This window comes from Enterobacter sp. JBIWA008 (assembly GCF_019968765.1).
Taxonomy (GTDB): domain Bacteria; phylum Pseudomonadota; class Gammaproteobacteria; order Enterobacterales; family Enterobacteriaceae; genus Enterobacter.
The window spans coordinates 1,371,822-1,429,154 of record NZ_CP074149.1; the positions used below are offsets into that span (position 1 = coordinate 1,371,822).

Annotated in this window: 52 protein-coding genes and 5 tRNA genes (1 of these 57 cut by a window edge); 40 read left to right on the forward strand and 17 right to left on the reverse strand. The window is 55.1% G+C overall.

Annotated elements, in window-relative coordinates:
* Window positions 1-63: 63 nt before the first annotated feature.
* Window positions 64-1,479: a chitoporin gene (gene chiP / locus KGP24_RS06695; RefSeq protein ID WP_223562776.1), complete on the forward strand. Its 1,416-nt coding sequence runs from the start codon at window positions 64-66 to the stop codon at window positions 1,477-1,479.
* Between the two features lie 47 nt (window positions 1,480-1,526).
* The gene (gene chiQ / locus KGP24_RS06700) at window positions 1,527-1,856 is read left to right on the forward strand and encodes a ChiQ/YbfN family lipoprotein (RefSeq protein ID WP_223563459.1); all 330 of its coding nucleotides are present in this window, start codon (window positions 1,527-1,529) and stop codon (window positions 1,854-1,856) included.
* 108 nt (window positions 1,857-1,964) lie between these two features.
* Here chiQ and fur read toward each other — a convergent pair whose 3' ends face one another.
* From fur to ybfF, 4 genes are all read right to left on the reverse strand, one after another.
* A complete protein-coding gene (gene fur / locus KGP24_RS06705; RefSeq protein WP_010428651.1) occupies window positions 1,965-2,411 on the reverse strand; it encodes a ferric iron uptake transcriptional regulator in 447 nt (148 codons plus the stop codon).
* A gap of 290 nt (window positions 2,412-2,701) precedes the next feature.
* Window positions 2,702-3,232, reverse strand: coding sequence for a flavodoxin FldA (fldA, locus tag KGP24_RS06710; protein WP_008501067.1), 531 nt, complete (start codon window positions 3,230-3,232; stop codon window positions 2,702-2,704).
* 155 nt (window positions 3,233-3,387) lie between these two features.
* Window positions 3,388-3,675, reverse strand: coding sequence for a LexA regulated protein (gene ybfE / locus KGP24_RS06715; protein WP_028019455.1), 288 nt, complete (start codon window positions 3,673-3,675; stop codon window positions 3,388-3,390).
* Between the two features lie 128 nt (window positions 3,676-3,803).
* Window positions 3,804-4,577, reverse strand: coding sequence for an esterase (gene ybfF, locus KGP24_RS06720; RefSeq protein ID WP_223562777.1), 774 nt, complete (start codon window positions 4,575-4,577; stop codon window positions 3,804-3,806).
* 183 nt (window positions 4,578-4,760) lie between these two features.
* Here ybfF and seqA point away from each other — a divergent pair, with 183 nt between their 5' ends.
* Together seqA and pgm are read left to right on the forward strand one after the other, a co-directional pair.
* Window positions 4,761-5,309, forward strand: coding sequence for a replication initiation negative regulator SeqA (seqA, locus tag KGP24_RS06725; RefSeq protein ID WP_223562778.1), 549 nt, complete (start codon window positions 4,761-4,763; stop codon window positions 5,307-5,309).
* Between the two features lie 24 nt (window positions 5,310-5,333).
* Window positions 5,334-6,974, forward strand: coding sequence for a phosphoglucomutase (alpha-D-glucose-1,6-bisphosphate-dependent) (gene pgm / locus KGP24_RS06730; RefSeq protein ID WP_032649535.1), 1,641 nt, complete (start codon window positions 5,334-5,336; stop codon window positions 6,972-6,974).
* 34 nt (window positions 6,975-7,008) lie between these two features.
* On the opposite strand, the gene potE is transcribed toward pgm, so the two are convergent.
* The 9 genes from potE to kdpF all read right to left on the reverse strand — a co-directional run bounded on the left by potE (window position 7,009) and on the right by kdpF (window position 18,942).
* Complete coding sequence (gene potE, locus KGP24_RS06735; protein WP_095907516.1) at window positions 7,009-8,322, reverse strand: putrescine-ornithine antiporter; 1,314 nt, start codon at window positions 8,320-8,322, stop codon at window positions 7,009-7,011.
* On the reverse strand, window positions 8,319-10,517 hold the full coding sequence (speF, locus tag KGP24_RS06740) for an ornithine decarboxylase SpeF (RefSeq protein ID WP_223562779.1): 2,199 nt from the start codon (window positions 10,515-10,517) through the stop codon (window positions 8,319-8,321). The genes potE and speF overlap by 4 nt, the downstream gene beginning before the upstream one ends.
* A gap of 254 nt (window positions 10,518-10,771) precedes the next feature.
* Window positions 10,772-10,876: a leader peptide SpeFL gene (gene speFL / locus KGP24_RS06745; protein WP_003858645.1), complete on the reverse strand. Its 105-nt coding sequence runs from the start codon at window positions 10,874-10,876 to the stop codon at window positions 10,772-10,774.
* Between the two features lie 280 nt (window positions 10,877-11,156).
* Complete coding sequence (gene kdpE, locus KGP24_RS06750) at window positions 11,157-11,834, reverse strand: two-component system response regulator KdpE (protein ID WP_008501074.1); 678 nt, start codon at window positions 11,832-11,834, stop codon at window positions 11,157-11,159.
* The gene (gene kdpD / locus KGP24_RS06755; protein ID WP_223562780.1) at window positions 11,831-14,518 is read right to left on the reverse strand and encodes a two-component system sensor histidine kinase KdpD; all 2,688 of its coding nucleotides are present in this window, start codon (window positions 14,516-14,518) and stop codon (window positions 11,831-11,833) included. The genes kdpE and kdpD overlap by 4 nt, the downstream gene beginning before the upstream one ends.
* A complete protein-coding gene (kdpC, locus tag KGP24_RS06760) occupies window positions 14,519-15,094 on the reverse strand; it encodes a potassium-transporting ATPase subunit KdpC (RefSeq protein WP_223562781.1) in 576 nt (191 codons plus the stop codon).
* A 12-nt stretch (window positions 15,095-15,106) separates the two neighbouring features.
* Window positions 15,107-17,155 (reverse strand): potassium-transporting ATPase subunit KdpB, encoded by a 2,049-nt coding sequence (gene kdpB, locus KGP24_RS06765; RefSeq protein WP_023310779.1) that lies wholly within the window; start codon window positions 17,153-17,155, stop codon window positions 15,107-15,109.
* Between the two features lie 18 nt (window positions 17,156-17,173).
* Entirely contained in the window at window positions 17,174-18,853 is a 1,680-nt protein-coding gene (kdpA, locus tag KGP24_RS06770; protein ID WP_223562782.1) for a potassium-transporting ATPase subunit KdpA, read from the reverse strand.
* Window positions 18,853-18,942 (reverse strand): K(+)-transporting ATPase subunit F, encoded by a 90-nt coding sequence (gene kdpF, locus KGP24_RS06775; RefSeq protein ID WP_014069365.1) that lies wholly within the window; start codon window positions 18,940-18,942, stop codon window positions 18,853-18,855. Before kdpF ends, kdpA begins: the two co-directional genes overlap by 1 nt.
* A 309-nt stretch (window positions 18,943-19,251) precedes the next feature.
* Between kdpF and KGP24_RS06780 the strand changes: the two genes are divergently transcribed.
* From KGP24_RS06780 to nei, 7 genes are all read left to right on the forward strand, one after another.
* Window positions 19,252-19,458 (forward strand): YbfA family protein, encoded by a 207-nt coding sequence (locus KGP24_RS06780; RefSeq protein WP_008501079.1) that lies wholly within the window; start codon window positions 19,252-19,254, stop codon window positions 19,456-19,458.
* A gap of 407 nt (window positions 19,459-19,865) precedes the next feature.
* Window positions 19,866-21,278 (forward strand): deoxyribodipyrimidine photo-lyase, encoded by a 1,413-nt coding sequence (gene phrB, locus KGP24_RS06785; protein WP_223562783.1) that lies wholly within the window; start codon window positions 19,866-19,868, stop codon window positions 21,276-21,278.
* Between the two features lie 10 nt (window positions 21,279-21,288).
* Window positions 21,289-22,032 carry a type 2 GTP cyclohydrolase I gene (locus tag KGP24_RS06790; RefSeq protein ID WP_223563460.1) on the forward strand — a complete coding sequence of 248 codons (744 nt, stop codon included), beginning with the start codon at window positions 21,289-21,291 and terminating at the stop codon, window positions 22,030-22,032.
* A gap of 14 nt (window positions 22,033-22,046) precedes the next feature.
* On the forward strand, window positions 22,047-22,703 hold the full coding sequence (pxpB, locus tag KGP24_RS06795) for a 5-oxoprolinase subunit PxpB (protein ID WP_223562784.1): 657 nt from the start codon (window positions 22,047-22,049) through the stop codon (window positions 22,701-22,703).
* Window positions 22,697-23,629 carry a 5-oxoprolinase subunit PxpC gene (pxpC, locus tag KGP24_RS06800; protein WP_223562785.1) on the forward strand — a complete coding sequence of 311 codons (933 nt, stop codon included), beginning with the start codon at window positions 22,697-22,699 and terminating at the stop codon, window positions 23,627-23,629. Before pxpB ends, pxpC begins: the two co-directional genes overlap by 7 nt.
* On the forward strand, window positions 23,616-24,356 hold the full coding sequence (gene pxpA / locus KGP24_RS06805; RefSeq protein ID WP_223562786.1) for a 5-oxoprolinase subunit PxpA: 741 nt from the start codon (window positions 23,616-23,618) through the stop codon (window positions 24,354-24,356). The genes pxpC and pxpA overlap by 14 nt, the downstream gene beginning before the upstream one ends.
* A gap of 18 nt (window positions 24,357-24,374) precedes the next feature.
* Window positions 24,375-25,166, forward strand: coding sequence for an endonuclease VIII (nei, locus tag KGP24_RS06810; protein ID WP_223562787.1), 792 nt, complete (start codon window positions 24,375-24,377; stop codon window positions 25,164-25,166).
* A gap of 98 nt (window positions 25,167-25,264) precedes the next feature.
* Here the strand turns inward: nei and KGP24_RS06815 are convergent, their stop codons facing one another.
* Window positions 25,265-26,548 carry a citrate synthase gene (locus tag KGP24_RS06815; RefSeq protein ID WP_023310788.1) on the reverse strand — a complete coding sequence of 428 codons (1,284 nt, stop codon included), beginning with the start codon at window positions 26,546-26,548 and terminating at the stop codon, window positions 25,265-25,267.
* Between the two features lie 639 nt (window positions 26,549-27,187).
* On the opposite strand from KGP24_RS06815, the gene sdhC reads away from it, so the two are divergent.
* The 8 genes from sdhC to sucD all read left to right on the forward strand — a co-directional run bounded on the left by sdhC (window position 27,188) and on the right by sucD (window position 36,826).
* Window positions 27,188-27,592, forward strand: coding sequence for a succinate dehydrogenase cytochrome b556 subunit (gene sdhC, locus KGP24_RS06820; RefSeq protein ID WP_182274148.1), 405 nt, complete (start codon window positions 27,188-27,190; stop codon window positions 27,590-27,592).
* Complete coding sequence (gene sdhD, locus KGP24_RS06825; protein ID WP_008501088.1) at window positions 27,586-27,933, forward strand: succinate dehydrogenase membrane anchor subunit; 348 nt, start codon at window positions 27,586-27,588, stop codon at window positions 27,931-27,933. The genes sdhC and sdhD overlap by 7 nt, the downstream gene beginning before the upstream one ends.
* Complete coding sequence (gene sdhA / locus KGP24_RS06830; RefSeq protein WP_023310789.1) at window positions 27,933-29,699, forward strand: succinate dehydrogenase flavoprotein subunit; 1,767 nt, start codon at window positions 27,933-27,935, stop codon at window positions 29,697-29,699. Before sdhD ends, sdhA begins: the two co-directional genes overlap by 1 nt.
* A 15-nt stretch (window positions 29,700-29,714) precedes the next feature.
* Window positions 29,715-30,431: a succinate dehydrogenase iron-sulfur subunit SdhB gene (gene sdhB, locus KGP24_RS06835; RefSeq protein ID WP_008501090.1), complete on the forward strand. Its 717-nt coding sequence runs from the start codon at window positions 29,715-29,717 to the stop codon at window positions 30,429-30,431.
* Window positions 30,432-30,664: 233 nt separating this feature from the next.
* On the forward strand, window positions 30,665-33,472 hold the full coding sequence (gene sucA / locus KGP24_RS06840; protein WP_023334931.1) for a 2-oxoglutarate dehydrogenase E1 component: 2,808 nt from the start codon (window positions 30,665-30,667) through the stop codon (window positions 33,470-33,472).
* A 14-nt stretch (window positions 33,473-33,486) separates the two neighbouring features.
* A complete protein-coding gene (odhB, locus tag KGP24_RS06845; protein WP_223562788.1) occupies window positions 33,487-34,707 on the forward strand; it encodes a 2-oxoglutarate dehydrogenase complex dihydrolipoyllysine-residue succinyltransferase in 1,221 nt (406 codons plus the stop codon).
* Between the two features lie 83 nt (window positions 34,708-34,790).
* The gene (gene sucC / locus KGP24_RS06850) at window positions 34,791-35,957 is read left to right on the forward strand and encodes an ADP-forming succinate--CoA ligase subunit beta (RefSeq protein ID WP_006809579.1); all 1,167 of its coding nucleotides are present in this window, start codon (window positions 34,791-34,793) and stop codon (window positions 35,955-35,957) included.
* The gene (sucD, locus tag KGP24_RS06855) at window positions 35,957-36,826 is read left to right on the forward strand and encodes a succinate--CoA ligase subunit alpha (protein ID WP_014169173.1); all 870 of its coding nucleotides are present in this window, start codon (window positions 35,957-35,959) and stop codon (window positions 36,824-36,826) included. The genes sucC and sucD overlap by 1 nt, the downstream gene beginning before the upstream one ends.
* Window positions 36,827-36,909: 83 nt before the next feature.
* On the opposite strand, the gene KGP24_RS06860 is transcribed toward sucD, so the two are convergent.
* Window positions 36,910-37,626 carry a GntR family transcriptional regulator gene (locus KGP24_RS06860; RefSeq protein ID WP_223562789.1) on the reverse strand — a complete coding sequence of 239 codons (717 nt, stop codon included), beginning with the start codon at window positions 37,624-37,626 and terminating at the stop codon, window positions 36,910-36,912.
* Window positions 37,627-37,796: 170 nt separating this feature from the next.
* Between KGP24_RS06860 and mngA the strand changes: the two genes are divergently transcribed.
* The 20 genes from mngA to pnuC all read left to right on the forward strand — a co-directional run bounded on the left by mngA (window position 37,797) and on the right by pnuC (window position 54,683).
* Complete coding sequence (mngA, locus tag KGP24_RS06865) at window positions 37,797-39,713, forward strand: PTS 2-O-a-mannosyl-D-glycerate transporter subunit IIABC (RefSeq protein WP_223562790.1); 1,917 nt, start codon at window positions 37,797-37,799, stop codon at window positions 39,711-39,713.
* A gap of 23 nt (window positions 39,714-39,736) precedes the next feature.
* Entirely contained in the window at window positions 39,737-42,367 is a 2,631-nt protein-coding gene (gene mngB / locus KGP24_RS06870; RefSeq protein WP_223562791.1) for a mannosylglycerate hydrolase, read from the forward strand.
* Between the two features lie 681 nt (window positions 42,368-43,048).
* Window positions 43,049-44,617, forward strand: coding sequence for a cytochrome ubiquinol oxidase subunit I (gene cydA / locus KGP24_RS06875; RefSeq protein WP_029741599.1), 1,569 nt, complete (start codon window positions 43,049-43,051; stop codon window positions 44,615-44,617).
* A 15-nt stretch (window positions 44,618-44,632) separates the two neighbouring features.
* On the forward strand, window positions 44,633-45,772 hold the full coding sequence (cydB, locus tag KGP24_RS06880; protein WP_223562792.1) for a cytochrome d ubiquinol oxidase subunit II: 1,140 nt from the start codon (window positions 44,633-44,635) through the stop codon (window positions 45,770-45,772).
* A gap of 14 nt (window positions 45,773-45,786) precedes the next feature.
* Entirely contained in the window at window positions 45,787-45,900 is a 114-nt protein-coding gene (gene cydX / locus KGP24_RS06885; RefSeq protein WP_223562793.1) for a cytochrome bd-I oxidase subunit CydX, read from the forward strand.
* Complete coding sequence (ybgE, locus tag KGP24_RS06890) at window positions 45,900-46,190, forward strand: cyd operon protein YbgE (RefSeq protein ID WP_014831116.1); 291 nt, start codon at window positions 45,900-45,902, stop codon at window positions 46,188-46,190. Before cydX ends, ybgE begins: the two co-directional genes overlap by 1 nt.
* Before the next feature lie 148 nt (window positions 46,191-46,338).
* Window positions 46,339-46,743: a tol-pal system-associated acyl-CoA thioesterase gene (ybgC, locus tag KGP24_RS06895; protein ID WP_003858593.1), complete on the forward strand. Its 405-nt coding sequence runs from the start codon at window positions 46,339-46,341 to the stop codon at window positions 46,741-46,743.
* Window positions 46,740-47,432, forward strand: a complete 693-nt coding sequence (gene tolQ / locus KGP24_RS06900) for a Tol-Pal system protein TolQ (RefSeq protein ID WP_008501101.1) — start codon at window positions 46,740-46,742, stop codon at window positions 47,430-47,432. Before ybgC ends, tolQ begins: the two co-directional genes overlap by 4 nt.
* 3 nt (window positions 47,433-47,435) lie before the next feature.
* Window positions 47,436-47,864 carry a colicin uptake protein TolR gene (gene tolR / locus KGP24_RS06905; RefSeq protein WP_045902275.1) on the forward strand — a complete coding sequence of 143 codons (429 nt, stop codon included), beginning with the start codon at window positions 47,436-47,438 and terminating at the stop codon, window positions 47,862-47,864.
* Window positions 47,865-47,892: 28 nt separating this feature from the next.
* Entirely contained in the window at window positions 47,893-49,146 is a 1,254-nt protein-coding gene (gene tolA, locus KGP24_RS06910) for a cell envelope integrity protein TolA (protein WP_223562794.1), read from the forward strand.
* Between the two features lie 134 nt (window positions 49,147-49,280).
* The gene (gene tolB, locus KGP24_RS06915) at window positions 49,281-50,573 is read left to right on the forward strand and encodes a Tol-Pal system beta propeller repeat protein TolB (protein WP_008501103.1); all 1,293 of its coding nucleotides are present in this window, start codon (window positions 49,281-49,283) and stop codon (window positions 50,571-50,573) included.
* 35 nt (window positions 50,574-50,608) lie between these two features.
* On the forward strand, window positions 50,609-51,130 hold the full coding sequence (gene pal, locus KGP24_RS06920) for a peptidoglycan-associated lipoprotein Pal (protein ID WP_003858578.1): 522 nt from the start codon (window positions 50,609-50,611) through the stop codon (window positions 51,128-51,130).
* A gap of 9 nt (window positions 51,131-51,139) precedes the next feature.
* Window positions 51,140-51,934, forward strand: a complete 795-nt coding sequence (cpoB, locus tag KGP24_RS06925) for a cell division protein CpoB (protein WP_223562795.1) — start codon at window positions 51,140-51,142, stop codon at window positions 51,932-51,934.
* A 161-nt stretch (window positions 51,935-52,095) separates the two neighbouring features.
* A tRNA-Lys gene (locus KGP24_RS06930) sits at window positions 52,096-52,171 on the forward strand.
* Between the two features lie 126 nt (window positions 52,172-52,297).
* Window positions 52,298-52,373, forward strand: a tRNA-Val gene (locus tag KGP24_RS06935).
* A 3-nt stretch (window positions 52,374-52,376) separates the two neighbouring features.
* Window positions 52,377-52,452, forward strand: a tRNA-Lys gene (locus tag KGP24_RS06940).
* A gap of 41 nt (window positions 52,453-52,493) precedes the next feature.
* A tRNA-Lys gene (locus KGP24_RS06945) sits at window positions 52,494-52,569 on the forward strand.
* A gap of 31 nt (window positions 52,570-52,600) precedes the next feature.
* Window positions 52,601-52,676 (forward strand) — tRNA-Lys (locus KGP24_RS06950).
* Window positions 52,677-52,897: 221 nt separating this feature from the next.
* The gene (nadA, locus tag KGP24_RS06955) at window positions 52,898-53,941 is read left to right on the forward strand and encodes a quinolinate synthase NadA (protein WP_223562796.1); all 1,044 of its coding nucleotides are present in this window, start codon (window positions 52,898-52,900) and stop codon (window positions 53,939-53,941) included.
* Window positions 53,942-53,963: 22 nt separating this feature from the next.
* Window positions 53,964-54,683: a nicotinamide riboside transporter PnuC gene (pnuC, locus tag KGP24_RS06960; protein WP_223562797.1), complete on the forward strand. Its 720-nt coding sequence runs from the start codon at window positions 53,964-53,966 to the stop codon at window positions 54,681-54,683.
* Here the strand turns inward: pnuC and zitB are convergent.
* Window positions 54,680-55,612, reverse strand: a complete 933-nt coding sequence (gene zitB, locus KGP24_RS06965) for a CDF family zinc transporter ZitB (protein ID WP_223562798.1) — start codon at window positions 55,610-55,612, stop codon at window positions 54,680-54,682. The genes pnuC and zitB overlap by 4 nt on opposite strands.
* A 106-nt stretch (window positions 55,613-55,718) precedes the next feature.
* Complete coding sequence (locus tag KGP24_RS06970; RefSeq protein WP_223563461.1) at window positions 55,719-56,099, reverse strand: YbgS-like family protein; 381 nt, start codon at window positions 56,097-56,099, stop codon at window positions 55,719-55,721.
* Window positions 56,100-56,403: 304 nt separating this feature from the next.
* Here KGP24_RS06970 and aroG point away from each other — a divergent pair, with 304 nt between their 5' ends.
* Window positions 56,404-57,333: the 5' portion of a 3-deoxy-7-phosphoheptulonate synthase AroG gene (gene aroG / locus KGP24_RS06975; RefSeq protein ID WP_024908788.1), read on the forward strand. The gene runs 123 nt beyond the window's last position; 930 of the gene's 1,053 nt are visible here — the first part of the coding sequence; the start codon lies at window positions 56,404-56,406; its stop codon lies beyond the right edge, outside the window.

Genomic DNA, 57,333 nt, shown 5'->3' on the forward strand with positions numbered 1-57,333 from the left:
ACCATTTGGTCTTTTTTATTTACGCCGTTTCAGGCGTTTTAATTCGTCAAAGAGGAATAATCTATGCGTACGTTCAGTGGCAAACGTAGTGCGCTGGCGCTGGCTATCGCCGGTGTGACAGCAATGTCGGGCCTGGTGGTGACACCAGAGGCGAAAGCGGCGGGCTTCATCGACGATTCGACCCTCACGGGCGGTATTTATTACTGGCAGCGTGAGCGTGACCGTAAAGACGTCACTGAAGACAAATATAAAACCAACCTTTCACACTCCACCTGGAACGCCAACCTGGACTTCCAGTCAGGCTATGCAGCCGATATGTTCGGTCTGGATATTGCTGCGTTCACCGCGATTGAAATGGCGGAAAACGGCGACAGCGGCCACCCGAATGAAATCGCCTTCTCCTCCAGCAACAAAGCGTATAAAGAAGACTGGTCCGGGGATAAGAGCGGTATCAGCCTTTACAAAGCCGCTGCGAAATTTAAATACGGCCCGGTATGGGCGCGCGGTGGTTACATTCAGCCAACTGGCCAGACCCTGTTAGCACCGCACTGGAGCTTTATGCCGGGTACCTACCAGGGCGCGGAAGCTGGGGCTAACTTTGACTACGGCGATGCGGGCGCGCTGAGCTTCTCCTATATGTGGACCAACGAGTACAAAGCACCGTGGCACATTGAGATGGACAAGTTCTACCAGGGCGATCGTAAAACGAAAGTGGATTATCTCCACTCTTTAGGTTTGAAATACGACTTTAAAAATGACCTTGTCCTGGAAGCAGCGTTTGGCCAGGCTGAAGGCTATATGGATCAGTACTTTGCTAAAGCATCGTATAAATTTGATATCGCTGGCAGCCCACTCTCTACCAGCTATCAGTTCTATGGCGCACGTGACAAAGCCGATGCGCAAAATAACTTAAGGACTAATGATGAGGTCGCGCTGGCCAACGATTTGTATGACGGCACGGCCTGGCTGCAGGCTTTAACCTTTGGCTACAAAATAGGCCAGGTGGATCTTCGTCTGGAAGGTACCTGGGTTAAAGCAGACGGTAATCAGGGTTTCTTCCTGCAGCGCATGACGCCAACCTATGCTTCATCAAACGGACGTTTAGATATTTGGTGGGATAACCGTTCTGACTTCAACGCCAATGGTGAAAAGGCGGTATTCTTCGGCGCGATGTACGACCTCAAAAACTGGAACCTTGCAGGATGGTCCGTTGGGGCTTCCTACGCTTACGGTTGGGATGCAAAACCAAGCAGTGCACCGATCTACGATCAGAGCCAGCGTCTGAAAGAATCTGCTTACAGCCTGGATGCTGCATATGTGCTGCAGGATGGCCGAGCGAAGGGCACGATGTTCAAGCTGCACTTCACTCAGTATGACAACCATTCCGATCTGCCAAGCTATGGCGGTGGCTACAACAACATCTTCCAGGATGAGCGTGACGTGAAATTCATGGTTATCGCACCATTCACTATCTTCTGATGAACGCGCTGGCGGGTTAACTTCCGCCGGCATGGAGACTGCACATGATGAAAAAAATCGTAATCGTCGCGTTGCTGGCATCAGGGCTGGTGGCGTGTGCTCAGACTCAGGCGCCGAAAGAGGACACCCGTCTGAAGGAGGCGTATAGCGCCTGTATTAATACTGCGGAAGGATCGCCGGAGAAAATTGAAGCCTGTCAGAGCGTGCTGAACGTGCTGAAGAAAGAGAAAGCGCACGAGCAGTTCGCGACGCAGGAGAACATCCGCGTGATGGATTACCAGGCCTGCATTCAGGCGCGTAAAACCGGTAACGATCAGGAAGTGGCGAAGCGTTGCGACCAGATCTGGAAAGAAATTAGAAGCAATAACAGTAAGTAACCCGCTGTTATCATGCCCGGTGGCGCTACGCTTACCGGGCTTTTTTTTGCCTGAAAACAGGCAAAAAAAAGCCAACCTCGCGGCTGGCTCAGAGTATGAAAGCTTGAGTTACTTAGCATCGTGCGCGTGGTCGTCTTCGCGGCAATCGCCTTCAGCGCAGTGACCGTAAAGGTACAGGCTGTGGTTCGTCAGGCGGATGCCATGACGCGCGGCGATTTCACGCTGGCGTGATTCGATTGAATCATCGCTAAATTCAATGACCTTGCCACAGTCGAGGCAGATCAGGTGATCGTGGTGGTGCTGCTGGGTCAGTTCGAAAACGGATTTACCGCCTTCGAAATTATGACGGGTAACAATGCCCGCGTCATCAAACTGGTTCAGCACGCGATAGACGGTAGCCAGCCCAATCTCTTCACCCATGTCGATAAGACGTTTATAAAGGTCTTCCGCACTGACATGGTGATTGTCTGGACCCTGAAGCACTTCAAGGATTTTTAACCGAGGAAGCGTAACTTTCAGGCCAGCCTTCTTTAATGCGGTATTGTTGTCAGTCATGCGGAATCTGTCCTGTTGCTAAACGATTCACTTCTGTAGGAAGTGACAGAAAATGCACCTGGGATAATGCGTCTCATTATAGAACTGCCATGGCTAAATGAAAACTGCAAGTCTCAGGCAAAATATGCTTATAAAAATGGGGTATCACCAACAAACTTGCTCAATGGAAAACCACATTTTATCAGGGAGACATTGTACAGGTCTGGGCGAAAAAGTTAAAAGATTGTAGCGATTAATTTAATCGGTTTGACCTGGGGCATGGGCGCAACCGCAGTTGCGCCGCGATAAAATCAGGCGTTCAGAATATCGTCCAGGTGCAGTTCTTCACGGATCTGCTTGACCCATTTCTCAACGCGCTCGGCGGTCAGCTCTGGCTGACGGTCTTCGTCGATGGCCAGACCTACGAAATGATCGTCATCGGCCAGGCCTTTAGACGCTTCGAAGTGGTAACCGGCGGTCGGCCAGTGGCCTACGATAACCGCGCCATTCGGCTCAATGATATCGCGGATGGTACCCAGCGCGTCACAGAAGTACTCGGCGTAGTCTTCCTGATCGCCACAGCCAAAGAGGGCGACCAGCTTACCGTTGAAGTCCACTTCTTCTAGCGTCGGGAAGAAATCATCCCAGTCGCACTGGGCTTCACCGTAGTACCAGGTTGGGATACCCAGCAGCAGAATGTCATAGCCTTCCAGATCTTCTTTGCTGCTCTTGGCGATGTCATGCACATCAGCAACGTCTTTACCGAGCTGTTTTTGAATGTTTTTTGCGATATTTTCGGTATTGCCGGTATCACTGCCAAAGAAAATGCCGATGATTGCCATGAGTAAAATAACCTCTTGAAACTTAATAGTATGGTGGCGCAATTCGGCCACGGATAAGGGCAATAATAGCAGAACTGGCAACCCTGCGGAAACAGCTATCGCGCAGGACTGCACTCTGTGCTACATGAAAAGGGCGATAAAGGGGATTTTCAGACTTATGCCTGGCTGCGCAACGTCTCAAGCTGGACGAGCAACATCTCTTCAATGAGCTCGCTGCGGCTGATATTTCGCGCGTCAGCCAGCTCGTTCAGCGCATCGACGGCGTCGGCGTTAAGCTTCAGTTCGACACGCTTAAGCCCACGATTTTTATCGCGTTTAAGCTGGTTGCGTTTATTGATACGCAGCTGTTCATCGCGCGAAAGCGGATTCGTCTTGGGTCGTCCCGGGCGACGCTCATTCGCGAACAGATCTAGTGTCGTACGGTCCGTTTGTTCTTTGGCCATGATTCTGAGACTTCGGGGGAAACACGCCGCCCTGCTAATGCCCGGGCGATAAGCGCGCCATCATACATCACCAAAAACGGCACGCCAACGACTGGAAGCCCACTGCCTTCCAGTCGCTTTCTTTTTAATCAATTTGCAGTATCAGCGAGATAGCGGCGAATGGCGCGCAGTACAGCATCCGGTTTTTCCGCATGCACCCAGTGCCCGGCACCGGCAATCACGTGGGCGCGAGCCTGCGGGAATTGGGCCAGCAGCGTGTCGCGGTACGCGTCGGTAACGTAAGGAGAGTTTCCGCCGCGAATAAAGAGGGTAGGGTGTGGCCAGGCGGGGACGGTTTCCCAGCCCACGATGTTCTTGTACTGGTCCCAGAGCGCCGGCACGTTAAAACGCCATTGCCCATCAACAAACGACTTCAGCAGGAACTGGACGACGCCTTCTTCATTAAGATGCTCGCGCATGACGGCAGCCGCCTGCTGGCGGGTCGCGACACCCGCTTCGGTGACCGCGTTGATGGCGGCAAAAATTTCGTCGTGACGGCGCACGTCGTAATCCACGGGCGCAACATCAATCACCACCAGGCCGCTAATACGCTCCGGGGCCAGTGCCGTCAGGGCCATCACCGCTTTGCCACCCATTGAATGCCCGATCAGAGTTACCTTCTGCAGGCTATGTGCATCCAGCGTATCCAGCAGATCCTGCGCCATCGCCGCGTAGGTCATCTCGTCGGAACGCCCGGAAAGACCGTGATTGCGCATATCGACCTGTAAAATATCGTGGTCGGTAACCAGATCGCGCGCCAGCACGCCCAGGTTATCCAGGCTACCAAAAAGCCCGTGAACCAGTACGATGGGAGAATTATTGTTCGGCGATTGTGCAGTTTGCGCTCGGGTATTCAATTTCATGGCAAAGTTCTTTTTTTACGTATGTCAGGTTAGGGTATCATGTTGACCATTCTGCCGCCCGGCTGCAAGGTTCCAGTTTAATCTGACTTTTGCTGCCAACCTGGTTTGACGCTATCCGCTGTTGGGATTTGACCTTATAATCCCAATGACTTGTATTCAGATAAGATATCGCACTGGATTAAGATGAAAACAATCGAAGTTGATGACGAACTCTATCAGTATATTGCCAGCCACACGCGGCATATCGGGGAGAGCGCGTCCGACATTTTACGGCGCATGCTTAAAATTTCCGCCGCTTCACAGCCTGCTACCCCAGTCACCAAAGATGTCGTGTCTCAGCCGAGCGTTGTTGCGCAAGCAAAACCTGCCGTGACGCCGGCAAAAGATAAAGTGCGCGCGATGCGCGAGCTGCTGCTCTCCGATGAATATGCGGAGCAGAAAAAGGCGGTTAACCGCTTTATGCTGGTGCTGTCTACACTTTACTCACTGGATAATAAAGCGTTTGCTGAAGCGACCGAGTCGCTTCACGGTCGTACTCGCGTCTATTTCGCGGGCGACGAGCAGACGCTGCTGCAAAATGGCAATCAAACCAAACCCAAACATGTTCCTGGCACCCCGTACTGGGTGATCACCAATACCAATACGGGCCGCAAGTGCAGCATGATTGAACACATCATGCAGTCCATGCAGTTCCCGGCGGAATTGATTGAAAAGGTTTGCGGTACAATTTAACCCTTGCATCAGAAGGACCCGGTAATGGCAAATCACAGCCGTGCAGGCCAACCTGCACAACAAAGCGATTTGATTAACGTCGCTCAGCTGACCGCGCAGTATTACGTGCTGAAACCGGTCGTGGGCAACGCAGAACACGCAGTGAAGTTTGGTACATCTGGTCACCGCGGCAGCGCGGCGCGCCACAGCTTTAACGAACCGCACATTCTGGCCATTGCTCAGGCCATTGCGGAAGAGCGCGCTAAAAACGGCGTTACCGGTCCGTGCTACGTGGGGAAAGATACCCATGCCCTGTCTGAACCGGCGTTCATCTCTGTTGTGGAAGTGCTGGCGGCAAACGGCGTTGATGTGATTGTTCAGGAGAACAACGGCTTCACCCCAACGCCTGCGGTCTCTAACGCCATCCTGGTGCACAACAAAAAAGGTGGTGCGCTGGCGGACGGTATCGTTATCACGCCATCCCACAACCCGCCGGAAGACGGTGGTATCAAATACAACCCGCCTAACGGTGGCCCGGCCGACACTAACGTCACCAAAGTGGTGGAAGATCGTGCGAACGCGCTGCTGGCTGACGGTCTGAAAGGCGTGAAGCGTATTTCTCTGGATGCTGCCATGGCATCCGGTCACGTGAAAGAGCAGGATCTGGTTCAGCCGTTCGTGGAAGGGCTGGCGGATATCGTCGATATGGCGGCCATTCAGAAAGCCGGCTTGAAGCTGGGCGTGGATCCGCTGGGCGGCTCCGGTATCGAATACTGGAAACGTATCGCCGAGCACTACAAGCTGGATCTGACCATCGTGAACGATCACGTCGATCAGACCTTCCGCTTTATGCACCTGGACAAAGACGGCGCGATCCGTATGGACTGCTCCTCCGAGTGCGCGATGGCGGGCCTGCTGGCGCTGCGTGATAAATTCGATCTGGCGTTTGCTAACGACCCGGATTATGACCGTCACGGTATCGTCACTCCTGCCGGGCTGATGAACCCGAACCACTATCTGGCCGTCGCGATTAACTACCTGTTCCAGCACCGCCCGCAGTGGGGCAAAGAGGTGGCCGTCGGTAAAACGCTGGTTTCCTCCGCGATGATCGACCGCGTGGTCGAGGCGCTGGGCCGCAAGCTGGTGGAAGTGCCGGTGGGCTTCAAATGGTTCGTTGACGGTCTGCACGACGGCAGCTTCGGTTTTGGTGGTGAAGAGAGCGCGGGGGCCTCTTTCCTGCGCTTCGACGGCACGCCATGGTCAACCGATAAAGACGGCATCATCATGTGCCTGCTGGCGGCGGAAATCACCGCGGTCACCGGTAAAAACCCGCAGGAACATTACAACGACCTGGCGGCACGCTTTGGTGCGCCAAGCTATAACCGTATTCAGGCTAGCGCGACGTCAGCACAGAAAGCGGCCCTGTCCAAACTCTCTCCGGAGATGGTCAGCGCAAGCACCCTGGCGGGCGATCCGATCACTGCCCGTCTGACGGCGGCACCGGGCAACGGCGCATCCATTGGTGGTCTGAAAGTGATGACCGAGAACGGCTGGTTCGCCGCGCGTCCGTCCGGTACGGAAGATGCGTACAAAATCTATTGCGAAAGCTTCCTCGGCGCTGAGCACCGTCAGCAGATTGAGAAAGAAGCCGTAGAGATTGTCAGCGAAGTGCTGAAAAACGCGTAAGAATGAAAAAAGGGAGCCGAATGGCTCCCTTTTTTTAGCTGTGCTTATTCTTTAACTCGAACCTTGGTGACACCAGACCGTACAGCGTCCAGCCCATAAAGGTCACCATCGCTCCGTAGAGCATCGCCTCCTGGCCGGACGAGTAGAGCGCATAGAAGCTGTAGATTGCCCCAATCAGCGCCACAATATTAGCCACTCTCGCTTTGCGCGGATCCACCTTCGCTACCTTCTGAATGATCACCAGCGCTGCCATCGACAGAATATAAGGAATGATATTCGTCACTACCGCCAGGTTGACCAGCACGTTGAACTGGCTGTTCAGCGACGGGCTAATGGTCATCAGCGACAATCCACTCTGGAAGATGACAATCGCCAGCATGCCCTGCACCGGCGCATCCGCTTTGGTCACACGGGAGAAGATTTTTGGGAAGTAACCTTCATCAGCCGAGGATTTAAATACCTGCGCGATGGTGAACTGCCAGCCGAGAAGGGAACCGCAGCAGGACATCACCATCAAACCCATGATCACTTTCCCTACTTCCGGGGTGAACATCTGCGCGAAGGCCAGCCCGAACGGTGCCGTGGAGTTAGCCAGATCCATATTCGGTACGATGCCTGCAATCACGTTAGTCGAGACGATATAGATCACCGCCGCGCCCAGCGTTCCGCCGAGAACCGCAATCGGTACGTTCTTTTCCGGATTTTCTACCACTTCCGCATTCGCGCAGGCGGATTCCAGACCGAGAAAGGCCCAGAGCGTCATGGCGATAGAAGAACCGACCGCGGTAAAGAACGGTACATGGTGCGGGTTCCAGGAGTTGGCGTAGAGCGTTGGGCTAAACCAGAACCAGCCGATGATGCACAGGCCGACAACCGGGATAATCACGCCCCAGACGGTGATGCTGCTGAGCTGCCCGGTGATACGCGCGCCGCCAAAGTTAGCCACGGTGCAGATCCACAGCACCCCAATGGTCGCCAGCCCAATTTGTACCGGGCTAAGCGTCGCGCCAAAAAGCTCAGTACCGTAACCCACGGCGGAGATGGCAATCGCCACGTTGGCGATCAGCAGCGACACCCCGTAGGTATAGTTGGCCATAAAGTTGCCTGACTTACCAAAGGCGTACTCGGCGTAGCCACCCATGCCGCCTGACTTACGGCTGAACATCCCGCATTTGGCGAACGCCCACGCCAGCGCCATTGAACCGACTGCCGTCACCAGCCAGGAGATGATAGAGATGGTACCCACCTCTGCCAGTTTGGTGGGCAGCATGATAATCCCGGACCCCATCATGTTGACCATGGTGAGGATGGTCAGCTGCACCACGCCCATCTTATTGGACTTACTCATAATTTCTCTCCTTTCAGCAGCGCGGGCTGAGCGGCGGGTTGTTTGATGACGTTACAGCGAACCTGTTTGCGACCCTCACACTCTTCTACGTACACACCCTGCAGCTCCGGCGCGAAGCCCGGCAGCAGGTTGATGCCTTCTTCCAGCGCGGCAAAGTAGCGCAGCACGGAACCGCCCCAGACTTCCCCAGGGACCACGCAAAGCACCCCCGGCGGATAAGGAAGGGCGCCTTCGGCGGCGATGCGGCCTTCCGCATCGCGCAGTGAGACCAGTTCAACTTCACCGCGCAGATAGGCGTAGTTCGCGTCCTGCGGGTTCATCATCACGCGCGGGAAGTGAGACTTGCGGAACATCTCTTTCTGCAGATGTTTCACGTTGTGGCGGGCGTACAGGTCATGCATTTCCTGGCAGATCTGCCGCAGGGTGTAATCCGCGTAACGTTCCGGATGCTGTTTGTAGAGAGATGGCAGGACGTCTTTCAGCGGCACATCGCTCTCGAGCAGTTTTTCGAAGCGCACCAGCTGAGCCACCAGCTGCTGCAGCTTGCCCATATCCTCCGCAGGCGTGAGCAGGAACAGGATCGAGTTGAGATCGCATTTTTCCGGCACGATGCCGTTTTCACGCAGGAAGTTGGCGAGGATAGTGGCGGGCACGCCGAAGTCGTCATACTCCCCGGTGCGGGCGTTAATGCCCGGCGTTGTCAGCAGGAGCTTGCACGGGTCGATAAAATACTGATGCTCGGCATAGCCTTCAAAAGCGTGCCAGTTTTCACCCGGGACAAAGTGGAAGAAGCGCAGGTTGGTCGCAATTTCCGCCGTGTCCCAGCTTTCCCACGGACGGCCATCCACCGTCTCCGGCACGAAGGGGCGCAGATACCGGCAGTTCTCCAGGATTAGCTTGCGCGCTTCGATACCGTTCACCACGCAGTCCATCCACATGTTGCGGCCGCTCTGGCCTTCATGCATCCGGGCGTTGATGTCCAGCGCGGCAAACAGCGGATAAAACGGGCTGGTGGAGGCGTGCATCATAAAGGCATTATTCAGCCGCTTATGCGGGACATAGCGTTGTTGACCTTTGATATGGCTGTCTTTCTTGTGGATTTGCGAGGTCTGCGAGAAGCCAGCCTGCTGTTTATGTACGGACTGGGTGACCAGGATCCCCGGATCGTTTTCGTTCAGCTCCAGCAGCAGCGGCGAGCAGTCGGCCATCATCGGAATAAACTGCTCGTAACCCACCCAGGCCGAGTCAAACAGGATGTAATCACACAGGTGCCCAATCTTATCCACCACCTGACGGGCGTTATAGATGGTGCCATCGTAGGTACCCAGCTGGATCACCGCCAGACGGAACGGACGCGCATCGCGTGCACGGCCAGGCGCCACCTCTGCCACCAGCTCGCGCAGATAACTTTCTTCAAAACAGTGGGCGTCAATGCCGCCAATAAAGCCGTACGGGTTGCGTGCGGTTTCGAGGTAGACCGGCGTTGCGCCAGCCAGGAGGAGGGCACCGTGATGGTTAGATTTGTGGTTGTTACGGTCGAACAGCACCAGGTCGCCCGGGGTGAGCAGGGCGTTAAGCACCACCTTGTTGGATGACGAGGTGCCATTCAGCACGAAGTAGGTCTTATCGGCATTAAAGACTTTTGCCGCATGCTGCTGGGCAATGCACGGCGCGCCTTCGTGGATCAGCAGATCGCCCATCGCCACGTCGGCGTTGCACAGATCGGAGCGGAAAAGCGTCTCACCAAAGAAATCGACAAACTGATTACCGGCAGGATGGCGGCGGAAGAACTGGCCTCCCTGGTGCCCCGGGCAGTCAAACGCGCTGTTGCCCTGCTTCACATAGTCGACAAGCGCGCGGAAAAACGGCGGGCGCAGCTGGGTTTCATACTTCTGGGCTGCCGCTTCCAGCTGGCGTCCATAAAAGTCGTTGCTGGTGTCTGAATACTCAAATACGCCATGAATGCGCGATAAATAGTCTGCCGGGATGAACTCTTCTTTGTGCGTCGCGACAAAAACAGGAATGCCAAAACCGGTGGCTTCTATTTCGTCCAGGATACCGCTGGCAATATCCGTGACCGCCAGAACAATGGCGGCAACATCAATATAATCAGAAGCGCGGACATCCACCAGTTCACGCTGGGTAGTAAAGCAATCCGGACATGCACGGCTGGCTGCGATTTTTAAATTTTTCATCTTTCTCTCTTTATTTTAGGTAATAAGCGTCCCTCGATTTCTTGCAAGAAAGAAATCGATAATTTACCGGAAAAAAAGCAAAGGGTGGCCGCTGATTAAAATCAGTGAATTGCTTTTTTGATGATTGAAATTCAGTCCGCCCGGTGCGGATGAGTCTGAATTAAAATGAATGAGCGCACGAGTTCACAGGCAATGGCCTGTAAAATAAGGTGTTTCAGGATAACCTGTAAGCGAGTGCGCCAGAAGTCGAAGGACTACCGGGCATTAAAGAGATGAAAGTCAAAGCAGTTTCGGTGGGCAAACATCATGATATGTGTTGTCCGCCTTATATGGGGCATTAAGCGATTGTTGTTTTCCATGTTTCATTTTCCTTTCAGTAATTGAAAGCATGGTCATTTTATCCAGAGAAATGGGATTAACCGTGAGGTAGATCACCGTTAACCGATCAAATCAGAAATAAATATTCGTTTTTGATGAATATCGCAGATCAAAATGCTGATTTGTTGGTGATGCGTTAATGGGTTGTGTTATTAATGTTTTTAATGAGCGAGAATAAGACAGAAAAATAACCGTCAGGATATTTTTTTGAATATTTAATAAGCGAACTTAGTTTTATTTATAAATAAAATGAATAGTTATTCAAAGCATAAACCGATAACCGATACCGGTTTCAGTTAATAAATGGCGAGGGCGGGCGGGGTCAACTTCGAGTTTCTGACGAAGGTGTCCCATATATATGCGTAAATAATGACTATGTTCTACAGCGTTGGGTCCCCACACCTGACTTAACAGCTGTCGTTGGGTGAGAACCTTGCCGTGGTTGTTGAGCAGCACGGCGAGCAGGCGAAATTCTATTGGCGTGAGGTGAATTTCCTCCTCACCACGCACAATGCGCCGCGCGGCCAGGTCAACCCGGATATCCCCAAAGGTGTAGGTTGGGTCAGCAGGCGTGGTTGCGCTGTGGCGACGCAGCGCCACGCGAAGGCGAGCCTGTAGCTCGCCGATACCAAAAGGTTTAATCAGATAGTCATCCGCACCGGCATCCAGCGCCGCGATTTTATCCGTCTCTTCAGTACGGGCGGAGAGCACGAGGATCGGCATCTGGCTCCACTGACGCACTTCCCGGATAAAGTCGATGCCGTCACCGTCCGGCAGACCAAGATCGAGGATCACCAGGTCAGGCTTGCGGGTGGCGGCTTCAATTAAACCCCGCTGAAGCGTACCCGCATCATGAACGCGCAGACCGTCCCCTTCCAGCGCAGCGCGCAGAAAACGGCTAATAGCGATCTCATCTTCAACAATCAGAACGTTGATCACAAATCCTCTGGTAATTCATTAAGTTCTGGTGGGGTTTCCAGAGGAAGTGTAACACAAAACCGCGCGCCGCCTTCGGGACGATTCTCTGCGGAAATGGTCCCGCCATGGACGTCAACGATCGCCTGACATATTGCCAGCCCCAGCCCCACGCCCGGAATGGCCGACTCCTTGTTGCCGCGTGCGAATTTCTCGAAAATAGCCAGCTCTTGCCCGGCGGGAATGCCGGGTCCGGTATCCCAGACGTCAAGGCGAAGCGCGCCATCGTCCACCGTCGCATCCACCCCAATTTGAGCGCTGGCGCCCGCATATTTGCCGGCATTTTCCAGCAGGTTGATCAGCACCCGTTCAAACAGCGGACCGTCAACGTGAATTAACGTCAGGGGCTCGGGCATGTTCAGCGCAATATGCCGCCCGCCCAGGCCGGGTTCGAGCATTTTCAGGGCGCTGCCCACCACCTCTTCAAGCGTGAGCCACTCTTTTTTGAGGTTAAAACCGCCTGACTGGATACGCGCCATATCGAGCAGGTTATTGACCAGACGCGTGGTATTCAGCACATGCTGGCGGATCTCGCTGGCCTGAAGGGCGTGTTTAGATCCTTCCGCCGCCAGGTCCAGCGTCAGGATTTCTGACTGACCAAACAGGACGGTGAGCGGGGTTCGCAGATCGTGAGAGAGCGCCGCCAGCAGCGAGTTACGAATGCTTTCACGCTCGCTCGCCAGCCGGGCCTGCTCTTCGCTGGCGGTGAGGGCCAGCCGCTCCAGCGCGCTGGCAACCAGCAGCGTAAAGGTCTCCAGCAGCCGCTGCTGTTCGGGGATCATCAGCTGGCGCAGGTTGGAGGGCTCAACAATCACCAGCCCCTGATTTTTATCGGCACTGCGCAGCGGCAGAATTTGATAGGGCACGCCGGGCAGGGTGTCGGTCCCTGCGCCCGCAGGTAGCCCTTTATCAAAGCTCCAGCGCGCGATGGCTTCGTCCCATGGCGTCATGCCTGAGGCCGACGTCAGCGGGCGCAGCTTGCCATGTTCGTCCGGGAGTAAAATCAGGTTGCTGGCATGAAACGTCGAGCGGATAAACTGCTCGCTGGTCTGCACGATATCCAGAGGCGTGCGGCCAACCGCCAGCGATTTCGACATCTCATAGAGATGACGCGTGCGCTGTTCTCGATAGCGTGCGATACGCGCCTGGTAGCGCACGCCCGCTGTCAGATTCCCGATAACCAGCCCGACGGTGAGCATCACGGCGAAGGTCAGGATGTACTGTACGTCCGAAACCGCAAGCGTCCCGCGGGGGGCAATAAAGAACAGATCGAAGCTGATGACGTTGATAACCGTCGCCAGTACCGACGGCCAGCGCCCGTAAAAGAGCGCCACCACCACTACGCCAAGAAGGTAGATCATCACCAGGTTGGCGGCATCAAACGCGATCAGCCACTGGCTGGCAATGACGGTAATCAGGGCGCAGAGCACGACGGCGACCAGACAGCCGCGGAGCTGAATGCGCCATTTATCGCTAAAGGTGCGGCTGTCCGGCGCGCGATTGGGTAAGGGCGTGGGTTTGTCGTCCAGCGCCACTATCACCAGGTCCAGATCCGGTGCGCGGCGGGCCAGCTTGTCGGCAAAGGATTCGCGGCTAAACCAGCGGCGGTGCTGGCGACGGCCAATGACGATTTTCCCCAGGTTGTGCTCACGGGCGTAGCGCAGAATGGCTTTATCTTCCTGCGGATCGGAAAGGGTGGCGGTTTCCGCACCCAGCTCCTGCGCCAGGCGCAGCGAACTCAGAATAGCGCGGCGCTGGTTTTCGGGCAGCGCGTGCAGCTGCGGCGTTTCGACATACACCGCATGCCAGACGCTGCCAAATTTGGCCGCCAGGCGAGCGGCGGTGCGGACAAGCTTTTCATTGCCGCTGCCGTGGCCGACGCACAGCAGAATGGCATCCCGCGTATGCCAGACGCGTTCCTGGCCCTGCAGATCGCGCCAGGCGCGCATCTGATCGTCGACGCGATCGGCAGTACGACGCAGGGCCAGCTCGCGCAGGGCAATCAGGTTACCTTTACGGAAGAAATGTTCGATGGCGCGTTCGGCCTGGCCAGCAATATAGACTTTGCCTTCATGCAGGCGCTGGCGCAAATCATCGGGGGGCAGGTCGACCAGCACCACTTCATCGGCAGAATCAAAGAAGGGGTCGGGCACCGTCTCGCGCACCTGAATTCCGGTCACGCCGCTGACAACGTCGTTCAGGCTTTCGAGATGCTGAACGTTAACCGTGGTGAAAACATCAATGCCGGCTTCGAGCAGCTCTTCTACATCCTGCCAGCGCTTTGGATGGCGTGAGCCAGGCGCATTGCTGTGCGCCAGTTCGTCCATCAGGATAAGGGCGGGGCGGCGGGCGAGGGCGGCATCGAGATCGAATTCGGTGACTAACCGACCGCGGTGGCTGATGCGGCGGGGCGGCTGGGTAGCCAGCCCCTTCAGCAGCGATGCCGTCTCTTTGCGTCCGTGGGTTTCTACCACGCCGATCAAAATATCGAGCCCCTGCGCCCGAAGCCGCTGGGCTTCCGTCAGCATGGCGAAGGTTTTCCCTACGCCTGCGCAGGCGCCGAAGAAAATTTTCAGTTTGCCGCGATGGGCTTCAGCCGTCTGTTCAAGCAGCCTGTCCGGATCCGGGCGCATGGGCTCGTCGGTCATTTAGTTTTTCCTTAGCGCGTCCAGCGCCAGATTCAGCTCAACAATATTCACCACGGGCATGCCGATGAAGCTGACCAGCGGCTTTTGCGTGTGCTCTGCAACCAGCTGGCTAACCTGTTCGACGGTCAGCTGACGGGCCGCGGCGACGCGCGGGATTTGCCAGGCCGCTGCTGCCGGCGTCAGGCTGTAGTCCAGCCCGCTGGCCGAGGCGGTCACCAGCTCTACGGGCACCTCACGGCTGGCCTGCGGATTGGCGGCGCGCAGGGCTGCGACGCGCTCAGCAACGGCTTTGTCCAGCTCAGGGTTGCTGCCCGCCAGGTTGCTGCCGCCGGATGCCATCGGATTATACGGGCTTTCGGCAGTGGCGGAAGGGCGTCCCTGGAAGTAACGGGCAACCGTAAAGTTCTGACCAATCAGGCGAGAACCGCGGTTTTCACCGTTTTGCATAATCAGCGAGCCGTTGGCCCGATCCTTGAACCACCACTGGCCCAGCGCGGTGGTCACCAGCGGGTACAGCCCGCCGGTAATGAGAGACAGCAGAATAAACAGAAGTATAGCGGGACGTAACATTGTCATTTGATTCACCTTTTAAACCAGGCCGAATAGCGTCAACAGCAGGTCGATAACCTTGATACCGATGAAAGGCACCACCAGCCCGCCCAGGCCGTAGATCCACAGGTTGCGGCGCAGCATGGCGGCCGCCGTGAGCGGCTTATAGCTCACGCCCTTCAGCGCCAGTGGGATCAGGAAGACAATAATCAGGGCGTTAAAGATCACTGCGCTCAGAATGGCCGATGCCGGAGAGTGCAGGTGCATCACGTTCAACGCGTTTAATTGCGGGTAGGTCGCAGCAAACGCCGCCGGAATGATGGCGAAATACTTCGCCACGTCGTTGGCGATACTAAACGTGGTCAGCGAACCGCGCGTCATCAGCATCTGCTTACCGATGTGCACCACTTCAATCAGCTTGGTCGGGTTTGAGTCGAGGTCGACCATGTTGCCCGCCTCTTTTGCCGCCTGGGTACCGGAGTTCATTGCCACCGCCACGTCGGCCTGCGCCAGGGCAGGGGCGTCGTTGGTGCCGTCGCCGGTCATCGCCACCAGACGGCCTTCCGCCTGATACTGACGAATCAGCGCCAGTTTCGCTTCCGGTGTGGCCTCAGAAAGAAAATCATCCACGCCCGCTTCGGCGGCAATCGCCGCGGCGGTAAGACGGTTATCCCCGGTGATCATCACCGTTTTTATCCCCATTTTACGCAGCTGGGCAAAGCGCTCCTTGATGCCGCCTTTGACGATATCCTTCAGCGCAATGACCCCCAGCACATGTGCCCCTTCGGCCACCACCAGCGGCGTCGCCCCCTGACGGGCCACGCTTTCGACCAGGCTGTCCACTTCCGGCGGGAAGTGGCCGTTGTTGGCCTCAATGTGGCGACGGATGGCGTCAACGGAGCCTTTACGGATCATGCGATCCTGAATATTAATTCCGCTCATGCGGGTTTGCGCCGTGAAGGGCACGAAAGTGGCGTGCAGGCTCTGAACGTCGCGCTGGCGCAGGTTAAAGCGCTGCTTGGCGAGGATCACGATACTGCGGCCTTCCGGGGTTTCATCGGCAAGCGAAGAGAGCTGCGCGGCATCCGCCAGCGTTTTTTCATCCACGCCCGGGGCGGGTAAGAAATCTGACGCCTGGCGGTTGCCGAGGGTAATGGTCCCGGTTTTATCCAGCAGCAAGACATCTACGTCGCCAGCGGCTTCAACCGCGCGCCCGCTGGTGGCGATGACGTTGGCACCGAGCATACGGCTCATGCCGGCCACGCCGATGGCTGACAGCAGGCCACCAATGGTGGTGGGGATCAGGCAGACCAGCAGTGCCACCAGCACCGTGATGGTGACCGCGGTGCCGCCATAGGCGGAAAACGGCCACAGCGTCGCGGTTGCCAGCAGGAAGACGATGGTCAAGGCCACCAGCAGGATGGTCAGGGCAATCTCGTTCGGCGTTTTACGGCGCTGGGCGCCTTCCACCATGGCGATCATCCTGTCGAGGAAGGTTTCCCCCGGGTTAACGCTACACTGGATCACCAGCCAGTCGGAGAGAATGCGCGTCCCGCCCGTCACGGAGGCGAAATCGCCGCCGGATTCACGGATAACCGGCGCGGACTCTCCGGTAATGGCGCTTTCGTCCACCGAGGCGCCCCCTTCGATGACTTCACCGTCGCAAGGGATAATGTCACCGGCCTCAACGAGCACCACATCGCCTTTACGCAGTTCATCCGCCGGAACGTGGTCCATCTGCGCACCGTATTTCGGTTCACGTAGCTTGCGCGCGAAGGCGGTTTTCTTCACCCCTTTCAGGCTGTTGGCCTGGGCTTTACTCCGGCCTTCCGCCAGCGCTTCGGCAAAGTTGGCGAACAGCACGGTAAACCACAGCCACAGGCTGATGGCGCCGGTAAACATCGCATTCCCCGGCATGTGGCCCGTTCCCATGGCAATCGCCAGGGCGGTGGTTAGTACGCTTCCCGCCCAGACAATAAACATCACCGGGTTGTGCCACTGCACGCGCGGGCTCAGCTTTTTCACCGCATCCATGAGCGCCTGGCGAACTAATGACGGTTCGAACAGGGCCAGTTGTTTACGACTCATGACAATTTCTCCGCAAAATCAGCGTAAAGAGAGGTATTCCGCGACCGGGCCTAACGCGAGGGCGGGGATAAAGGTCAGGGCGCCGACCAGTAACACGGTACCCGTCAGCAGGCCGATAAACAGCGCGCCGTGGGTCGGTAATGTCCCGGTGGTGGTCGGTTGGATTTTTTTATTCACCAGCGATCCGGCAATCGCCAACACCGGCACAATGATCCCGAAGCGACCCACGAACATGCAGAACGCCAGCAGGCAGTTCCAGAACGGTGAGTTGGCGCTCAATCCCGCAAAGGCGCTGCCGTTGTTGTTGGCGGCAGAGGAGACGGCATACAGCACTTCGCTAAAGCCGTGGATGCCCGGGTTAAAGATGCCGCTGCGTCCGGCCTCGGTCATCAGCGCCAGGGCGGTGCCGAGCAGCACCAGAGCCGGGGTGACCAGAATCGCCAGTGCGGTTAATTTCATCTCGCGAACGTCGATTTTTTTACCCAGATATTCCGGGGTGCGGCCAATCATCAGACCGGCAATAAACACCGCCAGCAGCACGAACAGCAGCATGCCGTAAAGACCCGAGCCCACGCCGCCAAACACCACCTCGCCAATCTGCATCAGCCACATCGGGATCATGCCGCCCAGCGCCGTAAAGGAATCATGCATAGCGTTAACTGCCCCGCACGAGGCCGCCGTGGTGACCACCGCATACAGGCTGCTGGCGAGAATGCCAAAGCGGCTCTCTTTACCTTCCATATTGATATTGCTGTTAGCCCCAAGCTGCATGAAATGGCTGTTGCCGCTCCATTCAGCCCACATCACCAGCGCCACACAGACCACAAAGATCAGCGACATGGTCCAGAGCAGGGTGCGGCCCTGACGGCGATCGTTGACCACGTCACCAAAGGCGAAGCAGAGCGCGGCGGGGATCAGGAAAATCGCCAGCATCTGCACAAAATTGGTCAATGCGGTAGGGTTTTCAAACGGATGCGACGAGTTGGCGTTGAAGAAGCCACCCCCGTTCGTCCCGAGCATTTTGATGGCTTCCTGTGACGCCACTGGCCCCATCGGCAGGAGCTGTTTTGCACCTTCCAGCGAGGTATAAGGCGCGTAAGGCATCAGGTTTTGCAGGGTGCCCTGCTGAATGAAGAACAGCGCGATCAGAAGCGCAATCGGCAGCAGGATCCACAGCGTAATGCGCGTCAGGTCTACCCACGCGTTACCCAACGTACTCACTTTCTGACGTGCAAACGCACGCGTCAGCGCGAAGATCACCGCAATACCGCTGGCGGCAGAGAGGAAGTTCTGCACGGTTAACCCGACCATCTGGCTGAAGTAGCTGAGCGTGGTTTCACCCGAATAGGACTGCCAGTTGGTATTGGTGACAAAACTGACTGCCGTGTTCAGCGCAAGATGCCAGGACAGGCCCGGTAATTGTTGCGGATTCAGCGGCAGGATACCCTGCAACATCAGCATGGCAAAAAGCGCAATGAGCCCGACAATGTTCAGCAGCAGAATGGCGATCAGATAGTCACGCCAGCTCATCTCCCGATCGTCTATACCCAGTAGGCGCCAGATCCCTTTTTCAACGCTTCCCGTGCCGGGCAGGGGAACGTTATTGATTAGCCGTGCCAGCCCCGAGCCCAGTGGCCTTGCCAGGACGAACAACACCACTAAGAAACTGGCAATAAGCAAAAACGCCTGAGCAGCCATCAGAATGCCTCCGCATTAATCAGGGCGTAAACCAGATAACCCAATAACAGGAACACCAGCACGATGCCGGCAATAAGACCTGCACTCACAATCCACCTCCGGATGACTTTTGTTGTTGTGCTAACGGTAGGATTTCCGGCGCAAAGATTTCGCAAAAATGAGAAGGGCGGGTGTAAAAAAAGTATAAAAATGGCAAAGCCCACAATTTAACTATTGATAAGTAAATCGTTAACTTTTTTGTAACTTAATTACGGTGTGAGTGTAAATTTTCGCTAAACGGACGAAAATAAGTGGTCGGATGAGTAGTAAAATTACAAACAAAGCGATATTATTTTAGCCAGGTCACAGATTTTGAAATTTCCGGATGACGTTTCCGGCCAACTATAGGGGAGAAAAATATGGATCTGTATAAAGAGTTTCCGGCTCATATCGTGTTCATGCGCCGCGCTTTCGCCGTAGTGGCTGGCGTGCTGGCTCTGCCGGTGATGCTGTTCTGGAAAGATCGTGCACGTTTTTACAGCTATCTGCACCGCGTCTGGGCGAAAACCAGCGAGAAGCCGGTGTGGATGGATCAGGCCGAGAAAGCGACCTGCGATTTCTACTGATACTAAGACTACACACAGCAATAAAAAAACCGCCAACAGCAATGTGGCGGTTTTTTTGTTCCTCGGGATTCGCGGTTCGTTGTGTAGTCTTGCAGCCTCTACCCGGGCTTGTGTCCACCGACTTATCACCGGTGGTGAACGGTGGAGCGGTTAGCTGCAGGGACCGCATAATGAAACGCTATTTTTGCATCGCGTTCATTGTCGTCAGCGTACTCGTTGTCAAAAGTGATGAGACGATCGGGTTTGTTGCATTTACCACGATAGCGCAGGACAAGTAGCGTTAAGGCCGCCTCGGGCGGCCTTTTTTATTTCATCCCGTCTACACTTCATGGCAAAGTAGTTCAATGCATGCTTTTTCCTTTTACGGCATGCCCTTACGGACATAATGGATATTTGCCTGGAGTTTTATGCCCACCCATTTGATTTGGTTTCGCGCGGATCTGCGCGTACATGACAACATCGCCCTGGCGGCGGCCTGCCGCGCCAAAGACGCTAACGTACTGGCTCTGTTTGTGGCTACGCCCGAGCAGTGGCGGCAGCATGATATGGCGCCACGCCAGGCGGCCTTGCTGCATGCATATCTGACCGACCTGCAGCATTCGCTTGCCGGAAAAGGCATACCGCTGGTCTATAAAGAGGTAACTGATTTTGCCGCACAGCTGCAGACGGTGCAGGAGACCTGCAAGCAGCACAACGTCACGCATCTTTTCTACAACTATCAGTACGAATTCAACGAACAGCAGCGTGACCGCCAGCTGGAGAAGATGCTGGGGGATGTGGTCTGTGAAGGATTTGATGACAGCGTGATGCTGGCGCCGGGCAGCGTGATGACCGGCAACCGTGAGATGTATAAAGTTTTCACTCCGTTTAAAAATGCCTTTATCAAGCGTCTGAAAGAGGCGTTGCCGGAGTGCGTTGCCGCGCCTGCCGCGAGGGGCGAACCCCTGGAGGAGCTGCCTGAACTGACGTTTGACTACCCTCAGGAGCCGTTTGATAAAGCGCTGTTCCCCGTCGATGAAAAAGCGGCCATCGCCCAACTGCGCCAGTTCTGCAAGCAGGACGCGGCCAGCTACGACGCGCGGCGGGATTTTCCCGCCATCGAGGGCACCAGCCGCCTGTCGGCCTGTCTGGCGCTGGGCGCGATCTCACCGCGCCAGTGTTTACACCGCCTGCTGGCGGAGCAGCCGCAGGCGCTGGATGGGGGCACCGGTTCTGTCTGGCTGAATGAACTTATCTGGCGTGAGTTCTACCGCCATCTGATGACGTATCATCCCGATCTTTGTAAGCATCGTCCGTTCATTCCCTGGACCGACAACGTAAAATGGCAGCACGATGAGGCACTTTTACAGGCCTGGCAAAAAGGGGAGACGGGCTATCCGATTGTTGATGCCGCCATGCGTCAGCTCAATGAGACGGGGTGGATGCACAACCGCCTGCGGATGATTACCGCCAGCTTTCTGGTGAAGGATCTACTTATCGACTGGCGTATCGGAGAGCGCTATTTTATCTCTCAGCTGATCGATGGCGATCTTGCCGCGAATAACGGCGGCTGGCAGTGGGCGGCCTCTACAGGCACCGATGCGGCTCCCTATTTCCGGATTTTTAATCCGACCACTCAGGGGCAAAAATTTGATGCGGACGGCGAGTTTATCCGCCGCTGGGTTCCTGAACTTAAGGGTATACCTGCTAAAGCGATTCACGAACCGTGGGCATGGGCGGATAAACAGCGCGTAAAGCTGAATTATCCCCGTCCGATTGTCGACCATAAACAGGCGCGAGTCGCCACGCTGGCGGCGTACGAAGCGGCCCGCAAAGCATAAGAGAGTGATGATGAAAAACAGCGAACTGGAAAGCCTGATTAACGAAAAACTCAATTCCGCCTCCTTTAGCGACTACGGTCCAAATGGACTGCAGGTGGAAGGGCGCGAAACGGTGCAGAAAATTATCACTGGCGTCACGGCAAGCCAGGCGCTGCTGGACGAGGCTGTTCGTCAGGACGCCGACGCGGTGATTGTCCATCACGGTTACTTCTGGAAAAACGAATCGCCGATTATTCGCGGCATGAAGCGCAATCGCCTCAAAACGCTGCTGGCGAATGACATTAACCTTTACGGTTACCACCTGCCGTTGGACGCGCACCCGGAACTGGGGAATAACGTCCAGCTGGCGCAGCTGTTAGGGATTACGGTGATGGGGGAAATCGAGCCGCTGGTGCCGTGGGGCGAGCTGTCGATGCCGGTGCCGGGCCTGGAGCTGGCTTCCTGGATCGAAGCGCGCCTGGGGCGTCGCCCGCTGTGGAGCGGTGATACCGGGCCGGATACGGTGAGGCGTGTCGCATGGTGTACCGGCGGCGGTCAGGGCTTTATCGACAGCGCCGCGCGTTTCGGCGTCGATGCTTTTATCACCGGCGAAGTTTCCGAGCAGACCATTCATTCGGCACGTGAACAGGGGCTGCATTTTTACGCGGCTGGCCATCACGCCACCGAGCGCGGCGGCATTCGTGCCCTCAGCGAGTGGCTGACGGAAAATACCGATCTGGATGTGACCTTTATAGATATTCCTAACCCGGCCTGATGAGAGGTGCCTGAGTGCAGCGAGCGCGTTGTTATCTTCTGGGTGAAACCGCAGTGGTTCTGGAACTTGAACCGCCGGTGACGCTTGCCACGCAAAAGCGTATCTGGCGGCTAACTCAGCGTCTGGTTGACATCCCGGAAGTGGTGGAAACTATTCCTGGCATGAATAATATTACCGTCGTGCTGCGCAACCCGCAGACGAAGGCGCTGGATGCTATTGAACGTCTTCAGCGCTGGTGGGAAGAGAGCGAAGCGCTGGAGCCGGAATCGAGAATGATTGAAATCCCGGTCGTTTATGGCGGCACGGGTGGGCCGGATCTTGGCGTGGTGGCAGATCACTGCGGATTAACAGAAAAGCAGGTTGTTGAGCTGCACAGCTCGGTTGACTACGTGGTCTGGTTCCTGGGGTTTCAGCCCGGATTCCCGTATCTGGGGGGATTATCTCCCCGGCTGCATACGCCGCGCCGCGCTGAACCGCGCCTGAGCGTGCCGGCGGGGACGGTGGCTATCGGCGGCGAGCAGACCGGCGTTTATCCGCTGACATCGCCTGGCGGCTGGCAGCTTATTGGGCATACCGCTACACCGTTATTTGAACCCGGACTGGAGACGCCAATACTCCTGCGTCCCGGGGATACCCTTCGCTTTATCCCGCAGAAGGAGGGGGTATGTTAACGCTTATTCGCGCCGGGCTTTACACCTCCGTACAGGATGCCGGCCGCTTTGGTCTGCGCCAGTCTGGCGTGAGCTACTGTGGTGCGCTTGATCGTCCTTCGCTGGAGATTGCCAACCTGCTTGTGGGCAACTCCGGCAGCACGGCGGCGCTCGAAATTACGCTGGGTCAGTGTGTGATTGAGTTTGGTCAGGAAACCTGGTTTGCCTTAACCGGCGCAGGGTGTGATGCAACGCTGGACGGCAAAGCGGTGTGGACCGGCTGGCGGCTGCGGGCGAAAGCCGGGCAACGCCTGACGCTCAAACGTCCGCTGCACGGCGTGCGTAGCTATCTTGCAGTGGCGGGGGGCATTGACGTGCCGGAGGTTCTGGGCTCATCCAGTACCGATCAAAAAGCCGGGATCGGCGGTCACGAAGGACGTCTGCTGCGCGACGGCGATCGGCTGGCAATCAAACCCTCCGCGCGCCATTTCTCGACCACGCAGGGCGTAAAACAGCTGCTGTGGGGAAACCAGATCCGCGCCTTACCGGGGCCGGAATATCATGAGTTTGACGAGGCTTCAAAAGAGTCCTTCTGGCGCGCGCCGTGGAAGATCAGCCCGCAGAGTAACCGGATGGGCTACCGCCTGCAGGGTCAGCCGCTGACCCGCACAACAGACCGGGAACTGCTCTCCCACGGTTTATTGCCGGGGGTTATTCAGGTCCCGGGCAACGGTCAACCTATTGTGCTGATGAACGACGCGCAGACGACGGGCGGCTATCCGCGAATTGCCTGCATTATTGAAGCCGATCGCTACCATCTTGCGCAAATTCCTCTTGGACAGCCGATTCACTTCGTGCAGTGTTCGCTGGAGGAGGCGCTGAAGGCGCGGCAGGATCAGCAGCGTTATCTCGAACAGCTGGCGTGGAGGCTTGATGGTAAAGATTGATTTAAATGCCGATCTGGGGGAGGGGAGCCGCGCCGACGCAGAGCTGATGACGCTGGTCTCTTCGGTCAACATTGCCTGCGGCTTTCACGCGGGTGATGCGCAAACCATGCTGAAGAGCGTGCGCAATGCCATCAAAAACGGCGTGGCGATAGGCGCTCACCCGAGCTTTCCCGACCGGGAGAACTTTGGCCGTACGGCGATGGACCTGCCGCCCGAGACGGTCTACGCTCAGATGCTTTACCAGATTGGCGCGCTGGAGGCGATAGTGCGCGCTGAGAAGGGCGTACTGCGCCACGTAAAGCCGCACGGCATGCTTTACAATCAGGCGGCGAAAGATCCTGCTCTGGCGGACGCCATTGCCCGCGCGGTGCGGGACTGTCACTCTCAGCTGATTCTGGTGGGCCTGGCGGGCAGCGAGCTGATCCGCGCCGGGGAGCGTCTGGGGTTAACCACCCGCCAGGAAGTGTTTGCCGACCGGGGATACCAGCCGGACGGCAGCCTGGTGCCGCGAACGCAGGCCGGGGCGCTGATCACCGATGAAGGCAAAGCGCTGGCGCAGACGCTGGAGATGGTGCGCGTCGGGCGTGTCACCGCTGTGGATGGCACATCGGCAAACGTTCAGGCCGATACGGTATGCTTACATGGCGATGGCGAGCATGCGCTCCAGTTCGCGCGCCGCCTGCGGGCGGCGTTCTCTGATGAGGGCATTCTTGTCAGCGCTGATTAATCATGAAAGGACAGAAAAATGCCTGAAGGCCCGGAGATCCGCCGCGCGGCGGATAGCCTCGAGGCGGCGATAAAGGGCAAACCCCTGACTGAGGTCTGGTTTGCTTTTCCTCAACTGAAACCGTTTGAATCACAGCTGGTGGGGCAGTCGGTAACGCATATTGAAACGCGCGGCAAAGCGCTGCTCACGCATTTTTCCCATAACCTGACGTTATATAGCCATAACCAGCTTTACGGAGTCTGGCGCGTGGTGGAGGCGGGTGAACAGCCGCAAACGACCCGCGTGCTGCGCGTCAGGCTGCAAACGGCGGATAAAGCGATCCTGCTTTATAGCGCGTCGGATATCGAAATGTTAACGCCGGAGCAGCTGCTGACGCATCCGTTCCTGCAGCGAGTCGGGCCAGACGTGCTGGACATGCGCCTGACGGCCAGCGACGTGAAGGCCCGTCTGTTATCACCCAAATTCCGCAACCGGCAGTTTTCCGGCCTGTTCCTCGACCAGGCCTTTCTGGCCGGGCTGGGTAACTACCTGCGGGTAGAGATCCTCTGGGAAGCCGGGCTGGCACCGCAGCACAAGGCCTCGCAGCTGAGCGATGAACGGCTGGACGCGCTGTCCCACGCACTGCTGGATATTCCGCGGCTGTCGTACAACACGCGCGGCGTCGTAGATGAAAACAAGCATCACGGGGCGCTGTTCCGCTTTAAGGTGTTTCATCGGGCGGGGAAAAAGTGCGAACGGTGCGGCGGGATTATCGACAGGATGATGCTTTCTTCCAGACCCTTTTACTGGTGCCCGCACTGCCAGAAATAAAAGTAAAACGGTAACCCTTGGGTTACCGTTTTTAATGTTTTCACCCTCTCATGTGGGAGAGGGCCGGGGTGAGGGCATCAGGCCGCACCCAACGTCTTTTAGCGCTTCAGATCGGACTTAAAATCACGCTGCTCGTACCCGGTGTAAAGCTGACGAGGACGGGCGATTTTCATGCCTTCGCTGTGCATTTCGTTCCAGTGCGCAATCCAGCCTACGGTACGGGCCATCGCGAAGATCACGGTGAACATGGAAGACGGAATGCCCATTGCTTTCAGAATAATGCCAGAGTAGAAATCGACGTTCGGATAGAGTTTCTTCTCGATGAAGTACGGGTCGTTCAGCGCGATGTGTTCCAGCTCCATCGCCACTTCCAGCAGGTCATCTTTGGTACCCAGCTCTTTCAGCACTTCGTGGCAGGTTTCACGCATCACGGTGGCGCGCGGGTCGTAGTTTTTGTAAACACGGTGACCGAAGCCCATCAGGCGGAAGGAGTCATTCTTGTCTTTCGCGCGACGCACGAACTCAGGAATGTGTTCAACGGTGCTGATCTCTTCCAGCATCTTCAGCGCCGCTTCGTTCGCGCCGCCGTGCGCCGGTCCCCACAGGGAGGCGATGCCCGCAGCGATACAGGCGAACGGGTTCGCGCCTGAAGAGCCCGCAGTACGGACGGTAGAAGTAGAGGCGTTCTGTTCGTGGTCAGCGTGCAGGATCAGAATACGGTCCATCGCGCGTTCCAGCACCGGGTTCACTTCGTACTCTTCGCACGGCGTGGAGAACATCATGCGCAGGAAGTTACCGGCGTAGGAGAGGTCGTTGCGTGGATACACAAACGGCTGGCCGATGGAGTATTTGTAACACATCGCCGCCATGGTAGGCATTTTGGACAGCAGGCGGAACGCCGCGATATCACGGTGACGCGGGTTATTCACGTCAAGGGAGTCGTGGTAGAACGCCGCCAGCGCACCGGTAATCCCGCACATCACCGCCATCGGGTGAGAGTCACGACGGAACGCATGGAACAGACGGGTAATCTGCTCATGGATCATGGTGTGACGGGTCACGGTGGTTTTGAATTCATCGTACTGTGCCTGCGTCGGTTTTTCGCCGTTCAGCAGGATGTAGCACACTTCCAGATAGTTGGATTCGGTGGCTAACTGATCGATGGGGAAGCCGCGATGGAGCAGGATACCTTCGTCACCGTCAATATAGGTGATTTTGGATTCGCAAGATGCGGTAGAGGTAAATCCAGGGTCAAAGGTGAATACACCTTTAGAGCCCAGCGTACGGATATCAATAACATCCTGACCGAGCGTGCCTTTTAGCACATCCAGTTCAATAGCAGTGTCACCATTTAGGGTGAGCGTTGCCTTTGTATCAGCCATTTACGGTCTCCTTAGCGCCTTATGCTTAAGACTGCGCTTTACCGGATTTGCTTTCAGCTGTTAATCACCGTTACCAGATTGTTATTTGGCTTACCGCTCAGCTCACGAGGACAAACCAGGGTACAGAGCTATGGCGCCTTGCAGGTAAACGAATGAAATATCAGTGAAACAACAGCAAATCAGCGTTTTTGCAGTCCGAATTATTCAAACCTGTATATCACTAATAACTGTCCTGATAACTTCGGTCAATACCATCACACTGTTACATAACTATTTGTCAGGTGAAAGAGAGACCTCATAACTTTTGCGCATTATATGCCTTTTCTGATGACGTTTGTAACAATATTGTTTAACATTTGTCAAATCAGATGATTAAAAATTAAAAAGATGTTGTTATCGTGACCCTGATCACTGTTCCAGAGAAAACCCGACAAACTGTATGTAGGTTAATTGTAATGATTTTGTGAACGGCCTATACTGCCGCCAGGTCTCCGGAACACCCTGCAATCCCGAGCCACCCAGCGTTGTAACGTGTCGTTTAAGCATCTGGAAGCAGTGTTTTGCATGACGCGCAGTTATAGAAAAGGAACGCTGCTTGACCCGCATCGCAGTCCGGAGGAAGGAAACAATAAGAACAGCATGTGGGCGTTATTCATGATAAGAAATGTGAAAAAACAAAGACCTGTCAATCTGGATCTGAAAACGATCCGGTTCCCTGTAACAGCAATAGCGTCCATTCTGCACCGTGTTTCTGGTGTGATTACGTTTGTGGCGGTCGGTATTTTACTGTGGTTACTGGGCACCAGCCTCTCTTCCCCTGAAGGATTCCTCCAGGCCTCTGCCATCATGAACAGCTTCTTCGTGAAATTCATCATGTGGGGCATTCTGACCGCGCTGGCGTACCACGTCGTTGTGGGTGTTCGCCATATGCTGATGGACTTTGGCTACCTGGAAGAGACTTTCGAAGCCGGGAAACGCTCCGCTAACATTTCATTTGTGGTTACTGTCGTGCTTTCACTTCTCGCAGGAGTTCTCGTATGGTAAGCAACGCCTCCGCATTAGGACGCAACGGCGTACATGACTTCATTCTGGTCCGTGCTACCGCCATCGTTCTCACTCTTTACATCATCTATATGATCGGTTTCTTCGCGACCAGCGGCACGCTGACGTGGGAAATCTGGAGTGGGTTCTTCGGATCCGCCTTCACCAAAGTGTTCACACTGCTGGCCCTGTTCTCCATCCTTATTCATGCCTGGATTGGCATGTGGCAGGTGTTGACCGATTACGTTAAACCGCTGGCGATTCGCCTCCCACTGCAGCTGGCCATTGTTGTTGCACTGGTGGTTTACGTTATTTATGGATTCGTTGTGGTGTGGGGTGTGTAATGAAACTGCCAGTCAGAGAATTTGATGCTGTTGTAATTGGTGCCGGTGGCGCGGGTATGCGTGCCGCACTGCAAATTTCCCAGAGCGGCCAGACCTGTGCGCTGCTCTCTAAAGTGTTCCCGACCCGTTCCCACACTGTGTCTGCGCAGGGCGGTATTACCGTTGCGCTGGGTAACTCCCATGAAGACAACTGGGAATGGCACATGTATGACACGGTAAAAGGTTCCGACTACATCGGCGACCAGGATGCCATCGAATATATGTGTAAAACCGGCCCGGAAGCGATTCTGGAGCTGGACCACATGGGGCTGCCGTTCTCCCGCCTGGAAAATGGCACCATCTATCAGCGTCCGTTTGGCGGCCAGTCGAAAAACTTCGGCGGCGAACAGGCGGCACGCACCGCGGCGGCGGCTGACCGTACCGGCCACGCACTGCTGCACACTCTGTATCAGCAGAACCTGAAAAACCACACCACCATCTTCTCCGAGTGGTACGCGCTGGATCTGGTGAAAAACGCCGATGGCGCAATCGTCGGCTGTACCGCGCTGTGCATCGAAACCGGTGAAGTGGTTTACTTTAAAGCGCGCGCTACCGTGCTGGCTACCGGCGGTGCAGGCCGTATCTATCAGTCCACCACCAACGCCCACATCAACACCGGTGACGGTGTCGGCATGGCTATCCGCGCGGGCGTGCCGGTGCAGGATATGGAAATGTGGCAGTTCCACCCAACCGGTATCGCCGGTGCGGGCGTTCTGGTGACGGAAGGCTGTCGTGGTGAAGGTGGGTATCTGCTGAACAAACACGGCGAGCGCTTCATGGAGCGTTATGCCCCGAATGCGAAAGACCTGGCGGGTCGTGACGTGGTGGCGCGTTCCATCATGATCGAAATCCGTGAAGGCCGCGGCTGTGACGGCCCATGGGGCCCACACGCGAAGCTGAAGCTCGACCATCTGGGTAAAGAAGTACTGGAATCCCGTCTGCCGGGCATCCTGGAACTGTCCCGCACCTTCGCACACGTCGACCCGGTGAAAGAGCCAATTCCGGTAATCCCAACCTGCCACTACATGATGGGCGGTATTCCGACCAAAGTGACCGGTCAGGCGCTGACCGTGAACGAGCAGGGCGAAGACGTCGTTATTCCTGGCCTGTTTGCGGTAGGCGAAATTGCCTGCGTATCCGTACACGGTGCAAACCGTCTGGGCGGCAACTCCCTGCTGGACCTGGTGGTGTTTGGTCGAGCGGTGGGTCTGCATCTGCAGGAATCTATTGCCGAGCAGGGCGCGCTGCGTGACGCAACCGACGACGAAATTGATGCCTCTCTTGAGCGCCTCAACCGCTGGAACGGCAACCGTAACGGCGAAGATCCGGTGGAAATTCGCAAAGCGCTGCAGGAATGCATGCAGCACAACTTCTCGGTATTCCGCGAAGGTGACGCGATGGCCAAAGGTCTTGAGCAGCTGAAAGCGATCCGCGAGCGTCTGAAAAATGCCCGTCTGGACGACACTTCCAGCGAGTTCAACACCCAGCGCGTTGAGTGTCTGGAGCTGGATAACCTGATGGAAACCGCGTTCGCGACCGCGATGTCGGCAAACTTCCGTACCGAAAGCCGTGGCGCGCATAGCCGCTTCGACTTCCCGGATCGTGATGACGAAAACTGGCTGTGCCATTCCCTGTATCTGCCAGAGTCGGAATCCATGACGCGTCGTAGCGTCAATATGGAACCGAAACTGCGTCCGGCGTTCCCGCCGAAGATTCGTACTTACTAATGCGGAGACAGGATAATGAAACTCGAATTCTCAGTTTATCGTTATAACCCGGATGTTGATGACGCTCCGCGTATGCAGGACTACACCCTGGAAGCGGAAGAAGGTCGCGACATGATGCTGCTGGATGCCTTAATCCAGCTGAAAGAAAAAGATCCTACGCTGTCGTTCCGCCGCTCCTGCCGTGAAGGGGTTTGTGGCTCTGACGGTGTGAACATGAACGGCAAAAATGGCCTGGCCTGCATCACGCCAATTTCAGCGCTGCAGCGTCCTGGTCAGAAAATTGTTATCCGTCCTCTGCCAGGCCTGCCGGTCGTGCGTGATTTGGTGGTAGACATGGGGCAATTCTATGCACAATATGAGAAGATTAAGCCTTACTTATTGAATAATGGGCAAAATCCACCCGCTCGCGAGCACTTACAGTCTCCTGAGCAGCGTGAAAAACTCGACGGATTGTACGAGTGTATTCTCTGCGCATGTTGTTCAACGTCCTGCCCGTCGTTCTGGTGGAACCCGGACAAGTTTATCGGCCCGGCCGGTCTGCTGGCTGCCTATCGTTTCCTGATCGATAGCCGCGACACCGAAACCGACAGCCGTCTGGAAGGGCTGAGTGACGCTTTCAGCGTATTCCGCTGCCATAGCATCATGAACTGCGTCAGTGTGTGTCCGAAGGGGCTGAACCCGACGCGCGCCATCGGCCATATTAAGTCGATGCTGCTGCAGCGCAGTGCGTAAGTAGTGAGAGGGGAGCATTGTTCCCCTCACCCTAACCCTCTCCCACAGGGAGAGGGAACAGATTGCAGAAACCTTTAAAAACTGCCCTGTACTACCCTGAAGTCCAGACAGTTTCTAAAGGTTCCTTCGCGGGCCAAAGTAAAAGAGCTCGCAGGTGAACCCCGGCACGTACACGTGGTGTGCGTGGTAGTTTCTACGGCGAAAGTAAGCATAAAAATGCTTAAGGGATCACGATGCAGAACGGCGCAATGAAAGCCTGGCTGGACTCTTCTTTCCTTTCTGGTGCGAACCAGAGCTGGATTGAACAGCTCTATGAAGACTTCTTAACCGATCCTGACTCAGTGGACGCAAACTGGCGTTCCATGTTCCAGCAGTTGCCTGGCACAGGGGTCAAACCGGATCAATTCCATTCCAAAACACGTGATTATTTCCGTCGTCTGGCGAAGGATGCCTCACGTTACTCTTCTGCGATTTCCGACCCTGACACCAATGCGAAGCAGGTTAAAGTCCTGCAGCTTATCAACGCTTATCGCTTCCGCGGTCACCAGCATGCGAATCTCGATCCGCTGGGACTGTGGAAACAAGACCGTGTGGCCGATCTCGATCCGGCGTATCACGATCTGACCGAGGCCGATTTCCAGGAAAGCTTTAACGTAGGTTCCTTTGCCATCGGCAAAGACACGATGAAGCTGGGCGATCTGATTGACGCGCTCAAGCAAACCTACTGCGGCTCCATCGGCGCGGAATACATGCACATTACCTCTACCGAGGAGAAACGCTGGATCCAACAGCGTATCGAATCCGTAGCGGGCCACGCGACCTTCTCGGCAGACGAGAAAAAACGCTTCCTGAACGAACTGACCGCAGCGGAAGGGCTTGAGCGCTATCTGGGCGCGAAATTCCCGGGCGCAAAACGCTTCTCGCTGGAAGGCGGCGATGCGCTGGTGCCGATGCTGAAAGAGCTGATTCGTCACGCAGGCAAAAGCGGCACCCGTGAAGTTGTGCTGGGCATGGCGCACCGTGGTCGTCTGAACGTGCTGGTCAACGTGCTGGGTAAAAAACCGCAGGACCTGTTTGACGAGTTCGCGGGCAAACATAAAGAACACCTCGGCACCGGCGACGTGAAGTACCACATGGGCTTCTCGTCGGATATCGAAACCGAAGGCGGTCTGGTTCACCTGGCGCTGGCGTTTAACCCGTCACACCTGGAAATCGTCAGCCCGGTGGTTATCGGTTCCGTGCGTGCGCGTCTGGATCGTCTGGACGAGCCGAGCAGCAATAAAGTACTGCCAATTACCATCCATGGTGATGCGGCGGTAACAGGGCAGGGCGTGGTTCAGGAAACCCTGAACATGTCGAAAGCGCGTGGTTATGAAGTGGGCGGTACCGTTCGCATCGTGATCAACAACCAGGTGGGCTTCACCACCTCTAACCCGCTCGATGCGCGTTCTACCCCGTACTGCACCGACATCGGTAAGATGGTACAGGCACCAATCTTCCACGTTAACGCGGATGACCCGGAAGCCGTTGCTTTCGTTACCCGCCTGGCGCTGGATTTCCGTAATACCTTTAAACGCGATGTGTTCATTGACCTCTTCTGCTACCGCCGTCACGGCCACAACGAAGCGGATGAGCCAAGTGCAACCCAGCCGTTGATGTATCAGAAAATCAAAAAACACCCGACCCCGCGCAAAATCTATGCTGACAAGCTGGAGAGCGACAAAGTGACGACGCTGGAAGATGCGACCGAAATGGTCAACCTCTACCGCGACGCGCTGGATGCGGGTGAATGCGTGGTCAAAGAGCTGCGCCCGATGAACATGCACTCCTTTACCTGGTCGCCGTACCTCAACCACGAGTGGGATGAGAGCTACCCGAACAAGGTTGAGATGAAGCGCCTGCAGGAGCTGGCTAAACGCATCAGCACCGTACCGGACGCTATCGAGATGCAGTCTCGCGTGGCGAAAATTTACGCTGACCGTCAGTCCATGGCGGCAGGCGAGAAGCTGTTCGACTGGGGCGGCGCGGAAACGCTGGCTTACGCAACGCTGGTTGACGAAGGCATTCCTGTTCGTCTGTCCGGTGAAGACGCGGGCCGTGGGACCTTCTTCCACCGTCACGCGGTTGTTCACAACCAGTCCAACGGTTCAACCTACACCCCGCTGCAGCACGTGCACAACGGTCAGGGCCAGTTCAAGGTCTGGGACTCCGTGCTGTCTGAAGAAGCGGTTCTGGCCTTCGAATACGGTTACGCCACCGCTGAACCACGCACCCTGACCATCTGGGAAGCGCAGTTCGGTGACTTCGCCAACGGCGCGCAGGTGGTTATCGACCAGTTCATCTCCTCCGGCGAGCAGAAGTGGGGCCGTATGTGCGGCCTTGTGATGCTGCTGCCGCACGGTTATGAAGGCCAGGGTCCGGAGCACTCCTCCGCGCGTCTGGAGCGTTATCTGCAGCTCTGCGCCGAGCAGAACATGCAGGTCTGCGTACCGTCCACCCCGGCTCAGGTCTACCACATGCTGCGTCGTCAGGCGCTGCGCGGTATGCGCCGTCCGCTGGTGGTGATGTCGCCGAAATCCCTGCTGCGTCACCCGCTGGCGGTGTCGAGCCTGGAAGAACTGGCGAACGGAACCTTCCTGCCAGCCATCGGTGAAATTGACGAGCTGGATCCGCAGGGCGTGAAGCGCGTGGTGATGTGTTCTGGTAAGGTTTATTACGACCTGCTGGAACAGCGCCGCAAGAACGATCAGAAAGATGTCGCCATCGTGCGTATCGAACAGCTTTATCCGTTCCCGCATCAGGCGATGCAGGAAGTGCTGAAACAATATGCTCACGTACATGATTTTGTCTGGTGCCAGGAAGAGCCGCTCAACCAGGGCGCATGGTACTGCAGCCAGCATCATTTCCGTGAAGTGATTCCATTTGGGTCAGCCCTGCGTTATGCAGGTCGCCCGGCCTCCGCCTCTCCGGCGGTAGGGTATATGTCCGTTCACCAGAAGCAGCAACAAGATCTGGTCAATGACGCGCTGAACGTCGATTAATTAAAGGATACAAAATGAGTAGCGTAGATATTCTTGTTCCCGACCTGCCTGAATCTGTAGCAGATGCGACCGTCGCTACCTGGCACAAAAAACCAGGCGATGCCGTTAAGCGCGATGAAGTGCTGGTAGAAATCGAAACTGACAAAGTGGTACTGGAAGTACCGGCTTCGGCGGATGGCGTTCTGGACGCGGTGCTGGAAGATGAAGGCACCACCGTCACCTCTCGTCAGATCCTGGGTCGCCTGCGTGAAGGCAACAGCGCGGGCAAAGAGTCCAGCGCAAAATCTGAAGAGAAAGCTTCTACGCCGGCTCAGCGCCAGCAGGCGTCTCTGGAAGAACTGTCTAACGACGCCCTCAGCCCGGCGATCCGTCGCCTGCTGGCTGAACACAGCCTTGACCCGGCAGCTATCAAAGGCACCGGTGTGGGCGGTCGTCTGACCCGTGAAGACATCGACAAACACCTGGCGAAAGCGCCTGCTCAGGCAGAAGCGAAAGCCCCTGCGGCATCACCAGCAGCACAGCCTGCTCTGGGGGCCCGCAGCGAAAAACGCGTGCCAATGACTCGCCTGCGCAAGCGCGTGGCCGAGCGTCTGCTGGAAGCGAAAAACTCCACCGCGATGCTGACCACCTTCAACGAAGTGAACATGAAGCCAATCATGGACCTGCGTAAGCAGTACGGTGACGCGTTTGAAAAACGTCACGGTATCCGTCTCGGCTTTATGTCCTTCTACGTGAAGGCGGTAGTTGAAGCGCTGAAACGCTACCCGGAAGTGAACGCGTCTATCGATGGCGATGACGTGGTTTACCACAACTATTTCGACGTCAGCATGGCGGTTTCTACCCCACGCGGCCTGGTAACGCCGGTTCTGCGCGATGTGGATACCCTGGGTATGGCTGACATCGAGAAAAACATTAAAGAGCTGGCTGTTAAAGGCCGCGACGGCAAGCTGACCGTAGACGACCTGACCGGCGGTAACTTCACCATTACCAACGGCGGCGTGTTCGGCTCGCTGATGTCTACCCCGATCATTAACCCGCCGCAGAGCGCGATCCTGGGTATGCATGCCATTAAAGATCGCCCTATGGCGGTAGACGGTAAAGTTGAGATCCTGCCAATGATGTACCTGGCGCTCTCTTACGATCACCGCCTGATCGACGGTCGCGAGTCCGTGGGCTTCCTGGTAGCGATTAAAGAGCTGCTGGAAGATCCAACGCGCCTGCTGCTGGACGTCTAGTTTTGTAGTCTTGCCCGGCGGCGTATGGCTGCCGGGCCAATAAAAGCACGACCTAACGATTACCTGAAGGATGGATAGAACACATGAACTTACATGAATATCAGGCCAAACAGCTGTTTGCCCGGTATGGCTTACCGGCTCCGGTGGGTTATGCCTGTACTACCCCGCGTGAAGCAGAAGAAGCCGCATCTAAAATCGGTTCCGGCCCTTGGGTAGTTAAGTGTCAGGTTCACGCTGGTGGCCGTGGTAAAGCGGGCGGTGTGAAGGTTGTTAAGAGCAAAGAAGAGATTCGTGCGTTTGCTGAACATTGGCTCGGCAAGCGTCTGGTAACGTACCAGACAGATGCGAACGGCCAGCCGGTTAACCAGATCCTGGTTGAAGCGGCGACCGACATCGCGAAAGAGCTGTACCTGGGCGCGGTTGTTGACCGTAGCTCCCGTCGCGTGGTGTTCATGGCGTCTACCGAAGGCGGCGTGGAAATCGAAAAAGTGGCGGAAGAAACCCCGCACCTGATCCACAAAGTGGCTATCGATCCGCTGGCAGGCCCAATGCCATACCAGGGTCGCGAGCTGGCGTTCAAGCTGGGCCTGGAAGGCAAGCTGGTTCAGCAGTTCACCAAGATCTTCATGGGTCTGGCCACTATCTTCCTGGAGCGCGACCTGGCGCTGATCGAGATCAACCCGCTGGTGATCACCACTCAGGGCGACCTGATCTGCCTCGACGGCAAGCTGGGCGCTGACGGCAACGCGCTGTTCCGCCAGCCGGATCTGCGCGAAATGCGCGACCAGTCTCAGGAAGATCCGCGTGAAGCACAGGCTGCACAGTGGGAGCTGAACTACGTGGCGCTGGACGGCAACATCGGCTGCATGGTTAACGGTGCGGGCCTGGCAATGGGCACCATGGACATCGTTAAGCTGCACGGCGGTGAGCCAGCAAACTTCCTCGACGTAGGCGGTGGCGCAACCAAAGAGCGCGTAACCGAAGCGTTCAAAATCATTCTCTCTGACGACAACGTGAAGGCCGTTCTGGTTAACATCTTCGGCGGCATCGTTCGTTGCGACCTGATCGCCGACGGTATCATCGGTGCGGTAGAAGAAGTGGGCGTGAACGTTCCGGTGGTTGTCCGTCTGGAAGGTAACAACGCTGAACTCGGCGCGAAAAAACTGGCTGACAGCGGCCTGAATATTATTGCAGCGAAAAGTCTGACGGATGCAGCTCAGCAGGTTGTTGCCGCAGTGGAGGGGAAATAATGTCAGTTTTAATTAATAAAGATACCAAGGTTATCTGCCAGGGCTTCACCGGTAGCCAGGGGACTTTCCACTCCGAACAGGCGATTGCCTATGGCACGCAGATGGTTGGCGGCGTTACACCAGGCAAAGGCGGCACCACCCACCTGGGCCTGCCGGTGTTCAACACCGTGCGTGAAGCCGTAGAAGCGACGGGCGCCACCGCGACCGTGATCTACGTTCCGGCTCCGTTCTGCAAAGACTCTATTCTGGAAGCGATCGACGCAGGCATCAAGCTGATCATCACCATCACCGAAGGCATCCCGACCCTGGATATGCTGACCGTGAAGGTGAAGCTGGATGAAGCAGGCGTGCGCATGATCGGCCCGAACTGCCCAGGCGTTATCACCCCGGGCGAATGCAAAATCGGCATTATGCCGGGCCACATTCACAAGCCGGGTAAAGTGGGCATCGTGTCCCGTTCCGGTACCCTGACTTATGAAGCCGTTAAGCAGACCACCGACTACGGTTTCGGCCAGTCCACCTGTGTGGGCATCGGCGGTGACCCGATCCCGGGCTCTAACTTCATCGACATCCTGAAGATGTTCCAGGAAGATCCACAGACTGAAGCGATCGTGATGATCGGTGAGATCGGTGGTAGCGCGGAAGAAGAAGCGGCTGCTTACATCAAAGAACACGTGACCAAGCCGGTTGTGGGTTATATCGCGGGTGTGACCGCGCCGAAAGGCAAGCGTATGGGTCACGCAGGCGCGATCATCGCCGGTGGTAAAGGTACGGCTGATGAGAAATTCGCAGCGCTGGAAGCCGCAGGCGTGAAGACCGTTCGCAGCCTGGCGGATATCGGCGAAGCACTGAAATCCATCATTAAGTAAGTCCTCTCTGCTCCCCGGAAGGGGGGCGTTGCAGTATAAAAATGTCCGTTTCGACATGGTTGGCCGCTGTAAAGCGGCCTTTTTTATTGCCTGCGTTTGGCGACGAGAGTGAACTTGTAATCATCGGTATTGAACACGTTGCGGCTGTATTCAAATACCCGTCCGTCCTTCAGAAACCCGCGGGAGACTTTTTCCAGGATCGGCTTTGCTGGATCGAGCCCCAAAGCGGCGATCGCCTCCTCTGACGGCATGATCGGCACCAGCTCCTGCTCGCTGCGATCGATAACCAGCTTTTTGATCTGCTCAACGTAGTGGTATTTCGAATTCTCCATCACTTCCCAGGTGAGATCGGGGAACATCGCCAGCGGCATCCACGTTTCTTCCAGATTCACCGGTTTTTGTTTGATAAAGCGGACTCGTTTGACGTGCCAGACTTTATCGTCCGGGTTGATCGCCAGCCTTGCTGCGAGCCTCTCATCGGCTTTCACCACTTCGAAGACGCTGACGTCGCTGTGCGTTTCGACGTTTCGGTCCGCCAGCTTTTCGTAAAAACCAGTGAGCTGGTAAATGTCGTAGTTAACGCGCTCTTCTTTTACGTAGGTGCCGCTGCCCTGAATGCTCTCGACGATCTGCTCTTCCGTAAGTAGCTTCAGCGCCTGTCTCACCGTTACACGGCTGACGTTGAACGCCTCCTGAAGGCTGGATTCCGTCGGTAGCGCATCGCCGGGTTTTAACTCACCCGCATTGATTTTCTCGCGAAGCGCATCGGCTATCTGCCGGTACATCGGTTTGTTACCCATAGAATCTGCCTTTCTAATACATTTTCACTGAATTATGCCTTCAGCATAAAATTTGTAAATAATACAATTTAAATACAAATTTGCGTTGTTAGTGAAAGTGATCACATAAATGTATTGTGTAGCCTGCCACAATTGCCGCCAGACAATAACAACTTACGTGTGAGGATCTTATGAACCTGACGACTCTGACCCACTCCAGTGCTGTCTGCGTGCAGGCGCACTATGCCAGCCGTGATGAGGCAATTCGCCAGCTTACGATGCGACTGGTGGCGCTGGGCAAAATTACCGATGGTGATGCATTTCTGGCGGAGGTCTACCGTCGCGAATCGCAGGGGCCAACCGCACTGGGAGAAGGGCTGGCTGTCCCGCATGGTAAATCGAGCGTGGTGAACGAAGCGGCTTTTGCGGTTGCTACGCTGAGCGAACCGCTGGAGTGGGAGGGGGTGGACGGCCCTGAAAGCGTTGTGCTGATCGTCCTGCTTGCCATCCCGCCTGCTGAAGCGGGATCCACACATATCCAGGTGCTGACGGCGCTGACGTCTCGCCTGGCAGATGATGCACTCCGGGAACGCGTGATGGCTGCTGCGACGGCGGAGGATCTGCTTGACGCGCTGAACGGTGTCTCGCAGGAGGACGAGGTTGCCACATTGGTGAATGCACCAACCGTCATCTGCGTCACCGCCTGTCCGGCTGGGATTGCCCATACCTATATGGCGGCTGAGTACCTGGAAAAAGCGGGACGTAAGCTGGGCGTCAACGTGGTGGTCGAAAAGCAGGGGGCGAATGGCATTGAGGGGCGCATCACCGCGCAGCAGTTGCAGGAGGCCAAAGCGTGCATCTTTGCTGCAGAAGTGGCGATCAAAGAGAACGAGCGTTTTCAGGGGATCCCAGCCATCTCCGTGCCCGTCGCGGAACCCCTGCGCCATGCTGAAGCGCTCATCGAGCGCGCGCTGGCGCTTCAGCCTTCTACCGATGCTCGTCATGCGCATGGCGATACGGGAATGAAAAAGAGCGTTAAAACTGAGCTCAAGCAGGCGCTCCTTAGCGGTATCTCCTTTGCGGTGCCGCTGATCGTCGCCGGCGGGACGGTGCTGGCCGTGTCGGTACTACTGGCGCAAATCCTTGGCCTGCAGCACCTTTTCGACCAGGAAAACTCATGGCTGTGGATGTACCGCAAGCTTGGCGGCGGCATGCTCGGCATTTTGATGATCCCAGTTCTGGCTGCCTATACCGCTTACTCGCTGGCGGATAAACCCGCGCTGACCCCGGGCTTTGCGGCCGGTCTTGCGGCCAATATGATTGGCTCTGGTTTTCTTGGCGCTATCGTCGGCGGGCTGATCGCGGGCTATCTGATGCGCTGGGTGAAAAACCACATCCGGCTCAGTAGCCGCTACAACGGCTTTCTGACTTTTTATCTTTATCCGGTGATTGGCGTACTGGGGGCAGGCAGCCTGATGCTGTTTGTGATCGGCGAACCGGTGGCCTGGCTTAATACTACGCTCACCGCCTGGCTTAATGATCTGTCCGGTGCGAATGCGCTGCTTCTGGGGGCGATCCTCGGGTTTATGTGCTCATTCGATTTGGGTGGCCCGGTCAACAAAGCCTCTTACGCGTTCTGCCTGGGGGCGATGGCGAACGGCGTATACGGTCCCTATGCCATCTTTGCCTCCGTCAAAATGGTGTCAGCCTTCACCGTCACGGCGTCAACGTTGCTGGCACCAAAGCTGTTTAAACGGTTTGAAATTGAAACCGGTAAATCCACCTGGCTGCTTGGCCTCGCGGGCATTACCGAAGGGGCGATTCCGATGGCGATTGAAGATCCGCTTCGCGTAATTGGCTCATTTGTACTCGGCTCCATGGCAACAGGCGCGATTGTTGGCGCGATGGGGATCGGCTTGTCTACGCCAGGGGCCGGTATTTTCTCTCTCTTTTTACTTCACGATGCCGGGTTGAACGGTGTGGTTGCGGCGGCGGGCTGGTTTGGCGCGGCGCTGGTGGGTACTGCTATCTCGACCTTTATTCTGCTGCTCTGGCGACGCCAGGCGGTAAAAAAGGGCAACTACGTCACTGAAGACGCCTTACCGTAAAAACGCACAAACAGGAAATGAAGATGAAAGCTGAATCTCGCGTTCATATCACGCCGCATATGCACTGGGACCGTGAGTGGTACTTCACCACCGAAGAGTCGCGTATTCTTCTGGTCAATAATATGGAAGAGATCCTGACCCGTCTGGAGCAGGACGAAGAATATAAATACTACGTCCTCGATGGACAGACGGCGGTACTGGAGGATTATTTCGCCGTCGTGCCCGAAAACCGCTCTCGCGTGAAGGCGCTTGTCGAGCGTGGAAAGCTGATTATTGGCCCCTGGTATACCCAGACCGATACCACGATTGTCAGCGGCGAGTCGATTGTCCGCAACCTGATGTACGGCATGCGCGACTGTATGGCGTTCGGCGAGCCGATGAAGATCGGCTATCTGCCGGATTCGTTTGGTATGTCCGGCCAGCTTCCGCATATCTATAACGGATTTGGTATTACCCGCACGATGTTCTGGCGCGGCTGCTCGGAAAGACACGGAACCGATAAAACCGAATTTCTCTGGCAGAGCCAGGACGGCAGCGAAGTGACGGCGCAGGTGCTGCCGCTGGGCTACGCGATTGGTAAGTACTTACCGGAGGACGAAGCAGGGCTGCGAAAACGGCTCGAAAGCTATTTCGAGGTTCTGGAAAACGCCTCCGTCACCAAAGAGATTTTGCTGCCCAACGGTCACGACCAGATGCCGCTCCAGCAGAATATTTTCGCGGTGATGGATAAGCTTCGTGAAATCTATCCCCAGCGTCAATTTGTGATGAGTCGGTTCGAAGAGGTGTTTGATTTTATCGACGCGCACCGCGATAAGCTGGCGACGTTAAAAGGTGAGTTTATCGACGGAAAATACATGCGCGTGCACCGGACCATCGGCTCCACGCGCATGGATATCAAAATCGCCCATGCGCGTATCGAGAACAAAATTGTCAATATCCTCGAGCCGCTGGCGGCGCTTGCCTGGACGCTGGGCTTCGACTATCACCACGGCCTGCTGGAGAAGATGTGGAAAGAGATCCTCAAAAACCACGCTCACGACAGCATCGGCTGCTGCTGTAGCGACAAGGTGCATCGCGAAATTGTCTCTCGCTTTGAGCTGGCTGAGGACATGGCGGACAACCTGGTGCGTTTCTATATGCGCAAGATTGTCGATAACATGCCGCAAAGCGACGCCGATAAGCTGGTGATGTTCAACCTGATGCCCTGGCCGCGTGAAGAGGTGATGAACACCACGATTCGGCTTCGGGCCAGCCAGTTCAGACTGCGGGATGAAAAAGGCAACGAGATCCCTTATTTCATCCGCAGCGCGCGCGAGCTCGACCCGGGTCTCATTGACCGGCAGATTGTCCATTATGGCAATTATGAACCGTTTATGGAGTTTGATATTCAGCTCAGCCAGATACTGCCGTCGATGGGCTACCGTACGCTGTTTATCGAACCTAACGTGGCCGGGAAGGTGCTCCCGGCGGTGAAAAACACCGAATCCTTACTTGAAAATGCCTTCTGGCAGATTGACCTAAATGACGACGGTACGTTGCGCCTGCGCGACAAAGAAACCGGGCTTAGTTATGACCGCGTGCTGGAAATCGAAGAGAGTTCTGATGATGGCGATGAGTACGACTACTCGCCTTCTCGGGAAGAGTGGAGGCTCACTTCAGCGCAGGGTGAGCATGAAGTTGAGGTCACGCATGAAGGCTGGCAGAGCAGGGCGGCAATCCGCCATCGAATCGCCGTTCCGGCAAATCTGGCCGAACGCGCGGCGCGCCAGCGAAACGGCTCACTCCACGTGGAGTTTGACGTCACGCTTAGCCATAACAGCAGGCGCATTGATGTGGCCGTGCGCCTGGATAACCAGGCTGACGACCACCGCGTTCGCGTGTTGATCCCAACGCCGTTTGTGACAGAGGAGGTGTTAGCGGATACGCAGTTTGGCACGATCTCTCGTCCGGTGGAGGACGCGCCGATGCAAAACTGGCAGGAGGAGGGGTGGAAAGAAGCGCCGGTTCCCGTCTGGAATTTACTCAACTATGCCGTCCTGCAGGAAAAACGAAACGGGCTTGCGTTATTCACCGAGGGACTGCGTGAATTTGAAGTCGTGGGCGATAAACAAAAAGCATTTGCCTTGACCTTGCTGCGTGGCGTCGGATTACTCGGCAAAGAAGATTTGCTGTTGCGTCCAGGCAGGCCTTCGGGGATCAAAATGCCTGTTCCTGACTCTCAGGTGCGCGGGCCGTTAACCTGTCGCTTTAGCCTCTTCAGCTTCAGTGGTACGCCAGAAAACGCGGGCGTCGCACAGCAGGCTAAATCGTGGTTAACGCCGGTGCAGTGCTATAACAAAATTCCCTGGGATGCGATGAAGCTGAATCGCGCGTCGTTTATCACGCCGGAAAGTTACAGCCTGTTAGCGCTTTCGCCAACGGGATGCGTACTCAGTGCGCTCAAAAAAGCGGAAGACCGTGATGAGCTCATTCTTCGTCTGTTCAACCCTTCGCAGTCCAGCGCATGTGACGCGACGCTATCCATGAATCCGACGGTGAAGCGGTGCTGCGAAACGGACATGAATGAACGGCTGATGGACCACAGTGAAGATGAGGGCATGGTCGGGGCATTCAGGCCGGGACAGTCGCGAACCTTTAGTCTTCTTCTTGCATGAGAACCGCTGATATCGTTAAAAGGCTGCAGTGTTTGCGGCCTTTTTTCATTAAATAGTCACATAGTGGTGTTAAGTTATGGGGTGATAAAAGTAAAATAAATGTAATTGCGAAGAGTTGCATAAAGGCAATGGAAAAATAACTCGGACCGACTATGCTTTATCGTCTATCGCGCATCGAAATGAAGCTTTTCTTTCGCGTTAATTAAAATCACTTCTATTTATATTTTTTTCCGTCTTCGATAACCAATCATATCTTTGTATGTACATATCATTAACATGGTTTTTACCATTCTCACCATGGTTAAACATGGTTAACATCAAAGCTTGTTTTTGATTTAAATCAAAGTTTAATCCTTGGAAAAAGGCGCGGAAAAGCGCTAAATTGTCCCCGATCAAAATGGCCGAAAAGTGGTAATTTTGCTATAAATTGATCACCGTCGAAAAACGTAAATGTGACTCTATAAAAACCTGTTTATTGTAAGGGTTTTGCAGCGTATTATATTTGCGGGATCAATTTGAGTTTTTTATTAACGTATTTGTAACCTCACGTCATCGTTTTTATCTTCCTTTAGGGTAATAACGACGACAAGGATGCGAATAATTTGTATTGGGGCATGCGTGTGAATCTCTCTCTGGTGGGGTTCACTCTCGGAGTCTTCATGCGATGAGCAAGGAGTCATGATGTTAGATATAGTCGAACTGTCGCGTTTACAGTTTGCCTTGACCGCGATGTACCACTTCCTGTTTGTGCCACTGACGCTCGGTATGGCGTTCCTGCTGGCTATCATGGAAACGGTATACGTTCTCTCCGGCAAACAGATTTATAAAGATATGACCAAGTTCTGGGGCAAGTTGTTTGGTATCAACTTCGCACTGGGCGTGGCAACCGGTTTGACCATGGAGTTCCAGTTCGGGACTAACTGGTCTTACTATTCCCACTATGTAGGGGATATCTTCGGTGCGCCGCTGGCCATTGAAGGTCTGATGGCATTCTTCCTCGAATCCACCTTTGTAGGTCTGTTCTTCTTCGGTTGGGACCGTCTGGGTAAAGTCCAGCATATGGCGGTGACCTGGCTGGTAGCATTAGGTTCGAACCTGTCCGCGCTGTGGATCCTGGTGGCGAACGGCTGGATGCAGAACCCTATCGCGTCTGATTTCAACTTCGAAACCATGCGTATGGAGATGGTCAGCTTTGCCGAGCTGGTTCTGAACCCGGTTGCGCAGGTTAAATTCGTTCACACCGTCGCTTCTGGCTATGTGTGCGGCGCGATGTTTATCCTGGGCATCAGTTCTTACTACATGCTGCGCGGTCGTGACTTCGCGTTTGCCAAGCGCTCCTTTGCTATCGCTGCAAGCTTCGGCATGGCTGCAATCCTCTCCGTTATCGTTCTGGGTGATGAGTCCGGTTACGAAATGGGTGACGTGCAGAAAACCAAACTGGCCGCAATCGAAGCCGAATGGGAAACCCAACCGGCGCCAGCTGCCTTTACGCTGTTTGGTATTCCGGATCAGGACGCACAGGAAAACCGCTTCGCCATTCAGATCCCTTACGCGCTGGGTATCATCGCCACCCGTTCTGTTGATAAGCAGGTGACGGGTCTGAAAGAGCTGATGGTTCAGCACGAAGAGCGTATTCGTAACGGTATGAAAGCCTACTCGCTGCTGGAACAGCTGCGTGCTGGTTCTACCGACCAGGCCGTCCGCGACCAGTTTAACGACGTGAAGAAAGATCTGGGTTATGGTCTGCTGCTGAAGCGTTATACTCCGAACGTTTCTGATGCGACGGAAGCGCAGATCCAGATGGCAACCAAAGACTCGATTCCACGCGTTGCGCCACTGTACTTCGCATTCCGTATCATGGTGGGCTGCGGCATCATCATGCTGCTGATCATTGCGGCGTCCTTCTGGTCTGTGATTCGCAACCGCATCGGCGAGAAAAAATGGCTGCTGCGCACCGCGCTGTACGGTATTCCACTGCCATGGATCGCAATTGAGTCCGGCTGGTTTGTTGCGGAGTATGGCCGTCAGCCATGGGCGATTGGTGAGGTACTGCCAACGGCGGTAGCGAACTCCTCCCTGACCGCAGGCGACCTGATCTTCTCCATGCTGCTGATTTGTGGTCTGTACACCCTGTTCCTGGTGGCTGAACTGTTCCTGATGTTCAAGTTCGCGCGCCTTGGCCCAAGCAGCCTGAAAACCGGTCGCTATCACTACGAGCAGTCCACTGCGACTACTCAGCCGGCACGCTAAGACAGGAGTCATCAAATGATCGATTATGAAGTATTGCGTTTTATCTGGTGGCTGTTGATCGGCGTTCTGCTGATCGGTTTCGCCGTCACGGATGGTTTCGACATGGGGGTGGGGATGCTCACCCGTTTCCTCGGTCGTAATGACACCGAGCGTCGAATCATGATCAACTCCATCGCCCCTCACTGGGACGGTAACCAGGTGTGGCTGATCACCGCTGGCGGCGCGCTGTTCGCTGCCTGGCCGATGGTTTACGCGGCTGCGTTCTCCGGTTTTTATGTGGCGATGATTCTGGTGCTGGCCTCTTTATTCTTCCGTCCGGTCGGTTTCGACTACCGTTCCAAGATTGAAGACACCCGCTGGCGCAACATGTGGGACTGGGGCATCTTCATCGGTAGCTTCGTTCCACCGCTGGTAATCGGCGTGGCGTTCGGTAACCTGCTGCAGGGTGTGCCGTTCCACCTGGACGAATACATGCGTCTCTACTACACCGGTAATTTCTTCCAGCTGCTGAATCCGTTTGGTCTGCTGGCGGGCGTGGTGAGTGTGGCAATGATCATCACTCAGGGCGCAACCTACTTGCAGATGCGTACGGTGGGTGAACTGCACCTTCGTTCCCGTGCCACCGCGCAGGTTGCGGCGCTGGTAACACTGGTCTGCTTCGCGCTGGCAGGTGTTTGGGTCGTATACGGTATTGATGGTTATGTGGTGACCTCTGCTATCAACCATGCTGCACCGTCTAACCCGCTGACCAAAGAAGTGGCGCGTCAGGCTGGCGCATGGCTGGTGAACTTCAACAATACCCCTGCGCTGTGGGCGATCCCGGCTCTGGGCGTGCTGTTGCCGCTGCTGACCGTGTTGACGTCTCGTCTGGAGAGAGGCGCTCTGGCGTTCGTGTTCTCATCACTGACCCTGGCGTGCATTATCCTGACGGCGGGTATTGCGATGTTCCCATTCGTCATGCCATCCAGCACCATGCTGAATGCTAGCCTGACCATGTGGGATGCGACATCGAGCCATATGACGCTGAACCTGATGACGTATGTTGCTTGCGTGTTCGTTCCGATTGTTCTGGCTTACACCATCTGGTGTTACTGGAAAATGTTCGGACGTATCACGAAAGAACATATCGAAAGCAACACCCATTCTATGTACTAAGTAAGGAGCTGAATATGTGGTATTTCGCATGGATTTTAGGGACGCTTCTTGCCTGTGCATTTGGTGTCATCACTGCCCTGGCGCTTGAGCATGTAGAAGCGACCAAAGCGGGTGAAGAAAAACGCTGATGAATATTATCGCGACGCTTTACGCGGTAATGGATAAGCGCCCGCTACGGGCGCTTTCTTTAGTGATGGCATTACTGCTGGCAGGTTGTATCTTCTGGGACCCTTCGCGCTTTGCAGCGAAAACCAGCGAGCTTGAAATCTGGCACGGCTTTCTCATTATGTGGGCGGTGTGCGCAGGTGTGATCCACGGCGTCGGTTTTCGTCCGAAGGCCATTCACTGGCAGGGAATTTTTTGCCCGCTAATTGCCGATCTGGTGCTTCTCGCCGGTTTGATTTTCTTCTTCTTCTGAATAAGAAATGTCCGTTAACGTTATGGGCTTACCCGAGCCCATAAAAATTTACTCTCCGTTTACTTTCCCCCATTCCCAACCCTCTTTCCCGCGCGTATAGTAGCGAAGTTTAAAAGCTCTAACTTTTGTTGCATTACCGGGATGTAAAGTGAATACAACGCTGTTTCGATGGCCGGTTCGTGTCTATTACGAAGATACCGATGCCGGTGGTGTGGTTTACCACGCTAGCTACGTTGCTTTTTATGAACGGGCACGCACAGAGATGCTGCGCCATCATCACTTTAGTCAACAGGTTCTGTTGGCTGAGCGAGTTGCCTTCGTGGTACGCAAGATGACGCTTGAGTATTTTGCGCCTGCCAGACTCGACGATATGCTCGAAGTCCAAACTGAAATTACATCAATGCGTGGGACCTCACTGGTTTTCACGCAGCGGATAGTCAACGCAGAGAATACCGTACTGAACTCAGCTGAAGTACTGATTGTTTGTGTTGATCCAACCATAATGAAGCCTCGTGCGCTTCCTAAGTCTATTGTCGCGGAGTTTAAGCAGTGACTGACATGAATATCCTTGATTTGTTCCTGAAGGCAAGCCTTCTGGTTAAACTTATCATGTTGATTTTGATTGGTTTTTCAATCGCATCCTGGGCCATCATCATCCAGAGAACGCGTATCCTCAATGCCGCTGGCCGTGAAGCTGAAGCGTTTGAAGATAAGTTCTGGTCGGGTATTGAGCTTTCTCGTCTGTATCAGGAAAGCCAGGGACGCCGTGAAAACCTTACAGGCTCCGAGCAAATTTTTTATAGCGGTTTCAAAGAGTTTGCTCGTCTGCATCGAGCAAACAATCATGCGCCGGAAGCGGTGGTGGAAGGTGCCTCGCGTGCGATGCGCATCTCTATGAACCGCGAGCTGGAAAATCTCGAAACGCATATTCCATTCCTCGGTACTGTCGGTTCCATCAGCCCGTATATCGGCCTGTTTGGTACCGTGTGGGGGATAATGCACGCCTTTATCGCGCTGGGCGCGGTAAAGCAGGCGACGTTGCAGATGGTTGCACCGGGTATCGCTGAAGCACTGATTGCGACCGCTATCGGTCTGTTTGCGGCAATTCCTGCGGTTATGGCTTACAACCGTCTGAACCAGCGCGTGAACAAACTGGAACTGAACTACGACAACTTTATGGAAGAGTTCACTGCGATTCTGCACCGTCAGGCGTTTACCAGCACCGAGAGCAACAAGGGGTAAACCATGGCCAGATCGCGTGGACGAGGTCGTCGCGAGCTCAAGTCCGAAATCAATATCGTTCCACTGCTAGACGTCCTGTTGGTACTGCTGCTGATCTTCATGGCGACAGCGCCAATCATTACCCAGAGCGTGGAAGTGGATCTGCCGGATGCAACAGAATCACAGGCGGTGAGCACCAATGACGATCCTCCGGTTATCATTGAGGTTTCCGGCGTAGGGCAATACAGCGTCGTGGTAGAGAAAGAACGTATGGATCAGCTGCCGCCTGAGCAAGTTATTGCTGAAGCGCAGCGTCGTCTGGAGTCAAATCCGAAAACGGTCTTCTTAATCGGTGGCGCGAAAGACGTACCCTACGATGAAATTATTAAAGCGCTGAACTTGCTACATAGTGCGGGTGTTAAGTCAGTTGGCTTAATGACCCAACCTATTTGATCATCCGCGTAGTTTTTGGGAACCGATAGTGTCAAAGGCAACCGAACAGAACGACAAGCTTAAGCGAGCGATAATCGTCTCCGCAGTGCTGCACGTTATTCTCTTTGCAGCGCTGATCTGGAGTTCGTTCGACGAGCATATTGATGCATCAGCCGGCGGCGGTGGAGGGTCTTCCATTGACGCCGTGATGGTGGATCCCGGTGCGGTAGTACAGAACTATAATCGCGAACAACAGCAGAAGGCGAGTGCCAAACGGGCTGAAGAGCAGCGTGAAAAACAGTCGCAACAGCAGGCGGAAGAACTGCGTGAAAAGCAGGCCGCAGAGCAGGAGCGTCTGAAGCAGCTTGAGAAAGAGCGTTTGCAGGCGCAGGAAGCCGCGAAAGAGCAGGCGGAACAGCAGAAGCAAGCCGAAGAGGCCGCGAAGAAAGCACAGGAACAGCAAAAGCAGGCGGAAGAGGCGGCAGCAAAAGCCGCAGCGGACGCGAAAGCACAGGCTGATGCCCAGGCAAAATTAGCGGCAGAAGCGGCGAAGAAAGCCGCTGCTGATGCTCAGAAGAAAGCTGAAGCGGAAGCCGCGAAGAGAGCCGCTGCTGATGCCCAGAAGAAAGCTGAAGCGGAAGCAGCGAAAAAAGCTGCTGCTGATGCTCAGAAGAAAGCCGAAGCGGAAGCTGCGAAAAAAGCCGCTCAGGAAGCAGAGAAGAAAGCTGCTGCCGAGGCCGCGAAGAAAGCCGCTGCTGCTGAGAAAGCGGCTGCAGAAAAAGCTGCCGCCGCTGAAAAAGCCGCTGCCGATAAAAAAGCTGCAGCTGAGAAGGCCGCTGCCGATAAGAAAGCTGCTGCTGATAAAGCGGCTGCCAAAAAGGCTGCTGCAGCTGAAAAAGCAGCTGCCGCCGCAGGGGTTGACGATCTGCTGGGCGATTTGAGCTCAGGTAAGAATGCACCGAAAACGGGCGGTGGTGCGAAAGGAAACAACGCAGCGCCGACGGGAAGTGGTAACACTAAGAGTAACGGTGCGACAGGGGCTGAAATCAACGGTTATGCCGCGCAGATTAAATCCGCTATTGAAAGCCGATTCTATGATGCGTCTTCCTATACCGGTAAAACGTGTACATTGCGTATAAAACTGGCTCCGGACGGCATGCTGCTGGATATTAAGTCTGAAGGTGGCGACCCGGCTTTATGTACTGCGGCCCTGGCTGCAGCGCGTCAGGCGAAGATGCCTAAACCGCCGTCTCAGGCAGTTTACGAAGTCTTCAAAAATGCGCCGTTGGACTTCAAACCTTAAGTTACATTTTCCCCGTGCAAACGGGGAAAAATAGACCAGGTTTAGTCACAGGGTTCTGGTAGTTTTGTCTATTTGAGTTTGTTAACATTCTGCTAAATTATCGTGGGTAAGGTTACCCGGATAAGGGAGATATGATGAAGCAGGCATTACGTGTAGCATTTAGTTTTTTAATGCTGTGGGCAGCAGTACTGCACGCAGAAGTACGTATCGAGATCACCCAGGGGGTGGACTCGGCACGCCCAATCGGTGTTGTTCCGTTCCAGTGGGCCGGTCCTGGCGCTGCACCTGAAGATGCCGGTGGCATCGTGGCGGCTGACCTGCGTAACAGCGGTAAATTCAACCCGTTAGATCGTTCTCGTCTGCCTCAGCAGCCGGGCAGCGCGCAGGAAGTACAGCCTGCAGCATGGTCTGCGCTGGGTATTGATGCCGTGGTTGTGGGTCAGGTTACGCCTAACCCGGACGGCTCTTACAACGTGGCCTGGCAGCTGGTGGATACCGGCGGTGCACCGGGTACCGTTCTGGCACAGAACTCTTACAAGGTCACTAAGCAGTACCTGCGCTACGCGGCACACGCGGCCAGCGATGCGGTATTTGAGAAACTGACCGGCATTAAAGGGGCGTTCCGTACCCGTATTGCTTATGTGGTACAGACCAACGGTGGTCAGTTCCCATATGAGCTGCGCGTATCTGACTACGACGGCTACAACCAGTTCCTGGTGAAACGTTCTTCTCAGCCGCTGATGTCTCCAGCCTGGTCTCCGGACGGTTCTAAACTGGCCTATGTAACCTTCGAAAGCGGCCGTTCAGCGCTGGTTATCCAGACGCTGGCAAACGGTGCCGTTCGTCAGGTTGCGTCTTTCCCACGTCACAACGGTGCGCCTTCGTTCTCTCCGGACGGGTCTAAACTGGCGTTTGCGCTGTCAAAAACCGGTAGCCTGAATCTGTACGTGATGGACATTGGCTCTGGCCAGATTCGTCAGGTGACCGACGGTCGCAGCAACAACACCGAACCTTCATGGTTCCCGGACAGTCAAAACCTGGCGTTTACCTCTGACCAGGCTGGCCGTCCACAAATCTACAAAGTCAACATCAACGGCGGTGCTCCGCAGCGTATTACCTGGGAAGGTTCGCAGAATCAGAACTCAGACGTGAGCAGCGACGGTAAATTTATGGTAATGGTGAGCTCCAACGGTGGGCAGCAGCACATTGCCAAACAAGATCTGGTAGCGGGTGGCGTTCAAGTTCTGTCGTCAACGTTCCTGGATGAAACGCCAAGTCTGGCACCTAACGGCACGATGGTAATCTACAGCTCTTCTCAGGGGATGGGATCTGTGCTGAATCTGGTTTCTACAGATGGGCGTTTCAAAGCGCGTATTCCGGCAACTGATGGACAGGTAAAATCACCTGCCTGGTCGCCGTATCTGTAAATAATAATTAATTGATTACTAAAGGAATCATAGAAATGCAACTGAACAAAGTGCTGAAGGGGCTGATGATCGCTCTGCCTGTAATGGCAATCGCAGCGTGTTCTTCTAACAAGAACGCCAGCAATGACCAGAGCGGCGAAGGCATGATGGGTGCCGGCACCGGTATGGACGCGAACGGCAATGGCAACATGTCTTCTGAAGAGCAAGCGCGTCTTCAGATGCAGCAGCTGCAGCAGAACAACATCGTTTACTTCGATCTGGATAAATACGACATCCGTTCTGACTTCGCTGCGATGCTGGATGCTCACGCTAACTTCCTGCGTAGCAACCCATCTTACAAAGTCACCGTAGAAGGTCACGCGGACGAACGTGGTACTCCAGAGTACAACATCTCCCTGGGTGAACGTCGTGCTAACGCTGTTAAAATGTACCTGCAGGGTAAAGGCGTTTCTGCTGACCAGATCTCCATCGTTTCTTACGGTAAAGAAAAACCTGCAGTACTGGGTCACGACGAAGCGGCTTACTCCAAAAACCGTCGTGCCGTACTGGTTTACTAAGAGAATTGCATGAGCAGTAACTTCAGACATCATCTGTTGAGTCTGTCGTTACTGGTTGGAATAGCGGCCCCCTGGGCCGCTTTTGCTCAGGCACCAATCAGTAGTGTCGGCTCAGGCTCGGTAGAAGACCGGGTCACTCAACTCGAGCGTATTTCTAACGCTCACAGCCAGCTTTTAACCCAACTCCAGCAACAACTTTCCGATAACCAGAATGATATTGACTCTCTCCGCGGTCAGATTCAGGAAAGCCAGTATCAGCTTAACCAGGTTGTGGAACGTCAGAAGCAGATTTTGCTGCAGATGGATAGCCTGAGCAGCGGTGGTGCAGCAGCACAAGCACAGCCAGCCGCGGGCGATCAGACCGGTGCGGCGACATCAGCTCCGGCTGCGGATGCTTCTGCTTCAACAGGTGCGCCTGTACAGAGCGGTGACGCGAATACGGACTACAATGCGGCCATTGCGCTGGTGCAGGATCAATCTCGTCAGGATGACGCGATTGCTGCGTTTCAGAACTTTGTTAAGAAATACCCTGATTCCACTTATCAGCCAAATGCGAATTACTGGCTTGGTCAGCTGAATTACAACAAGGGTAAAAAGGACGATGCGGCGTTTTATTTTGCCTCGGTGGTAAAAAACTACCCGAAATCGCCGAAAGCGCCTGATGCAATGTACAAAGTGGGCGTTATCATGCAGGACAAAGGCGACACTGCGAAAGCCAAAGCGGTTTATCAGCAGGTGGTCTCCAAATTCCCGGGTACCGAAGGTGCTAAGCAGGCGCAAAAACGTCTGAATTCGATGGGATGATTATCACATGACCAGAAATCGCGTTATTTCTGGTCGTGCAGCATGATTCGTAAGCAGTTAAGTGATCTTCATCGAAATTTTTGTTGCGCTGAATTCTTAAATCAGTAATATATGCCGCCGTTGCCACGGGATATCAAACAACGTGAAAACAGCGTAAAAGTGGGTCGTTAGCTCAGTTGGTAGAGCAGTTGACTTTTAATCAATTGGTCGCAGGTTCGAATCCTGCACGACCCACCACTAAGTCAGGTGGAAGTAGTAGTAAAACGTGAAGGATAACGTTGCGTCAGCAACGGCCCGTAGGGCGAGGCGAAGCCGAGTCATCCTGCACGACCCACCACTTAACGCATACCGGCAGTACAGAGTGGGTGATTAGCTCAGTTGGTAGAGCATCTCCTTTACACGGAGGGGGTCGGCGGTTCGAGCCCGTCATCACCCACCACTCGGGTCGTTAGCTCAGTTGGTAGAGCAGTTGACTTTTAATCAATTGGTCGCAGGTTCGAATCCTGCACGACCCACCAATTTTATTGGTGCCGAGTAATAATTCAGGCAACACCCGAATGGGTCGTTAGCTCAGTTGGTAGAGCAGTTGACTTTTAATCAATTGGTCGCAGGTTCGAATCCTGCACGACCCACCAGCCTGAATAAATTTGAAGTACATCCCGCAAGGGGTCGTTAGCTCAGTTGGTAGAGCAGTTGACTTTTAATCAATTGGTCGCAGGTTCGAATCCTGCACGACCCACCAGTGTAGAAAGGCGCCCTAAAGGCGCCTTTTTGCTATATGTCTGTTTTTAGGTTGGGTAGGGCGAAGCCGCCAGCCGACAAATGCTATCCGCACCTATTTCCGGTGACTTTTCCGCTCATATTCGCTATCTTGTTTAGTATAAAAAACACAATTGCCACGCGTTTTGCTATGTAAGGCAAAAGAAAGGCAATATTGTTAAGCCAGTAAAACGAGAAGCCATAATGAGTGTGATGTTTGATCCCGAAGCCGCAATCTATCCGTTTCCACCAAAGCCTGTCCCGCTGAGCCTGGATGAAAAGCAATTCTATCGCGAGAAGATCAAGCGTCTTCTCAAAGAACGAGATGCGGTGATGGTGGCCCATTACTACACCGACCCGGAAATTCAGCAGCTGGCGGAAGAGACCGGGGGCTGTATTTCTGACTCACTGGAGATGGCACGCTTCGGTGCAAAACATCCTGCTTCCACGCTGCTGGTTGCTGGTGTGCGTTTTATGGGCGAAACGGCAAAGATCCTGAGCCCTGAAAAAACCATTCTGATGCCAACGCTTAATGCGGAGTGTTCTCTGGATCTCGGCTGCCCGATTGACGAATTCACGGCCTTCTGTGACGCCCACCCTGACCGGACCGTGGTGGTTTACGCCAACACCTCTGCGGCGGTAAAAGCGCGGGCAGACTGGGTTGTAACCTCCAGCATCGCCGTTGAGCTGATTGAACATCTGGATAGCCTGGGCGAGAAAATTATCTGGGCGCCTGACCGCCATCTCGGAAATTATGTCCAGAAGCAGACGGGGGCTGACGTTCTCTGCTGGCAGGGTGCCTGCATTGTCCATGACGAATTCAAAACCCAGGCGCTGGCGCGCATGAAGGCACTTTATCCTGACGCCGCTATTCTTGTTCACCCTGAATCACCTCAGTCGATTGTCGACATGGCGGATGCCGTAGGCTCAACCAGCCAGCTTATTAACGCGGCTAGGACGTTGCCTCACCAGCAGCTCATCGTGGCGACCGATCGCGGCATCTTCTATAAGATGCAGCAGGCGGTGCCGGAGAAAGAGCTCCTTGAAGCCCCAACGGCGGGCGAGGGCGCAACGTGTCGCAGCTGTGCGCATTGCCCGTGGATGGCGATGAACGGCCTGAAGGCCATTGCCGAGGGCTTAGAAACCGGTGGTGCGGCGCATGAAATCCATGTGGATGCCGCCTTGCGTGAAGGCGCGTTAATCCCGCTTAACCGCATGCTGGATTTTGCGGCTACACTACGTACTTAATTCAACTCGCCCCGGGGAAAAGATGGATTTTTTTAGCACGCAGAACATTCTGGTTCATATACCGATTGGTGCAGGTGGCTATGACCTGTCATGGATTGAGGCTGTTGGCACGCTGGCGGGATTACTCTGTATCTGGCTGGCAAGCCTGGAGAAGATCAGCAACTATGCGTTCGGACTGATTAACGTTACGCTGTTTGCGATTATCTTCTTCCAGATCCAGCTGTACGCCAGCCTGCTTTTGCAGCTGTTCTTCTTCGCCGCCAATATTTACGGCTGGTACGCGTGGTCGCGTCAGAACAGCCAGCAGGAAGCAGAGCTTCAGATCCGCTGGCTGCCCTTGCCGAAAGCCATCGCCTGGCTTGTCGCCTGCGTGGTCGCTATTGGTTTAATGACCGTTTACATCAACCCGGTGTTTGCGTTCCTGACACGTGTTGCCGTTTCGGTCATGTCCGGTTTCGGCCTGAACGTGACGATGCCTGCACTTCAGCCGGATGCCTTCCCGTTCTGGGATTCCTGCATGATGGTTCTGTCGATTGCGGCGATGATCCTGATGACCCGTAAATACGTTGAGAACTGGCTGCTGTGGGTCATCATTAACGTTATCAGCGTAGCGATCTTCGCCCTGCAGGGCGTCTATGCGATGTCGCTGGAATACCTGCTGCTGACCTTCATCGCGCTGAACGGCAGCCGGATGTGGATTAACAGCGCGCGTGAGCGAGGTTCTCACGCGCTTTCCAGCTAGTGGTGATGCGGATGTGAATGTCCGGACTGCGCCTCGTTAAGGTGGCAGTCCGGCCCGTTACAGGGCTGATACTCCATCTGGATGGTGGCGTGGCTAATTTCGTAGTGATGTTCAAGAAAGTGCTGGATGCGTTCTAGCAGCGCATCGTGGTCGTGAGGCGGGATCACCTGGACGTGTAGCGTCATGACCGGCTTTTCCCCCACCAGCCAGACGTGCACGTGATGAACGTTGCGGACTTCAGGGACTGAACGGCGCAGGTTGCGCTTCAGCTCGTCAATATCCATAGATGTCGGTGCCCCTTCAAGAAGTTCATTCACGCTCTCCTTCAGCAGCCTCCAGGCGCTGCGCAAGACCAGACAAGACACCAGCACGGACAGAATCGGATCGACAGGCGTCCAGCCGGTGTAGAGGATCACCAGCGCGGCGACAATCGCCCCGACTGAGCCGAGTAAATCACCCAGAACATGCAGAGCGGCAGCACGGACGTTAAGGTTCTTTTCACCGCTGCCGCGGTGCAAAATCCAGAAGGCCAGGATATTTGCCAGCAGCCCTGCCACGGCAATCACCATCATTGTCGCCCCGGCGATCGGCTGCGGGTGTCTGAAGCGCTGTACGGCCTCCCAGACGATAAGAACGGTAATGACCACCAGCGCGATGGCGTTAACAAACGCGGCAAGGGTTGTCAGCCTCAGCCAGCCGAAGGTGTGGCGCGCATTCGGAGGACGACGCGCAAACTGCACCGCCAGCAGGGCGAAGAGTAGCGCTGCGGCATCGGTCAGCATATGTCCGGCATCAGCCAGAAGGGCCAGAGAGCCGGAAATCAGGCCGCCAATGACCTCAATGACCATAAATGTTGCCGTGATGCCAAAGGCCAGCATCAGTCGTTTAGCGTTGTCGTTGCCTGGAGACTGTGAGTGGGAGTGCGACATGTCTGCTTTCCTGAAGTGTTATTATTTTTAGTGTAGCTTTTTTAATAGGTTACTCCAAAAAGAAAGGAGAGCCAGAGCTCTCCTTTTTCTTCCCGATCACACCCCATTACTGGGTGGTGCCATCGGTTTTGGTATTCGCATCGTTCCCTACTTTGTCATTAGGATCGGGGCATTTCCCGTCCTTACACATCGAGTTCTTATGAACCTCATCCGCACTCATATTGTCATGATTCATGGTGCCGGAACCGCTGCTGTTGGGATGCAGCATCGTGCCGCCGGTGTTGCTGTTACCGGTATTGATCTGGCTGTTGTCGACATTATTCGGGGCAATATTCTGTTTCGCATCAGGGGCGGGCTGGCCTGCTGCTGCTGCCGCATTCGCATCCCCGTTGCTGTCTGATGTGCCCGTTTCCGCGGCCAGGACGCTACCGCTGGCCAGAGTGAGTGTGGCGGTCAGGAAGAGGGTTGCCAGTTTTGTCATTTTCATCATGGTGCTCCTGTTCTTGTCGTTAAGCTGGATAACATTCTCCAACAGTGCATCTGTTTTAGAGGCGAAAGATTCCGCCTTACGGACTTACGTCAGTAGGGAATCGCGTTTAAGCGTGTAAAATTGGGTGTTACAGTTAAAAAGCTTAGGTTAGATCTCATTTTTCGCTATTTTGTGGCGATTTTTAGGCGAATTCCAGGAATTATCTGCGTGAAGTGTAAAACCGTGTTTACACTTCCTGATCGACAAGATAGATTGAAAGGATTGCTTTCATTACTAAAGATATGGCAGAGCTGGAAAGAAAATGAATTATCAGAACGACGATTTACGTATTAAAGAGATCAATGAGTTATTACCTCCTGTAGCGCTCCTTGAGAAATTCCCCGCCACTGAAAATGCCGCAAACACGGTTTCTCATGCTCGTAAAGCGATCCATAAGATCCTGAAAGGTAATGACGATCGTCTTCTGGTGGTGATTGGCCCGTGCTCTATTCACGATCCTGCAGCCGCGAAAGAGTACGCAGCCCGTCTGCTCACCCTCCGTGAAGAGCTGAAGGACGAGCTGGAAATCGTGATGCGCGTCTATTTTGAAAAACCGCGCACCACCGTGGGCTGGAAAGGGCTGATTAACGATCCGCACATGGATAACAGCTTCCAGATCAACGACGGTCTGCGCATTGCGCGCAAGCTGCTGCTGGAGATCAACGACAGCGGCCTGCCTGCGGCCGGTGAATTCCTGGACATGATTACGCCACAATACCTGGCAGACCTGATGAGCTGGGGCGCAATTGGTGCCCGCACTACTGAATCTCAGGTTCACCGCGAGCTGGCGTCCGGTCTTTCTTGCCCGGTGGGTTTCAAAAACGGCACTGACGGCACCATTAAGGTGGCTATCGACGCCATCAACGCAGCGGGCGCGCCGCACTGCTTCCTTTCCGTGACCAAATGGGGTCATTCCGCCATCGTTAACACCAGCGGTAACGGCGACTGCCATATCATTCTGCGCGGCGGCAAAGAGCCAAACTACAGTGCGAAACACGTGGCAGAGGTGAAAGTCGGGCTGGAAAAAGCCGGGCTACCACCGCAGGTCATGATCGATTTTAGCCATGCCAACTCCAGCAAGCAGTTTAAAAAGCAGATGGAAGTGGGGGCAGACGTCTGCCAGCAGATTGCCGGCGGTGAGAAAGCGGTGATTGGGGTGATGATAGAAAGCCATCTGGTTGAAGGTAACCAG

What these genes read in the sequence shown, in the direction of transcription:
- sucA (WP_023334931.1), top strand. Translation starts at nt 30,665, where the DNA reads ATGCAGAACGGCGCAATGAAAGCCTGGCTGGACTCTTCTTTCCTTTCT.
- kdpD (WP_223562780.1), bottom strand. Translation starts at nt 14,518, where the DNA reads ATGACCGACGAGCCCATGCGCCCGGATCCGGACAGGCTGCTTGAACAG.
- ybfE (WP_028019455.1), bottom strand. Translation starts at nt 3,675, where the DNA reads ATGGCCAAAGAACAAACGGACCGTACGACACTAGATCTGTTCGCGAAT.
- kdpA (WP_223562782.1), bottom strand. Translation starts at nt 18,853, where the DNA reads ATGGCTGCTCAGGCGTTTTTGCTTATTGCCAGTTTCTTAGTGGTGTTG.
- chiQ (WP_223563459.1), top strand. Translation starts at nt 1,527, where the DNA reads ATGAAAAAAATCGTAATCGTCGCGTTGCTGGCATCAGGGCTGGTGGCG.
- cydA (WP_029741599.1), top strand. Translation starts at nt 43,049, where the DNA reads ATGTTAGATATAGTCGAACTGTCGCGTTTACAGTTTGCCTTGACCGCG.
- sucD (WP_014169173.1), top strand. Translation starts at nt 35,957, where the DNA reads ATGTCAGTTTTAATTAATAAAGATACCAAGGTTATCTGCCAGGGCTTC.
- mngB (WP_223562791.1), top strand. Translation starts at nt 39,737, where the DNA reads ATGAAAGCTGAATCTCGCGTTCATATCACGCCGCATATGCACTGGGAC.
- sdhC (WP_182274148.1), top strand. Translation starts at nt 27,188, where the DNA reads ATGTGGGCGTTATTCATGATAAGAAATGTGAAAAAACAAAGACCTGTC.
- speFL (WP_003858645.1), bottom strand. Translation starts at nt 10,876, where the DNA reads ATGGAAAACAACAATCGCTTAATGCCCCATATAAGGCGGACAACACAT.
- sdhB (WP_008501090.1), top strand. Translation starts at nt 29,715, where the DNA reads ATGAAACTCGAATTCTCAGTTTATCGTTATAACCCGGATGTTGATGAC.
- pxpA (WP_223562786.1), top strand. Translation starts at nt 23,616, where the DNA reads ATGGTAAAGATTGATTTAAATGCCGATCTGGGGGAGGGGAGCCGCGCC.
- pgm (WP_032649535.1), top strand. Translation starts at nt 5,334, where the DNA reads ATGGCAAATCACAGCCGTGCAGGCCAACCTGCACAACAAAGCGATTTG.
- potE (WP_095907516.1), bottom strand. Translation starts at nt 8,322, where the DNA reads ATGAGTAAGTCCAATAAGATGGGCGTGGTGCAGCTGACCATCCTCACC.
- pal (WP_003858578.1), top strand. Translation starts at nt 50,609, where the DNA reads ATGCAACTGAACAAAGTGCTGAAGGGGCTGATGATCGCTCTGCCTGTA.
- cpoB (WP_223562795.1), top strand. Translation starts at nt 51,140, where the DNA reads ATGAGCAGTAACTTCAGACATCATCTGTTGAGTCTGTCGTTACTGGTT.
- KGP24_RS06815 (WP_023310788.1), bottom strand. Translation starts at nt 26,548, where the DNA reads ATGGCTGATACAAAGGCAACGCTCACCCTAAATGGTGACACTGCTATT.
- sdhD (WP_008501088.1), top strand. Translation starts at nt 27,586, where the DNA reads ATGGTAAGCAACGCCTCCGCATTAGGACGCAACGGCGTACATGACTTC.
- chiP (WP_223562776.1), top strand. Translation starts at nt 64, where the DNA reads ATGCGTACGTTCAGTGGCAAACGTAGTGCGCTGGCGCTGGCTATCGCC.
- seqA (WP_223562778.1), top strand. Translation starts at nt 4,761, where the DNA reads ATGAAAACAATCGAAGTTGATGACGAACTCTATCAGTATATTGCCAGC.
- fldA (WP_008501067.1), bottom strand. Translation starts at nt 3,232, where the DNA reads ATGGCAATCATCGGCATTTTCTTTGGCAGTGATACCGGCAATACCGAA.
- tolR (WP_045902275.1), top strand. Translation starts at nt 47,436, where the DNA reads ATGGCCAGATCGCGTGGACGAGGTCGTCGCGAGCTCAAGTCCGAAATC.
- cydX (WP_223562793.1), top strand. Translation starts at nt 45,787, where the DNA reads ATGTGGTATTTCGCATGGATTTTAGGGACGCTTCTTGCCTGTGCATTT.
- KGP24_RS06970 (WP_223563461.1), bottom strand. Translation starts at nt 56,099, where the DNA reads ATGAAAATGACAAAACTGGCAACCCTCTTCCTGACCGCCACACTCACT.
- fur (WP_010428651.1), bottom strand. Translation starts at nt 2,411, where the DNA reads ATGACTGACAACAATACCGCATTAAAGAAGGCTGGCCTGAAAGTTACG.
- tolB (WP_008501103.1), top strand. Translation starts at nt 49,281, where the DNA reads ATGAAGCAGGCATTACGTGTAGCATTTAGTTTTTTAATGCTGTGGGCA.
- ybfF (WP_223562777.1), bottom strand. Translation starts at nt 4,577, where the DNA reads ATGAAATTGAATACCCGAGCGCAAACTGCACAATCGCCGAACAATAAT.
- zitB (WP_223562798.1), bottom strand. Translation starts at nt 55,612, where the DNA reads ATGTCGCACTCCCACTCACAGTCTCCAGGCAACGACAACGCTAAACGA.
- odhB (WP_223562788.1), top strand. Translation starts at nt 33,487, where the DNA reads ATGAGTAGCGTAGATATTCTTGTTCCCGACCTGCCTGAATCTGTAGCA.
- KGP24_RS06790 (WP_223563460.1), top strand. Translation starts at nt 21,289, where the DNA reads ATGAAAAACAGCGAACTGGAAAGCCTGATTAACGAAAAACTCAATTCC.
- cydB (WP_223562792.1), top strand. Translation starts at nt 44,633, where the DNA reads ATGATCGATTATGAAGTATTGCGTTTTATCTGGTGGCTGTTGATCGGC.
- ybgE (WP_014831116.1), top strand. Translation starts at nt 45,900, where the DNA reads ATGAATATTATCGCGACGCTTTACGCGGTAATGGATAAGCGCCCGCTA.
- sdhA (WP_023310789.1), top strand. Translation starts at nt 27,933, where the DNA reads ATGAAACTGCCAGTCAGAGAATTTGATGCTGTTGTAATTGGTGCCGGT.
- pxpC (WP_223562785.1), top strand. Translation starts at nt 22,697, where the DNA reads ATGTTAACGCTTATTCGCGCCGGGCTTTACACCTCCGTACAGGATGCC.
- sucC (WP_006809579.1), top strand. Translation starts at nt 34,791, where the DNA reads ATGAACTTACATGAATATCAGGCCAAACAGCTGTTTGCCCGGTATGGC.
- kdpC (WP_223562781.1), bottom strand. Translation starts at nt 15,094, where the DNA reads ATGACAATGTTACGTCCCGCTATACTTCTGTTTATTCTGCTGTCTCTC.
- nei (WP_223562787.1), top strand. Translation starts at nt 24,375, where the DNA reads ATGCCTGAAGGCCCGGAGATCCGCCGCGCGGCGGATAGCCTCGAGGCG.
- nadA (WP_223562796.1), top strand. Translation starts at nt 52,898, where the DNA reads ATGAGTGTGATGTTTGATCCCGAAGCCGCAATCTATCCGTTTCCACCA.
- phrB (WP_223562783.1), top strand. Translation starts at nt 19,866, where the DNA reads ATGCCCACCCATTTGATTTGGTTTCGCGCGGATCTGCGCGTACATGAC.
- kdpB (WP_023310779.1), bottom strand. Translation starts at nt 17,155, where the DNA reads ATGAGTCGTAAACAACTGGCCCTGTTCGAACCGTCATTAGTTCGCCAG.
- KGP24_RS06780 (WP_008501079.1), top strand. Translation starts at nt 19,252, where the DNA reads ATGGATCTGTATAAAGAGTTTCCGGCTCATATCGTGTTCATGCGCCGC.
- KGP24_RS06860 (WP_223562789.1), bottom strand. Translation starts at nt 37,626, where the DNA reads ATGGGTAACAAACCGATGTACCGGCAGATAGCCGATGCGCTTCGCGAG.
- pnuC (WP_223562797.1), top strand. Translation starts at nt 53,964, where the DNA reads ATGGATTTTTTTAGCACGCAGAACATTCTGGTTCATATACCGATTGGT.
- mngA (WP_223562790.1), top strand. Translation starts at nt 37,797, where the DNA reads ATGAACCTGACGACTCTGACCCACTCCAGTGCTGTCTGCGTGCAGGCG.
- speF (WP_223562779.1), bottom strand. Translation starts at nt 10,517, where the DNA reads ATGAAAAATTTAAAAATCGCAGCCAGCCGTGCATGTCCGGATTGCTTT.